Source organism: Paractinoplanes hotanensis (assembly GCF_023717965.1).
GTDB classification, from domain to species: domain Bacteria; phylum Actinomycetota; class Actinomycetes; order Mycobacteriales; family Micromonosporaceae; genus Actinoplanes; species Actinoplanes polyasparticus.
In genome coordinates, this window is the sequence record NZ_JAMQOL010000014.1 from 1 (window position 1) to 57671 (window position 57671).

The window sequence follows — 57671 nt, forward strand, 5'->3', positions numbered from 1 at the left end:
CCCGGTCAGTGACGGACGTCGGATCCGACGTCCGTCACTGACCGGGCGGGTGGGGACCACAGGCTCAGGGCTGAGCGTCAGACCTCCACGGCGGAGCGGTCCCAGCCGGCCAGATCGGCGGCGGCAGCGTACGTTGCGCGGAGAAACTCGAGGAGTGTCTTGTCGGGGTCAGCCGAGTCGGCCACCGCCTCGTAGGAAAGCACACACTCCTGCAGGGTCTTGTCGTAGAACGCCTGCGTGCGCTCCCGGTAGCCCGGGGGCTCCGGATATGCGTACGCGTAGAAGGCGCCCTCTTCACCGCCGCCCGGCCAGAAACCGAAGCTGGCCAGCTCGTGCGAATAGCCCTCGTGCATCACCGCCGGCGGGCAGTTGGGCACGCCGCCGGGGTGTTGCGGAGCCTCGCGCCCGGAGAAGCGGGTGTAAGCCAGGTCCATCGCACCCCAGAAGAAGTGCACCGGGCTGGCCTTGCCCACGAACTCGGAGCGGAAAACGCCCAGCACACGCGCGGCCTGCTGCAGTTGACGCCAGAACAGTCGCACGGCCGCCCCGTCGTACGAGCTGTTCCGGTCATCCTCGCCGAAGGGGATCGCGAGCTCGACCTCGTTGGGCACGGGGTGGATGCTCGGCTCCAGGCCGAGCGCAGCCAGCGCCTCGAGGACCTCGCCGTAGAACGTCGCGACAGGCTTCGGTTCGAGGACTACCTCGCGTGAGCCGCCGTCGCTGGTGCGCACGCGCAGCCGGTCATCGACGAAGTCGAACTCGATGTCGAAGACGCCGTTGTCGTACGGCACGGCCGAGGTCGTCAGGCCGCGGGCGGTGGGATAGAGCGTCACGTGCCACCAGTGGTTCACCGCCGGCGCGTACGCCATCCGGATCTTGCCGACGATCTGGGTCCACATGTGCAGGGTGTTGCGGGTGTCGGTCCAGTCGGCCACGCGCAACCGGGGCCACGTCTTCTCCATCGCCGTCAGCCGATCGAGCGAGCCGCGTCAAGGACGAGCTCGGCCACCGCGACCGGCTCCGAGGCGGGGACGGCATGCGACGCGCCGGTGAGTTCCACTGCGGCGCGGGCGCCGGCCCGCTCGGCCATGAAGCGGTGTGCCGCGAGCGGGATGTTGTAGTCCAGCTCCGGATAGACGAACCAGGACGGCACGCTCTTCCACGCCGGCTCGCCGGAGCCCTCGTTGAGAGCGGTGGTGTTCAACGGGCGCTGAGCGGCCGCGTCGATGGCGGCCCGCTCGGCCGGGACGTCGGCGGCGAACTGCTTGTGGAACTTCTCCTGCCGGATGTACAGGTCAACCGTTCCGTCCGGCAGGGGGACCTCCTGCAGAGTCTCGCCCAGGGTGCTGCCGGGGAACTTGCCGGACAACGCGCCGATGCTCTCGCCGGCTTCGGGCGCGAAGGCGGCAACAAAGACGAGCGCCTTGACATGATCGTGACCGACGGCGGCGTTGGAGATGACCGCCCCGCCGTACGAGTGGCCGACAAGCACGACCGGCCCCTCGATCGTGCTCAGGATGCTGGAGACGACGGCGGCGTCGCCGGACAGACTGCGCAACGGGTTCGGCGCGGCGATGACCGGGTAGCGGTCGTCGAGCAGCCGCTGGATGACGCCGCCCCAGCTGGCGGACTCGGCGAACGCGCCGTGAACCAGAACGATGGTGGGTTTCAAGTCAGTTCCTTTCATCGGGTCGGCCGACCCAGGAGACACCATGTTCTTCGAACAGGGTCAAGACCCAGCATCACGAGGCGTCCGGAGAACAAGCCGCCGGCGGGGTCCACCACCTTGACCGTTACCACCACCTTGACCGATACCACTGCCGCCTCGACTCGTCGTCAGGACGGCAGCAAGTGTCCGGGCGCGATCTTCAGGAAATCGTCGAACCGGCCCGGCAGCCGGGCAGCGGCGGCCGGCGGGCGACCCGCAGCGCCTCGATGTACTTGGGGATCTCCTCGTTCGCCCGCTCCAGCAGGCCGGGCGCTATCTGGTCCGCGAAGACGGCGTCGACGATGTCGCGCGAGGCGTCGTCGGGCAGCTCGACGACCCGCTCGGCCGGACCCGCCTGACGTTGCCGGAGGATCGACAGCCTGATCCGTACGGACGAGTGAGTGCGCTCCAGCCCGGCGATCAGCTCGTCGGCACGTCCCGCGTCCAGCACCAGACGCCCTTCGGCGGCGAGGGTGATGAACAACAGACCCGCGAAGGGGGTCGAGAAGGATTCGCCTTCCATCCGTTGAGTCCACCAGTCAGGTGGATTCCGGCAGATACTCTCCGCACCGGAGTGCCCCGCTGTCCGCGATCTTTGCCCGGCACGGCACATCCGTCGTGCCTGCACGGGCCGTCCTCGTCCCGCGCGGATGCGTAGCGTTGGTGGTGAGGGCTACATTGAGGTAGCTGAACCCTTGTTCGCTGGGAGCCCCAAAGGTAGGCCGATCAAGCGGGAGAACTATGCAACTCCGAATATCGTTCGGAACAAGTCCCTAAACGCCGGATCTGGCGAACAAGATTCGCCGGGACTGGTCAGACGGTGAGCGACTCGATGGTCGTGTTCCGAGTGTGCTGATAGATGACGGAGCTCCGGAACCCCGCGATCTCGCGGCGGCCGCTGAACTTGTCCATGAGAAAGGCGTGCAGGCTGTCGACGCTGGGCACGGCGACGTGGACGAGGAAGTCGTCTCCGCCGGCCACGACGAAAACCGAAAGCACCTCGGGCAAAGACATCGCGTACGCCTTGAACCCGTCGATGACTCGGCGGCTCAACGGCCGGACCTGAACGTGCAGCATCGCCTGCACCTCGCGGTTGAGCGCTATGAGGTTGACCGCCGCGTGAAACCCGGTGATCACCCCGCGCTCCCGCAGGCCTCGTACACGTTCGAGACAGGTCGACGGCGCGATGCCAAGCGCTCGTGCAAGGTCACGGTTCGTTTGCCGGGCATCCGTTTGCAGATGAGCGATGATCGCCGAATCAAGTTCGTCCACGAACCGTATTATCCACGCCTCACGGCGCCCGGCGACGTACGTCCCGGCTGGATCCTCGGTCACCCCGTGCATCGTCGGGGCCCGGTAACTAGATCCAGTTCTGCTTCCGGAACACGACGTACAGGCAGATCCCGGCCAGCGCCATCAGAGCGAGAGCGAACGGATAGCCGAGGTCCCACGTCAGTTCCGGCATGGTGCGGAAGTTCATGCCGTAGATCGTGCCGATGAAAGTGGGAGCGAACAGGATGGCCGCCCACGCAGAGATCTTCTTCACGACCTCGTTCTGATCGTTCGACATCTCGGTGAGAGCGTTGGACATCTCGGCCAGGCTCTTCGTCTCCAGTGTGAGATTGACACTGAGAATGTTCTGCAGGAGCTGCCGGAAAGCGTCCGCCTGTTCGACCAGGTGAGAAGCTCGGTCCTGCACGTCCCTCAGATACTGCCGCTCGTCCTCATCGAACAGGGGCTCGTCGATCAGGCGGGCGATCATCGGTGGCAGCGGTTTGGTCGCGCGGTGGAATGCGATCACGACTCGAGAGAGCCGGTACACCCGCCGGGGCGCACCGGCGCTGCCGTTGAAGACCTCATCCTCGATCTCGTCGATGTCGGCCTCCACCCCTGCGACGACCGGCGCGTAGTCGTCCATGACCTGATCCAGGACGGCACGCAGGACCGCCACCGGCCCACGCCGCACCCGGTCCGGCCGGGACTCGAGGGCCTGGCGCACCGCGGCCATGTCGGGCGTCACGCCGTGGCGGACGGTCACGACGAAGCCGGAGCTCATGAACACGTGCACCTCGCCGAACTCGACCGTCTCGGATTCGTCGACGTAGTGGGCCGTGCGCAGCACACAGAACAGGGTGGTGCCATAGCGTTCCAGCCGGGGCCGCTGGTGCAATTGAAGAGTGTGCTCCACCGCGGCCCGGTAAAGGCCGAACTGGTCGGCCACGGTCGCGAACTCCTGCTCGGTCGGCCGGTCGAGCGCGACCCAGGCCCAGGCGGCGCCGGTCTCGCTTGCCTCACCCAGGCCCGCCGGCCCGAATTCCTCGGCCGTACGCAGCCCGTTCCGGTAGATCGCGCGATCGACAATCATCGGGAAGCACCCTGACTCTTCGGGCACCGGGAAGTCGCCGGTCGTACCGCCGATGAGGAGGCAGGCAAGGAAAGGCGCATATCCCGAGATCCTCAGCTGTTACTTCAGTTCGGTCGGACGATGCGACCTCGACGACCTGGCCACGTGCTTCGGCGACGAAGCAACCCTCACCGACGACGGCCGAACGTACCACGGCCAGGAGGTGCTGATCCGGGGAGATGGAGTGAGGATGTGGCTGACGACGGTGGTGCGGCGGCGAGCGGCGAACGGCGGTGGCTGACCGCTATGACCACGGCTGTCGACGCGGGTACGCCGGCGCTGGCGCTGGTCCGCGAGGCTTGCCCGCCGGGCCGTGGTCAACCACAGGTCAATCACATCGCCCTGCACACCGCGGAGCGGATCAGCCCGCTGGCCCGCCCGGCCAGTCCTCGCGCTCGCCATCCAGCCACCCTCGGATGGTTGTCTTCTCGTCGTCGGAAAGAACGAACTCGGCCTCGGCCCGGCTGATGACGTTGTCGATGAACGCCTCGCCGATCTCGATCGCGGTCGGCGCCGGCTTGCGATGTAGCGGAGCACCGCCGTACGAGCAGCCGCGAACGACGAAGGCGACAGCGCTCCGACTGACCCCGAAGCCTTGCTCGCGCAATTGGTCGCGCGCCCAGCTGGTGCAGTGCGTCAGGTTGAAGGCATGGGTGTGAGCGTAGTCGGACAGCACCCGATAGACAGCCGGCCACGATGGTTGCGGTAATGTCGGCAGATTGAGCTGGTCGGCGACCCGCTCGACGGCGGGAGGAAGCCCCGTACGCCGGGGCATGCCGCCCTCCGACTCCGGCTGCGAATGCCGATCGGCGTCCCACAGCAGGTGCTGCGACATGTTCAGGTTCGCCAGATGCAGGCTCGCCACCGCGCGTGCGAAGCTGCCGAAGCCGAACCAGTTGCTTTCGCTCACCACTGAGCCGAGCTGGGCCCGTATCCGATGAGCCAGCGAGGCCATGTTGACCGGTTCTGCCGCCTGTTGGTACTCGTCCGTAACCATCGATTGGAAGGCCTCGTAGGCCGCGCTACGACGGGAATCAGCATCCTGCCGAGCCTCCAGATCACGGTCGAGCGCGACACCGAAGTCTCCTTCGAGCTCGGCGGCGCTCACGTCATCGGGCTCATCGTCAATATCGACGGACTCGCCCTGGACCAGTGCGAGCACGCGCTGGCTGTCCAGCACCTGATCGGCGATCGTGGTGAACGCCTCGGCGGCGTCGGCCGGCGAAACGATCATCGTTCGGCGGTCGGACCGTCGTAGTCGTTGCAGGAGTGGCGTCATGTCGGAGTCGCCGGAGGCGATCACGAATTCGTCATAGCGGGTATCGGCGGACAGTGCGTCGACGGCGTCGACGACGATCCGAATGTCAGCGGCGTTCTTGGTTCCGCTGTAGCGAGGGCAGTCGATCACCTCGAAGCCGGCGCGGACGAACCCCGGCCGAAACTTGGAGAAGTACAGACGCGTCTGGTCGCTGGCCGGATCCGTGCGAGAGACGGAACCGGCCGGGTTGAGGTAGCACCTCAGGACGAGCCAGCGGCGCGGCGCTTCCGGCGAGAATGTCGCTGCGAGGCGGTCCAGCCAGATCTTGGGCTGGTTCGCGAACTGGATCGCCACATCAGGATCAATCTTGTAGAGGCCACTGAACACGTTGTCGAAGTCGAGATACAACGCGGCCCGGACATGTTCCATGAAGGCACGCTACCGGCTCGCCGGTAGCGCCGCGGTGGACCGGGAGCATCCCGGGCAACCGTGGTCACGGCCGGCGTCCTGGCGGCGAAGCCGGCTGCCGCGAAGCGTTGCCTCGACCGGTTGCCACCGCGAGGTAGCCGTCCTCCAGGCCGGGTTCCAGGGGACGCGCCCCGGGCCTCGGGGCGGACGGCGCCACGATCCGATAGCGCATGCCGTCGTCGTGCGGCAGCGCGGAGACCACCGTCCCCTCGGTCGGGGCCGGTCCGTCCGTGACGACCGACCAGACCTGCCCCTTGGCGCGGCGGGTCAGCTCCTCGACCGTGCCACGGAAGATGAGCCGGCCCCTGGCGAGCACCGCCACCTCCTGGCAGGTCTGCCCGATGTCGTCGACGATGTGCGTGCTCAGCAGGACCGTTCGCCGGCCGGCGAACTGGGACAGCAGCGTGCGGAAACGGATGCGCTCCTCCGGGTCGAGGCCCGCGGTCGGCTCGTCCACGATCAACAGTTGCGGGTCGGCGAGCAGGGCCTGTGCGATGCCTACCCGCTGGCGCATGCCGCCGGAGAAGCCGCGCAGCCGCCGGTCCGCGTGTTCGGTCAGCGCCACCACCTCCAGCAGCTCGCCGACCCGGCGGCGCCGGACGGTCCGATCGTCCATGCCTTTGAGCAGCGCCACGTAGTCGAGGAACTGCCGCGCGGTCAGGTCGGGGTAGACGCCGAGGTCCTGCGGCAGGTAGCCGAGGTCACGCTGCACGGCGGTCCGCCCCGCGCTGGTGCCGAGGTCGTGCTCGCCCACAGTGACCCGGCCGGACGTCGGACGCACGATGCCGGCCAGGATGCGCATCAGCGTTGTCTTACCGGCGCCGTTCGCGCCGAGCAGGCCGAACATCCCGGTGGGCACGGCCAGGTCGAGGTCGTCGACGGCGGCCACGCCACCGCGGTACGTCTTCGTCAGGCCGGAGATCTCGATTCGCATGGAGTTCCTTCTCGTTGTCGGACGCGGGCTCGTTATCGGATGCGGCGCGTGCGCAGAGCGTGGGCGCCGGCGAGCACGGCGGCGGCGATGGTCAACAGCAGGGCGATGGACAGCCAGGCCAGCGCCGGCGTCGGGTCGGGCCGCAGGGCGTTGAGCGTCGCACCGGGTATCGGGCCGGCCCAGGTGTCCTGGCCGTCGATGCCGTGGAAGTCGAAGAACGCGGCGAGCGGATAACCGCCCAGCGGGTGGACCAGAGTTCGCGCGAGCGTCGGCACCATGTCCGGGGAGACCACGTTGCCCCACAACCAGTAGCCGACGAACAGCACACGGAACAGGGGCGCCGGCATGACCAGCGGCGCCGCCAGCGCGAAGGCGGCCACGAACAGCAGGCCGGGGATGAACAACGCCCCGAAGGCGGCCAGCGCCCAGCTCAGCGCCCGGGGCTCTCCGGTGTCCACCGCGTACGCCGCGGCGAAGCCGAAGTACGCCACCGAAACCGGGATGGCCGTCGCGGCGGCGGCGCCCACGTACTTGCCGAGCAGGCGCGCCCTCGGCGAGGCGGGCGTCGCGTCCAGGATCGACGCCACCCGCAGCCGGTCGTCGCGGATGAGCCGGTCGGCGAGCAGGCAGCCGAACCCGATCGAGAGCAGCGCGTTGAGCTGGACCGCCAGCCCGACCACAGCGGTCCGCGGATCGACCGGCCGTTCGGCCGGATCGAACAGGTCCCGCAGCAGGCTGCCTCCGATCAGCACGAACAGCACCAGGGTCAGCGCCGGCACGATCCACACCGTCCGCTTGCGAACCTGCATCCGGAACTCGTACCGGAGGCCGGCAACAAAGGCGGTCATTCGTCCTCCTCGCCGATGAGGCGTTCCGAGCGGCCCAGCAGCACCAGGGCGACCACGATGAGCGCGGCGCCCGCGCCCAGCAACGTCAGGCGGTTCGCGGTCCAGTCGCCGGGCGCCACGCCCCGGGTCGTCGCGAACAGGTAGAGCAGCCGGCCCGGCAGGTTCGCCTGCGCCGATCCGGCGAAGAACTGCTGGATCGCCCACACCGAGGTGACCAGCGCGCCGGCCGCGCCCGGGCTGCGGAATACGGCGCTCGCGGCGAAGGCCAGGCCGCTCAGGCCCACGGTGGGCGCCAGCCACGTGAGCTGGCCGGCGAACGCGCCGTGATTCTCCGGCCAGCGGGCCCACCAGCCGGTCGCGATCAGCACGACCGCCGCCGGCACGGCGACCGCCGCGGCCCAGCCGAGCGTCACGATCATCCGGCGCAGCAGCGTGACGCGGTACGGCGTCGGCGAGGCAAGCTGGAGCTCGCGGGCCGGATCCCGGCCGACGAGGGAGGAACAGGCGACCGCGGCAGCGAGCGGTATCGCCATCTCCAGGGCGCCGAGCAGGATGCGGGCGGTGGTCGGGTCGGTCGGTTCCGGATTCGCGAGCGCGGCCGTGATGCCGAGGGCGAGGGCGAGGGGCGGGCCGAGGAAGGCCGCCCAGCCTGCCCGGCGCATCTCGTACCGCCAGAGGGTCAGTGGTCTCACATCGGATGGGTAGCGCGTCCGCCGCCGTGAGGTTCACCGCGGGCGGACATCGTCACCGCGACGATCGCGAGGGCGGCGCTGGCCACGAGCACCGGCGCGTTCGTCGACCAGACCTCCATGACGTACCGGGCCGGCCAGTCCTCGGGGAGCAGCACGCCGCCCGCCAGCACCCGGACCGCCCACAACCCGATGGCCGTGCCCAGCGCCGCGTCCGGTCCGAGGAAGACGGCGATCACCAGGCTGACCGAGGACAGCAACGCCATCGGCCCGAGCCACGCGCCGACGAGCTCGTTCAGGCCGTCCGCTCCCGCCGCGCCGGTGGCGGTCAGCACCGCCGAGGCGCCCAGGGCGAGCACCAGGTCGTAGCCGAACACCAGCGCGATGCGGACGAGCAGCAGCAGCCGCCCGGAGGTGGGTGTGGCGGCGAGCAGTTCGGCGGCCGGGTCGCGGCGGGAACGATAGGTGCCCGCGACCCCCGCGGCGGCGACGATCGGCGCGATCAGGGAGAGCGTCAGGTCCGCGCCGGCGGTGGTCCGCAGCAGCACGAGTCCCGCGCCGAGGGCCATCACCAGCGCCGAGGCGATCGGCGCGGCCGGCCGGATCAGCCGTGCCTCGGCAGCGACCAGCGCGACGAGGTGCCGCACCCGCCGCGGGGGCCGGCGGACGGTGGGTTCGATGGTGCTGCGGCTCAGCACCGTCCGCACCAGTGACGCCGGGTCGGGCGGCGGCGCAACCGGCGCGGCGGCCACCGCGATGGCCTGCCAGGAGGCGAGGTCGGCGCGGCAGCGCGGGCAGCCCGCGAGATGCGCGCGGACCCGGTCGCGGTCCGGTCCGGAGAGGGAGCCGGCGGCGTACGCGGGCAACAGGTCCTTCATTCGGGCACCTCCTGAGCGGTGAGCGCCGCGGCGACGGCGGCCCGAGCGTGATACAGCCGGCTCTTGACCGTGCCGACCGGGATCGCGAGCACCTCGGCGACGTCCGCGAGCGGCAGGCCGGCCACGAACACCAGCGCGATCACGTCCCGGTGATGCACGGGGAGCAGGTTGATGGCGGCGGCCACCGGGGTTCCTCCGGCCGCCGCGATCGCGAGGTCCTCCGGGCCGGCGCCCTGATCGGGCCGGTCGGGCAGGTCGGCGTCGGCGGGCTCGGGCGCGAACCGGCCGCGTAGCCGGTTGTGCGCCTGGCGGCGGGCGACGCCGAACAGCCACGTCGTCACCTTCGCGCGCCCCTCGAAGGCGCCGGCCGACCGCCAGACCGCGAGCATCGTGTCCTGCAGGATCTCCTCGGCGGTCATCCGGTCGCCGGCCAGCCGGTGCAGATAGCCGAAAAGCGCGCCGGAGTACCGCCCGTAGAGCCGGGACAGCGCGGCGGCGTCACCGGCCGCGATCGACCGCAGCAACGCGTCGTCACTGCTCGGATCCATCCGCTCACCCCCTACTCCAGGTGGGTAGCAGCCGCCGGGGCGGAAGGTTCAGACGAGTCCGTACGAAATCCGCGGGTTGCTGCTGACGACCTTGTCCAGGAGACCTTGGCCAAGGCCTACAGCAATTGGCGCAAGGTCCAGCGGGCCGACAGTCCGTCGGCTTACGTCCGCCGCATCCTGATCAACGAATCGCGGCGCGGCTGGTGCCGGAACCGCAAACACACCGTGGAGTCCTCTCCACCTCGCCCACTGAACAGCGAACACGAGCGCGTCTCGGTTCTCGGAGAGTGGGAACCGGCGGCTGAAGCGAACCGGGCAGGACGAAACGCCGTACTCCACTTCGGATTTCGAGTGGTCCTGCCGTCCGACCCTGAGGGCCGCCACGCCATCTGCCCGATTGAGGTCGCATGCGAAGAAAACCGAGATCCATTCGCTCGAAGATCGTCTTCGCCCTGCTGGTGCCGGTGGTCGCGCTGACCGGTCTCTGGGTGATCGACGTGAAGGCTTCGTTCGCCGACGCGACCGCGTTGCGCGACACGTACAACACGCGGGACAACGTGAGCCTGCCGTGCGACCGGATGGTGGCCGCCCTGCAGCGCGAGCGCACCCAGTCGGTGGAGTTCCTGGCCACGTCCAACAGCGACGCCGACGCTCTGCGTACCCGGAGAGTGGCGACCGACGCGGCAATAGCGCATTTCCAGGACCGTTCCCGTCGTTACGGCGGGAGCGGATTCTCCGCCGAGATCACCCGGGCGCGGTTCGCGGACATGGCCACCAGCCTCAACTCCTTGACCCTGATGCGGGCCCGGGTCGACGCCCGGGACGCGACCCCGACCTCGGTCCTCAGCGGCTACACCAGCATCATCGGCTACGCGTTCAGTGTTTCCAACGCGGCCGCGGCCTCGAGCGAACCGCTGGTGGAACGGGTCATGCGCACCATGGTCGCCATGCGCCGGGCCGGGGAGCTGCTCTATCAGGAGGACGCGCTGCTGAGCGGCGCCACCGCGGCGGGTCGTTTCGGCAGCGGGGAGTATCTGCAGTTGCTCCAGATCGTCGGGGCGTTGCGTTTCCAGATCCCCACCGCCGGTTCGACCCTGCCGGCGCCCGATCAGGCGCGGTTCAAGAGCATCTTGAGCAGCCCGGCCTTCGCGGCGCTGCGAACGACCGAGGACCAGATCATCGGGACGGGACGTTCCGGCGGACCGGTGGCGATCACCCGGGAGGTCTGGAAGGCGACTTCGACCCCGGCCATAGACCAGTTGTTCGGCTTCATGGCGGACGGCTACGACCACGCCGTCGAGTTCGCCAAGGACGCCCGCGATCGGATCCTGATTCGTTTCGGCGTCTCCGGCCTGCTCGGCCTGATCGCCATCGTGGTGTCGCTGGTGATCGCCGTGCGCATCGGGGGCTCGGTCGTACGGCGGCTGTTCCTGCTCCGGACGGCGGCCACCGAGCTCGCCCGCCAGCGGCTGCCGGAGCTGGTCCGCCGGTTGCGGGCCGGCGAGCGCATCGATGTCGACCGTGAAGCGCTGCGCCTGCAGCTGGGCGACGACGAGATAGCGGAGGTCGGCGCCGCGCTGACCGACGTGCACCTCAGCGCGGTCGAGTCGGCGGCCGGGGAAGCGGCCGTGCGGTACGACATGAACAAGATTCTGGTCAACGTCGCCCGGCGCAATCAGGCGCTGCTGGACCGGCAGATCGAGGCCCTCGGCCCGGTGAATCTGGGCGACGCCCGCGCGTACCAGTTGGCCGTCCGGATGCGCCGTCACGCCGAGCATCTGGTGATCCTGTCGGGCTCCGCGCGGAGCCGGCGCGGGCTCGGCGCCGAATCGCTCGCCGGAATCGTCGCTCGGGTGGCCGGCGAGATGGAGCACGCCGAGCGGATCGTGACCGGCCCCATCATGGACGCCGAAGTACCCGGGCACGCTGTCACCGACCTCGGCCATCTGATCGGTGAGCTGCTGGAGAACGCCACCGCCTTCTCCGCGCCGGACACGTCGGTGAGCTTGTCGGCCCGGCGGGGCCCGGACGGGACGGTGTTGGAGATCGAGGACCACGGGATCGGGATGTCGCCCGCCGCGATCGAGGAGACGAACCGGAGGCTGGCGCAGCCGCGGGAGTTCGACCCCGCCGACAGCGCCCGGCTGGGCCTGTTCGTGGTGGCGACTCTGGCCGCCCAGCAGGGGGTCAGGGTGACCCTCGGCCCCACCGTCGGTGGCGGCATCCGCGCGATGATGACCCTTCCCGCGGCGCTGGCCGTCCCGGCCGACGAGACGGCGCCCGAGGTCGCCTCGGTGAGACGGTCGGACGCCTCCCGGCTCGTCGGGATGGCAGCACGGAACGGCCGCCGGCCGCAGCATGCTGCCGCACATACCGACACGGCGCCCTGACCGAGCCACCACGGGGAGTCAGTCCTCTCTGGAGTGCTGCGGGAAGCTCAGCGGTAGCCGGCCGCGGTGATGTTGGCCTGCAGGGCGTTCTCGGTGGCGTCCGACGGGTAGCCGGAGACCATGGCGCCTTCGTAGAACGTGCCGGCGCTCTGGTTGGCGCCGCCGTCGGGCTTGCAGCAGTCACCGCCGCTGCCGAGCACGATCGCACCCTGCTTCTTCATCGGGCTGTAGCCCGGCGGCAGCGCGCCGTCCCACAGCGTGTAGAGACCGCCGGTCTGGGCGTTGCTGCCCTTGATGGCGAACCGGGACGTCCCGTTGTTCTTCAACGTCGCGGTGACGAACTTGCTCGTGAACGCCCGCTGGTTGGCGTTCCAGGTGCTGCTGCCGCCCGGGAACAGACCCCATTCAAGGTCGGCCTGCACCCACGGCCCGGTGCCCGAGCAGCCACCGAACCAGCAGCTCGTACCGAAGTAGATCGCGTCCATGGCGCCGGCGGCGTCGGCCTTGCGGGTGGTCTCGCTGTTGCCGTAGTCGAAGCAGCAGCCGCTGTTGACGTGCGTCCCACTGGTGACCATGTACATGCCCTCGGGCGCGCTGCCGGTCGGGACACCGGTCAGGTGCCCGTCGCGCCAGTAGCTGTTTCCCGGTTTGATGTAGAGCGAATAGGCCTTCGAGCCGCCGACGATCAGCGACTCGGTCGTCGCGACCGCCGGCGAGCTCTGGGGCGAGCCGGGTACCACGGACGAACCTTGATACCACAGGTCGTTCCCGCGGCCGGACTGGTCGTACAGGACGGTGATCACGCAGGTCGCGCCGGCGCAGAAGGAGTCCTGGCTCGCGGCGTCGGCCACGCCGGCGCTGAGCGTGCCGATGTTCCGGGTCGCGTTGTCCGAACCGCGCCGGACCTGGTACAGGTGGCCGCGGTAGGAGCTGTAGAGGGCTCGTACCGTGCTGTGTGCGGCTACGCATGGCGTACCGCCGGCCGCGTAGATGTCGCAGGGCCCTCCGCCGGTGCTGCCACCCGGACTGACCTGGGCCCACTGCTGGTTGGACTGGCCGTTGCAGGCCCACAGAATGATCTTGGTGCCGTTCGCGGTGCCCGCCGCGTTGGCGTCCAGGCACAGTCCGGACTGCACCCCGGTGATCGTGCCGTTGTCGTTGACGTTCCACTGCTGGTTGGCCTGGCCGCTGCAGTCCCAGATGATGACGGCGGTGCCGTTGGTGGTGCCGCGGCCGGAGGCGTCCAGGCACTTGTTGCCGTACGCCGTCAGTTGCTTCCCGCTCGTGTACGTCCAGGTCTGACCGGTGGCGTCCGAGCAGTCGGCCAGCTGGGTCTGCAGGCCGTTGGTGGTGGCGGAATTCGGGACGTCGAGGCAGCGGCCCGACTGGCCGCCGACGATGCGGGTGGGGGTTCCGACGGTGGCGGCCGACGCGGCGGCCGCTCCGGTGAACACAAGGCTCAGGACCGCGGCGAGGGCGACGAGGCGTGGGCTGCGAAGCGATCGATCAGTCATAGCAGTTCCTCATCACTGGAGAAGAGGCTCATCGGCCGAGAAGGCGCCAGGTCTGGTTGAGCGGGCTGCCTTGCGAGGCCGGCTTGCAGGTCCACTGGTGGACCAGGGCGCGCGCCGCGGTGGAGACGCCGCTGACGTCGACGCACTTGCCGCTGTGCCGGGCGACGAGCTGGTAGTCGTGCGGGTCGTTGCCGGCGTAGCTGACCCGGCGCAGGGTGAACTGCTGGTTCTGCGCCCCGCTCAGGCACGTCCATTGGTGCACGGCGGCGCCGTCGGCCGTGGACACGCCATTGACGTCAAGGCATTTGCCGCTCTGCTGATTGACCACCGTGTACGTGTCGGCGACCCCGGCCACCGGGCGGAAGATCCACTGTTGCTGGTCGCCTCCCTCGCAGGAGAACTGCTGCTGCTGGTTGCCGTCGATGGTGCGCAGGTCGGTGTTGTCGAGGCACTGCCCGCTGTGCTGCACCACGGCGACGCTCGCGAAGCTCGCGTCGGTGGGCGGCAGCACCGTAATGGTGTAGGCGTTGGTGACCGTGTTGTTGGCGATGGTCACCGTCGTGGCGTTGCCGTTGAGCGTGACCACCCGGTCCTGCACGGTGGTCGGGCCGGCGACCGCGCCGCCGTTGTCGAACGGGATGCGCTGGACCCGCACGCGCGCCTGATTGTTGACCACGACACCGCTGGCGGTGTTCAGCCCCTGCAGGCTGACGGCGATGTTGCCGGTGGTCCGGCCGCCGCCGACCAGGACCTTGGCGGTGCCGGCGGACTTGGTGGCGTACGCGTCGTACCCGGCCGACGCCGTGGTGGCGACCGCGGTGCCGGTCTGCTGGGCGTAGTAGCGGTAGACCCACCATTCGCCCTTGGGCTGGTACTGGCCGGCCGAGCTGTGGGTGAGCAGGTTGCCCAGGTCGTTGTGCAGGTTGCCGCCGCTGGCCCAGTTGGCCCGCAGACCGTCGGCGCCGGCCCGTTCGAGGCGGGTGATGTACCAGGCGCCGTCGCCGGGGTTCTGCTCGTTCGAGGCGCCGTACTCGTTGATCTGGTACGGCCTGGTGTGCGCGATGCCGCGGGAGTCGAGTGTGGTGTTCGCCGCGGCGACGTTGGCCACCGGGTCCCCGGGCAGGGAGTGCCAGCTGATGATGTCCGGCACCGCGTTGTTGGCCTTGACGTAGTCGAGGTACTGGTTCCACCAGGCGCCGGAGGTGGTGGTGGGCACGCCGGCCAGGCTCGGGCCGACGATCAGGGTGCCCGGCATGTCGGTCCGCAGCCGCTGATACGTTCGCCGCCAGAGCTCGAAATACTGGGCCTGGGTGCGGTTCCAGAACAGGGTGAGGTTGGGCTCGTTCCAGATGTCCCATTCGACGGGGACGCCGGTCGCCTTCACGTCGTTGATGACCCGGCTGAGGAAGTTGTTGTAGTCGGTCCAGTCGCCGTTGTCGCCGGGAAAGCGGGCGATGGCGGCGCCGTCGGCGCCCCACAGGTCGTGGGCGAGCAGGACGAACTTGCCGCCGAGCGCCTTGGTCCGCTGCATCTGGGCGCGGGTGGCGTTCCATCGGCGGTCGTACCCGCCGCCGACCCAGCCGCTGCCCGGCAGCTGGGCGCCCCCGGCCCGCATGGCCTGGTATCTGATGTCGGTGAAGAAATGGTCGGGCGGCGCGGCCCCGGTCTCGGTCATGCCGTAGATCCACCCGGATGCCCGGTAGGTCGGCGCGGTGGTGGCGGCGGCGAAGTTGACGCTGATGCTCTGGTCGTCGGCGCGGGCCGGCGACGGTGCGGCCAGGACGCCGAGTGCGGCCAGCGCGACGGCCAGGATGCGGACGACACGGACACGGGCCGGGGATGCGGGTCTCACGGTGCCTCCGGTGGGGGAACGAGGACAGCAGGAGTCGCGGGAGGAGCCGGCGGCTCGTCCCGGAGCGGGTGGACGGTTCAGTCGGTGCGGGCGGGCCCGGTGCTGTCGCGCAGCGAGATGGGCGGTGCGAGCAACAGGTGACGCGGTGGACCGGCGGGTGCCGCGATCCGTTCGAGGAGCAGTTCCACGGCGTGTGCGCCCATTTCCAGCGCGGGCACATCGGCCGCGGTGAGCTGAGGACGGAAGCCTTCGGCCCAGTGCCGGGCGGCGACCCCGGCGATGGACAACTCGCGCGGGACAGCGACGTCGAGGCGCTCGATGCCGCGCTGGAGACCGGGCAGGGCCGCCTCGTTGATCGTGGTGATGGCGGTGACGTCGGGGTGAAGCTCGCGTAGCTGTTCGAGCCACTCCGTACCGGCGGCGGGGTCGTCGGCACACGGCAGCTCGATCCCGGTCAGGCCACGCCGGCGCACGACCTCGGCGAAGCCGGCCTGCGCTCGGTGTGCCGGGCCGTAGCCGGCCGCGAGCAGCTCGGCGGAACGGTTCAGCAGGGCGATGCTGCGGTGACCGAGATCGGCGAGGTGGTGCACGCAACGGGCGACCAGCGTGGCGTAGTCGACGTCGACCCAGCAGGTGCCGTGCGGATGGGCGGTGTGACCGATGGTGACGAACGGGAGTCCTTCGCGCTGCAGCCGGGTGACGCGTTCGTCCTCGAGCCGGATTTCCATGAGGATGACCCCGTCGACCCGCCGTCCGGAGATCAGCCGCTCGAACGACCGGTCGTGGTCGCCGCCGGACGGGGAGAGCAGCACGTCCAGATCGGTGCGGGCGGCAGCCTCGACGACGCTCGCGACGAAACCGAGCTGCATGTCGGTGAGCCGCAGGCTGGCCGGCGGGATGACCAGCCCCAGCGTGCGGGTACGGCCCTCCTTCAGCGCCCGGGCGGCGGCGTTCGGCCGGTAGCCGATCTCGTCGATCACGGCTTGGATCCGTTGCTTGGTCTCCGTGCTCACCGACCGGCGTCCGCTCAGCGCGTACGACACGGTGCTGCGCGACACCCCGGCCCGCCGGGCGATCTCCCCGATGTTCATGAACACCTCCCCTGCTGACCTTGCAGCTCGACTCAGGCCGCTGCCGGGACGATCGGCGGTTCGCGTCGAATCGGTTCGCGGCTGACGCTAGGCATCGACATCTACCGATGTCAATAGCATGCCGAGTCGATGACCAGGAGGTTTCAGAACGCGACAATACTGGTCCTGGGAGCGGTTGCCCGGACGCGATCGACGTCTTCCGGCCCACGAACCGACTGTCGAATCGATTCGCACGTTCGGCCACGCTTCTCGTGGTCCGCCCGCCGGCCGCGCCGCGACAACTACTCCACGAGCTGGTTCTTCACATCCCGGGGCACCCGCACACCGCGGGAACGTAGATCGGCGATGAAGCGGGCAGCGCGTTCTCCAGCGCGAAGTGCACCAGATCCTCACCGTCGAGCTCGGGAAGTTCAATAGAGCTACGCCGGTGCACGGCGAGCTGACCGATCCCAGATGAGCCGGAGCCTCGGGTTGCCCGGTCGACGCCCGACGCCTGTCAGTTGCCCTCGGGTGCGCCGTCGCCGACGCTCGCACCACCTTCCGGTGAGTCCGTGAGGTAGACGTGCTGGTGCCCGTTGCCGGCGTCGATGTTGATCTGGTCGAGTTGCGTGGCCGCCACCGACCAGTCGTTGACCGCGAGCAACCGCTGCCGCGACGCCACCGCCAGCAACGGCGCCTGATGGGCGGCCGGCAGCGCACGCGCCGCGGCGAAGGTATCGAGCGCGAGCGACAATTGGCTGACCGCGTTGCGCAGACCATTACGGGCGACGTTGGTGGCGGTGCTGCCCGACGGCGTGTCCTTGTGCCGCTCCACCTGCCGCACCATGATCTGCTTCCATTGCGACAGTTGCTGGTCGGTGACCGACTGGGTGCCCCCAGCACCCGCGTCCGCGGCCGGCAACGCGGACCGCAGCCCGGCCACCACCGGCTTGACCTGCTCCGCAGTGCTGCGAGCCAACGCGGTCAGCTCGACGATCTGAGTGGCGTCTCGCTCGGCCTCGTCCTCCTGCAGCGAGGCGATGGCCGCGTCGGTGTCAGTGTCGGTGTCGGTCGGGCTGGCCACCAGCACACCGATGAACAAACCCACCGCCGCGGCTACCAGCGGTGCGATCGCGGCGCGCAGCATCCCACCGGGCATCCGCCCCGCCTTGGAGACCACGGGCATCGGCCTACTCGACCCCGGCCTGCCGGTCCTGCGCGACATCGCCCACCCCCGGTCACCGACTACAACGCCAGCATCACGTTACGTACACTATTCGATCAACGTCAATGTCCTTCCGGTCCCGGAAGCTCCTCAGCCGCGCGCCGGTGATCAGTCGTTGTCCCGGGCGAGCAGCTCGTACGTCAGCTCGGTGATGCTCTCAGCACCCGGCGGAGCCTGCGGCGCCTCGACGTCGCCGTACTGGGTGACGGTGATGGCAAGCGGCGGTTCGGGCCGGCTGTCCGCGGCCTGGGACGCGAGCGTGGCCGGGAGGTTGAGCGTGAAGCTGGTCAGCCGGCCTTGCGCGTCGAGCGTGGCCTGGTACCTCATCGATGTGGCCGGTGGGCCGTAGTAGCTTGCCGGTTCGTCGATGACCAGGCCCAGCTCACCGTTGACCTTGGTGGCGTCCAGGGTGCCGGTGATGGTGTCACCGGTCCGTTCTGCGGTCATCACCGCGCTGACCAGCGCGTCGGCACCGGTCATATCCGGCTTGTCCGCGGTGGGGGCGGGCGCGGTGTAGTCCAGGGAGCTCTGTTCGTCGACCTGGGCTGCCTTCTCAAGGCGCTGCTGGTCGACGCGCAGCCAGCGTGTGCCGTTCAGTTGGGCGATGCTCGCCGCGTACCGATCGACCTCGGCCTGAGGGAGCCCGGCGCTCTTGATCTGGTCCAGGGCACGGGAACCTGCGTATGTGCCCTCGCCGGGCGGTTTCAGGTACGTCGTGTTTCCGACCTGCATGAGGGACATCTTGTTGCCGTACTCGACCGCGTAGCCGTCGGCTACGTCGACCTGAGCGCCGACGATGTCGGTGAGCATGTACGCGCCGGTACGGGTGAAGGCGTAGTTCCCTGACTCCAGACCGTGCAGCGAGTTGTCGAGGTCTTCAATCGCCCTGCTGTCACCGGCAACGATCGGCGCGTTGCCACTGGGCCGCAGCGCGGCGATGCCACCGGCCACCGCGACCAGAGCGGCAGCGGCGGCCGTGACGGCGAGACGCCGTCGGGCGCGGCGGCGCTTGGCGAACCGCAGGATGGGACCCGGCTCGAGAGGGTCGGTGCTGCGGGCCAGGTCATTCATGGCGTTGCGCAGGTCATCCGGGGCGAAGGTCATGACTGCTCCTTGGTGCCGTGGAAGGACTGAGGACTGGGAACCTCGTCGTCGAGCGCGATACGCATCTTGCGCAGAGCCGTGTGGCAGGTCGACTTGACCGTTCCGACACTGATGCCGAGGATCGTGGCAACGTCCCGCTCGGCCTGGTCGTCGAAGTAGCGCAGCACGACGACGGCGCGTTCACGGTTGGTGAGCAGGTCCAGTGCGGCCAGCAGCGCTCCGCGATCTTCGAGCGCGTTGTCCTGGCGTCCGGGCACCTCGGGAACGACATCAACCGCTCGTTCGTGGCGCTGGTGCGCAGTACGCCACCAGTCCGTGACCGCGTTCGTGACGGAGCGCTGCACGTACCCGTACGGATCGTCGTGCTCGATGCGCGACCACCGCTGATACGCGCGGACGAGAACGGATTGCACGATGTCCCGAGCCTGCTCGCGGTGCCCGCAGAGCAATTCGGCATGCGCGATCAGCCGATGGGAGCGAGCCGCCACGAACGCGGTGAAGGACTCGTCAGTATCCCGGCCTCGTCTGAACTTCATGATCTCCCAGACGTAACGAGCATCAGAAAGGTTGGGGCCCCACCCAGAACATTTTCCTCAGTCCGCAGCTCAGCGCCCGGCATCGGCGGTGATGCTGGCGGCCAGCACCTTGTCGCCAGCCGTCCAGCACCGCGGCATCCCCCACGTACAGGATCCGGCGGCGCTGGTCGGCGTCGTCGGTGCGGGCGCCCTCAGGAACGGCGGGACCGACCGCGGGCGCCGACCGGGCTTAAAGCGAAACCGGCTGACAACGAGCGAGCCGCCAATCGGTTACGGCCGTCTTATCGGAATCGACTCAAGATATAAATCTCGCCGCGGGCAGACAGCGGCCATCGGGACCCTAGTCCGCCTCCAGTGCGGTGTCACGGCCGATTCACCCGTCCAGATGATATGGATCTGCATCGAGGCCAACCGATTCACCAGATCGATGCCGTACGTCATTCCTGCCTTGGTAATGCATCCGGGGCGATTTACAGTGAATGCCTTCTCCACGACCGGACACTGCCGCATCGTCGAAAACAAGGATGCTCATGGTCGCCCTCCCTTATCTGATCGCCGCGGTCGCCGTGCTCGGCGCGGCCCTTTCCGTCGTCTGGGCGGTCCGCTACTCCGGTTACCGGGCCGGCGAGTTGCAGGCCTCGGCCGCAGAGTCCCGAGCCGCGCTGATGGCGGCCCGTGCCGACGTCGACCAGCTCACCGAGCGGCTCCGGCAGGCACAGGCGCAGACGGTGGAAACCGCCCATGGCCCGGCGGCACACGCCGGGGGCCGGCACGTCGAGGTCTTCGTCAACCTGTCCCGCCGGTTGCAGTCGCTGGTGCATCGGGAGATCAAGCTGCTCGACGGGCTGGAGAACGAGGTCGAGGACCCCGACCTGCTCAAGGGCCTCTTCCAGGTCGACCACCTGGCGACCCGGATCAGGCGGCACGCGGAGAACCTGGCGGTGCTGGGCGGGTCGGTGTCGCGCCGGCAGTGGAGCCGGCCGGTCGCGCTGACCGAGGTGCTGCGCTCGGCGATCGCCGAGGTCGAGCACTACTCGCGGGTCAAGCTGGTGCCGCCGATCGACGGCACGCTGCCCGGGCACGCCATTGCCAGCGTCATCCACCTGATCGCCGAACTGATCGAGAACGCGACGATGTTCGCGCCGCCGCACACCCAGGTGCTGCTCCGTGCGCAGCAGGTCGCCTCCGGGATGGCGATCGAGGTCGAGGACCGCGGGCTCGGCATGCAGCGCGCCGATCTCGACCGGGTCAACCAGCTGCTGGTCAACCCCGACGACACCAACCTCGACGACCTGCTGCGGGACGGACGGATCGGGCTCTACGTGGTCTCGGTGATCGCCCGGCAGCACGGGATCGTCGTGCAGCTGCAGAACAACATCTACGGCGGCACCCAAGCCGTGATCATCCTGCCGCCCCTGCTGATGGCTTCGGCGATCGAAGCCGCGCCCCCGGCAGAGCATCCGCCGGGTCCGGCTCAGCCGCAGAAACCGCTCGAGGTGGCGCAGCGGCCTCCGCTCGAGCGACGGGTTCCGCTCCAGCAGCGGATCCCGGTGCGGGAACCACTTCCGGTGCAAACCCGGCCGCTCGGTCAGTCCGACCGTCCGACCGTCACGATGGCTCAGGTCCCTCCGGACGCCGTGTCGCTGCCGCACACGGGGCGTAGCCCCGTCGAGGCCCGGCCGACCGCCGTCGCGACTGTTGCGCAGCAGCCGGCGCCGGCCACACCGTCGCGACCCCCGCTGCCGCGCCGCCGCCGGCAGACCCACATGGCCCCGCAACTGCAGCTCGGCCCGTCGCACCCGACGGCGGAACCGGCCGGTGAACACCAACCGGGCCTGATGGCGTCGTTCATGAGCGGCGTCTCGCAGGGCGAGGCGGATCCGCCTCGCCCCGACAGTCATGGCTGACCAGTGGTTCCGATCCCAGAAAGGCCCGGCTCTCATGTCGCGCACCGATTCCGCACGTACGTCTCAGGACCTGGTCTGGTTGTTGTCGGGCTTGATCGACCGCGTTCCGGATACCCGGAGCGCGTTGCTTCTGTCGTCCGACGGGCTGCGCAAGGCCGCCCACGGGCTCGACGACGACGGTGCGGACCACTTGGCCGCGGTCGCCTCGGGGCTGTTCTCGCTGGCCCGTAGCGCCGGTACCCGGTTCGGGGGCAGCGACCGCGTCCGGCAGGTGGTGGCCGAACTGGAGGACTCGCTGCTGTTCGTCTCGGCGGCCGGCTCCGGGGCGGTGCTCGCGGTGGTGGCGGGGAAGGCGGCCGACCCGGGCGTGCTGGGCTACGAGATGGCGCAAATGGTCAAGAGCGTGCGGCCGTACCTGTCCACGCCGGCCCGGCATGAGCCCGAGTTCCTGGACGTGCGCGGACGGTGAGCGTGCTGGACACCGATGAGCACTGGTTCGACGACGCCGCGGGACGCCTCATCCGGCCGTACACAGTGAGCAACGGCCGGACCGAACCGACCACCCGGATGGAGCTGCTGTCGATGGTGATCGCCACCGGCCGCCGCCCGCAGGGTCAGCTCGGACCGGAGCACGCCCAGGCACTCGGGCTCTGTGGCAGCTTCACCACGGTCGCCGAGGTCGCGGCGCGGCTGAGGCTGCCCGCAGTCGTCGCCAAGATCCTGCTTTCCGACCTGGTGGATTGGGGAGTGGTGGACACCCGCGCCCCCGACCCGATGGCTGATTCCACCAACTTGACGGTACTGGAGGCCATCCTCGATGCCCTTGAACGACGAATCTGACGGGTTCCCGTCCGCGCTCAAGCTGCTGATCGCGGGCGGCTTCGGCGTGGGCAAGACGACGTTCGTCGGCGCGGTCAGCGAGATCGAGCCGCTGCACACCGAGGAACTGCTCACCACCGCGAGCGTGGGCACGGACCGGCTCACCGGTGTCGAGGGCAAGTCGACGACCACGGTCGCGATGGATTTCGGCCGTATCACGATCAGCAAGGAACACGTGCTCTATCTGTTCGGCACGCCCGGGCAGGAGCGCTTCTGGTTCATGTGGGACGAGTTGTCCAGCGGCGCGATGGGCGCGGTCGTGCTGGCCGACACCCGCCGGTTGGAGGACTGCTTCCCGGCGGTCGATTTCTTCGAGTCGCGGGGCATCGGCTTTCTGGTCGCGGTCAACGAGTTCGACACGACCTGCCGGTACGAGCCGGACGACGTACGCAGTGCTCTCGACCTGAAGCCGGACACGCCGATCGTGCTCTGTGACGCGCGCGATCAGCGGTCCGCCACCGGCGTGCTCATCGGCTTGATGCAGCACCTCCTCGCCCAGCAAGCCTGTCGATGACCGAACGGAGCCCCGGCATGATCTACGACCCGTCCGGACGCCATCTGCTCACCCCGGCCGATCCGGAGGTGCCTGCCCGCCTGCGCCGGCTGCGGGAGCTCGGCCTGGGCGACGACGCGGATCCGCAACTCGACGAATTCGCTCGCCGCGTCGGCGCCATCACGAGCGCGCCGCTCGCGATGGTGAATTTCATTCAGGAGGACCGCCAGTACCTGGGCGGTCTGTACACCAGCGCATCGGTACCGGCCGCTCTCCGCGCCGGCTTGGCCGGTCGCACGTTCTCGCGCGAGCACGGATACTGCCCGCACGTCGTGGTCCGGCGTAAGGCGCTGGTGCTCGACGACGTCTGCGACTATCCGCGGTTCGCCGGCAACCCGGTGGTGGACGAGATCGGCACCCGGTCCTACCTGGGCGCTCCGCTGATCGATCGCACCGGTGTCGCCCTGGGCACGGTCTGCGTGGTCGACGTCGAACCGCGGCCCTGGGGACGGCCGGGGCTCGAGACGATCAAGGCGCTCGCCGCGGAGCTGGTCGCCCAGATCCACACCCGCGAGGGCAATTAGCCGCCGTTTTCCCACAGCTCCTCCCGCGAGGCAGCTCTCTTCGGGCGCCCGCCGGTCAGCATGCATCGTGTAAAGGGGCGAATCCGCCCTATCCGGCTGGCCGCCCTGGAGGAGCGGCATGCGTCCAGGCTCGGCCACGGCGTTTCGCTCCCGCCGTGGACATCAACTGGCGACCATCACCGCGTGTGACCGCGCGACCCCGTTGAGGAACCAAGAGCCCCGCTGTAGAGTTCGGTCGGGACAGGGACAAACGTAGACCCAGGACCCTGGACAGGTCTGCTGCCAGCACCGGATTACTGCGTGCCGCCACCATTCTCGGCGAACCCTCATACCCGAGTCAGCGCCGGCGCCTGCACGCGATATTCAGCCGAGCGTCGAAATCCGACGGGCGAATATCGACATCCCCGGAGGAGCGAATGACGGACGCCAAGGCCATGAATCAGGACGCTGCCCTCAGCGCGGCGACGAAGGACCGGCCGAAATCATCGTCGACAGCGGACATGCTGCTATTCCTGCGCACGTACGCTCAGAATTTCCTCAACTCCCGGTTGATGGACGAGCGCCGCTCATTACCGCCCGCAATGATATCGGAATTCGCCGAAGCGGGCCTGCTCGGCCTGCAGGTCCCCCGCGAACTCGGCGGACAGGATCTGTCCCACTCCGACCTGAACCGGCTGTTCACTCAATTGGGAGCCATCGATGCCAACCTCGCCGTTTTCTGCGCGGTGCACAACACGCTCGGCATAGCGCCGATCCTGTTGTCCGCGACCGACGAGGTCAAGGGCCGCGTGTTGCCCCGCCTGGCCGCGGGACAAGCCCTGACCACCAGCGCGATCAGCGAACCCGGCATCGGCTCCCACGTCCGGGGCATGACCACCACTGCGACCAGGCACCCGGACGGCTCGTACACGATCAAGGGCGCCAAGAAGTGGATCTCGCTGGGCGGCGACGCCCGGTACGTCAACATCTTCGCCGGGCTTCGCGATGAGCGCGGCCGTCCCCTGGGCATCACCGGCTTCCTGGTGGACAGCCGTACACCGGGTTTCGCCATCGGTCCGGAGATGCTCACCCTCGGCCTGCGGGCAGTGCCCCAGTACGATCTCACCTTCAACAACCTCAGAGTGCCCCCGTCCGCGCTGCTGGGGGCCGAGGGAAACGGCCTCGCCACCGCCAAAGCGGCGTTCATGGGCGGCCGTGCGGTGCTGGCCGCGATGGCGATGGGGGCGGCCATGCGCTCTCTCGAGCTGGCGCAGAGATTCACGCAAGGCCGCGAGGTCGCCACCGGCTCGCTGGCCGAGAACGGCCGCATCCGCGAGGTGCTGGCCGAGACCGCGGCCACGATTCAAGCGGTGGAGACCTTGATCTCCCGCATTGCGACGTGGCGGGACGCGGGGCAGGACGTGCCCGACGCGTGGTATTTCTGCGCGAAGATCCTGGGGTGTGAGCTCGGCTGGAAGGCGATCGACACGTCCCTGCAGGTGCTGGGCGCCCGGGGCTTCCTCGACACCAATACCGTCGGCCAGCATTTTCGCGACTACCGGTTGTTCCGCATCTTCGAGGGCTCCACCGAGGCGATCACGGTGTACCTGGGCACCACGCTGGTCAGACATCCCGACCGGTTCACGAAACTCGTGCGCCAGACCCGTCCGACCGCGCCGGTGCTCAAGCTGATCGACCAGGTGGCGGAGATCGGCGCCGACCGTCCCGACGATGTCGCCGCCCAGCACATCCACGCGGCTGTGGTCGGCGAGCTGGTGTGCTGGACCCTGCTGACAATGGTGACGAGCGAAGCCGCCACCCGCTCCGCGATGGATGGTTACACCGCCGCGTGGGCCGAGAACCAGCTACAGCGGCGGCTTCGCAATGCACAGCCCGGTTCCCGTGGAAGTCTGCCCACCAAGGCGGAGTTCGACCAGCACGTCGCCGGTTACGCCCAGGTCATCGGCGACGTGGACCAACGGCGCTGGCCCGCCGAAGAGTGGCGATCCGACCCGCTGCTCAGATGACACGGCAGGAGCTGCCCCCGGCGCAGTCTCCGTCGTTCTGGCGCTGACAACCCCCTGTCTGCCACCGTGATCGGGTGGCCGTCATCGGGTTCGTTATCTGAAAGTGGTGGGCAAATCGGTGTTCCAGGCGGTGGTGCACTTCCCCAGCTGGGCCGCAGGCCGAACCACTCCCTCACCGGCGTCCCGGTGACAGTCAGCCGAGTTGCCGGACGGGCTCGAGCCGGAAGATCCGCAGGGTGCGGTCGGCGCGTGCGTCGTAGTCCCGGTAGGCCGGCCACACCCGCAGCAGGAGCGGCCACACCCTGTCCCGCTCCGATCCCTCCAGCAGCGTGGCCCGCACGGCGGTGGTCTCGCCGGCGATCGTCATCGTGGCGGCCGGGTCGGCCAGCAGGTTGCCCGACCAGGCCGGGTGCCGGGCCTGACCCCAGTTCGAGCCCAGCACCACGTACGCGTCACCGTCTCGCGCGTACAGCAGCGGCCGCTCGCGAAGCAGGCCGCTGGTTCGCCCGCGCGTCGTCAGCAGCAGCGTCGGCGGCGCCGTCCGCCAACCGATCACCGAGAGGCGCCCCCGCGTGAGCCGGATCAACCGCCGGTCGAGCGGCATCAGGAACCGCCCGGCGGCGGCGAACCACCGTCGATGACCCAGTCGGACAACAACCTCGCTCAACCGCACGGCACATCCAAACACATCCGGCCCGGCTCGGGCAGCTTCGGTGAAACGGCAGCACGCCGCGGAGCCAGTTGCTGCAATCAGGGGTGTGGGTGACGACGAGCAGGTACGCGCGGCACTGCGGGTGTGGCGCGACTCGCTCGTGGACCTCGGAGCGACCAACCGGCTGGTCGACCTGCGGGCCGCCAAGGGTTCCCTCGTCGAGCTCACCGATCCGGCGCCCGCGGAACTCGTACGGACATTGCACGCGACCGGCGAATGCGCGTTCCGCGGTTCGATACCCGGCCAGTCCGCCCCGGGCGCCGACCGGCTGACCGCCGCTGTGCTGCGGCGCCTGCAGCGGACCGCGGACCGGGAGTATCTCGACCGCGGAATGTCCGTGCTGTACGTCGCCGCCGGTGAGCTGCGCTGGAGGGACGAGGAGGACGCCGAGTGTGTCAGCCCGGCCCTGCTGGTCCCCGTGACGCTGGCCCCTCGACGCGCGGGCGAACGCGCGGGAGAGCTGGGCCGCCTGCGCTGGCGTGACGACGACCCGGTGGTGAATCCGGCGCTCGCCATCCGGTTGCGGGAACTCGGCGTGCGCCTGCCCATGGAGGACCCGCTCGCGGACGGCGACCTGGCCGCGTTCTGGTCCCGGCTGGAAGCGACGATCGCCGGCCGCGACGGGTGGCGCCTGGAACCGATCGCCCTGCTGTCCTGCTTCACCTTTCAGAAGGAGGCGCTGTACCGGGATCTGCTCGACAACGAGTCTCGCGTGGTGGCCCACCCGGTGGTGCGGGCGCTGGCCACCACCGGGGAGCCCGGCGCCGCTTTCGACTTCGTCCCGCTCACCCCGGCGACCGTCGACGAGCAGGCACCCCCCGAGGACGTGCCGCTGGTGCTGGACGCGGACGGGTCCCAGCGCGCCTGCGTGGCGGCCGCGGTGGCGGGACACAGCTTCGTGATGGACGGCCCGCCCGGCACCGGCAAGTCGCAGACCATCGCCAACATGATCGCCTGCCTGCTGGCGGCGGGGAAGCAGATCCTGTTCGTCTCGACCAAGGCGGCCGCGTTGGACGTCGTCCGCCGCCGGCTGGCCGAGGCCGGACTCGAGCCGTACCTGCTGGATCTGCACAGTAGGCAGGCCGGCCGGAAGGAGGTCGCGGCAGCCCTCGCGGCCGCCGTGGACCGGGCTCCCGCGCCGCCGGTCGGAACGCACGATCGCCTGCGGCCGGTGCGGGAGCGGCTCACCGCTTACGCCGCGGCCGTCAACGAGGTACGTGAGCCGCTCGGCGCGACGCTGCACGACGCCCTCGGGATCTGCGCCGAGTTCACCGGGCTTCCGGACGCCCCGGTACCGGACCTGGCACGGGCCACGCTCACCGCCGAGGCGATGCGCCGGATCGAGGACGCGGCCGAACGGTTGGCGAACACCTGGCGGGCCGCCGCCGAGAGCCGCTTCCCGTGGCGTCACGTCGTCGAACGCGGGCCGCTCGACGACGTGCTCACCCGGGCCGGACTCGCGCTCGGCCGGCTCGTCGCCGCCACCCGCCGCAACGCCCAGGTGGCCGCCGCGTTCGACGTGGACCGGCCGAGCCGAGCCGGTCTGCTCGTGGACCTGCTCGCGCACGCCGCTCGCCGGCCGCCGGAGGCTCGCGACGCATGGCTCACCGCACCGAGCCTGGCGCCGGCCGAGGCGGCCCTGGCCGATCTGGAGCTGCGGCTCGCCGCAGTGCGGCGGGCCCGGGAGGCTGTGCGGACCCGCGCCGGTGTGCCCTGGTCGGCGCTGCCCACCGACACGGAGCTGCCCGACGTAGCGGTGGATCCGGCCGCGTTGACCGCCGACGCGGCCGACGACCTCGCGCGGCGGTACGCCGACGAGGGCGGCCGGTGGGAGAAGCACCGGGTGAATCTCGACCTGGCGACCGCCCGGCTCGGGCTGCCGCGTGTGGTGGTCTTCGCCGACGTGCGCAGGCTCGCCGCGCTCGCGGAGCTGAGTGGCCGGCCGTACCGGCCCGAGCCGTTCTGGTTCGGTCCCGGTGTCCTCGCCACCGTCTCGGCCGGCGCGGTGACGTTGCGACGGTGCCTGGAGACGCTGACCGCGGCCGAGGCACGGGCCCGGCCGATGTTCACCGAGGCCATCCTGGGCCAGCCGCTCGACCGGATCATCCCCAGCGTCGCCGACCACGGCCGCGGTCTTCGCCGGCTGGGGCCGGCATACCGCCGGGACAAGCGGATGGTGGCTGCGTTCGTCCGCCCCGGGGCCGACGTGCGGGAGGCCATGTCGCGCCTCGACACCGCGCTGGCGTGGCAGCGCGCCCGATGGGGACTGGCCGCGGCGGAGCAGTCGTACGCGATGGTGCTGGGCGGCTACTGGCGCGGTCCGGCGACCGACTTCCCGGCGCTCGACGCGGCCATCCAGGTGGCTGCGGAGGCGGTCCGCTGGGCTCCGCCGGAGGCGCTGCCGGCCGTCGTCCGCCACGTCTGCGCGGCCGAGACCGACCTCGAGTCGATCGGCCTGGCCACCGCGGCCCGGGCCGACCTCGACCGCTGGCAGCCCGCCCATCCGCGGCTCGCTGACGGCAGCGTCGAGGACGCCGTCGCCTGGCTGAGGGCCCAGGTGGCGCCGCTGCGGACAGCCGCCCGCGCGATGCGTGCGTTCGGTGCCGCCACCGGACGCGACCTGGACTACGCGGAGGTCCAGCGGCTGGCCGAGCTGCGCCGGACGGCCGTCGAGGCGCAGGACGAGCTGAATGTCGACGCACGCCGGTACGAGTGCCTGTTCGGCGCCGATCAGGTGCCCCCCGACGCCGACCATCGGGTGCTGGAAGCCGCCCTCGGGTGGGCCGCCGCCGCCCGCCGGCTCATCACCGGCGCGGACCGGCCGCTCGCCGACGAACAGGTACGGGCCTTGGCCGCGTCCCGTCCCGACGACGCCCTCCCGGACCTGGTCGCTGGCTGGGAGCGGGACCGCCGCGCCCTCCTGGCGGCGTTCGCTCCGGCTCGGCACGACGAGCTGAGCGCGGACCTGGACGACTACCAGCGCGCCGGGCGGCTGCTCGACGACCTTCGCGACGACGCCACCGGCCCCGAGGAGTGGTTCGGCCATCTCGCCGCCCGTGACGAGCTCGCGGAGCTCGGCCTGGGTACCGCCGTGGAGTTCTGCTCGGAGCGCGACGTCGAGGCCCGTGACGTGGTTCCGGTGCTTCGCCGGGCCGTGTACCAGGCGTGGGCCGAGCGCATCCTGCTGACCGACGGCCGGCTCCGGCCGCAGCGCGGCGAGGACCGCGATCATCTGGTCGCCGGCTTTCGGCACGGCGACCGCCGCCTCGTCGCGGCGGCGCCCGCCGAGGTCCTCGCCCGGCTCTCCGCGCGGCCCCCGGCCGACGCGGAGCAGATCCGGCTGATCTTCCGGGAGGCGCTGAAGGCGAGCGGGCACCTGCCGGTCCGCGAGCTGATCGCCCGGGCCGGTGCGGCGGTCCACAGGCTCAAGCCGTGCCTGATGATGTCTCCGCTGTCGGTGAGCCAGTACCTGCCGCCGGACATCCGCTTCGACGTCGTCATTTTCGACGAGGCGTCCCAGGTGACGCCGGCCGACGCGATGCCGGCCATCTACCGTGCCGGGGCGCTGGTCGTGGCCGGCGACGAACGGCAGCTTCCGCCGCCCTGCTTCTTCGCGGCGGTGCCGGATCCTTCGGCGGGCGTGGACGGTGCGGCGACGGACGTCGACGACTTCGCTTCGATCCTGGAGCTCGCCAAGGGGTGTGGCGCCTTCCGGCAGCTCGGTCTCGCCTGGCACTACCGCAGCCGGCACGAGTCTTTGATCGCCTTCGCCAACCACCGGTTCTATCAGGGGCGCATGATCACCTTCCCGAGCGCGAACGCCGAGGGACCGGACACCGGTCTCGAGCTCTTCGGTGTTCCGGGGGTCTATCGGCGGGGCGCCGGCCGGCACAACCCGATCGAGGCGCAGCGGGTCGCCGAACGGGTGGTGCACCACTTCGCCACCCGGCCGGACCAGAGCCTCGGCGTCGTGACCTTCTCGGTGGCCCAGGCCGACGAGATCCAGCGAGCCGTGGAGCGGGCGATGGGTGCGGAACTGGTCCTCGATCCGGGAGCCCACGACGCCCGGCTCTCCGGGTTCTTCGTCAAGAGCCTCGAGTCGGTGCAGGGCGACGAACGGGACGTAATGATCTTTTCGATCGGTTACGGACACGACGAGGACGGCCGGATCAGCGCGAACTTCGGGTCGCTGAACCGCCCGTACGGGTGGCGCCGGCTCAACGTGGCGATCACCCGGGCCCGCCGCCGGATCGAGATCGTCAGCTCGGTCCGGGCGCGGGACATCCCCGAGTCGGACAGCGAGGGTGTCCAGGCGCTGGTCGCGTATCTCGCCTACGCCGAGCGCGGTGTCCCCGTACCGGCCCCGCACGACGATCGCGCCCCGCAGCCGGGACCCTTCGAAGAATCCGTGTTCGCCACCATCACCTCCTGGGGCTACACCGTGCGCCGCAATGTGGGCACGTCGCGCTGGCGGGTGGACCTCGCCGTGCGGCATCCGGCGTACCCGGGTGAGGTCTACGCGCTCGCCGTGCAGTGCGACGGACCCGGCTATCCCGCCTCGGTAGCCGCCCGGGATCGCGACCGGCTGCGCGGCGAACTGCTCGTCGATCTCGGCTGGCGGCTGCACCAGGTCTGGTCGACCGCCTGGCACCGGGACCGCGCGGCCGAGGAGCGGCGGCTGCGGGCGGCGATCGAGGAAGCGATCGCGTCGCCGGCCGGCGGCCGCCCACCGCCGTCCCCGGCGGAGCGGGCGATCGCGGTGCTCACCGCCGCGCTGCCCGAGGCGCCTGAGGTGCCCGAGGCGCCCCCGGAGACGGCTACGCCCCGCGCGGAAGCCCCTCCGGTGGGCTGAGGGCGCCCGGACGTGCCGTGGCCTCGAGGTGCCGGGGCAGGCCCGACACGCCGTGGCAGAGTTCAACGAGCTGAGCGATCAGCACCTCGGGATCCTCGTCCGCGTGCAGCCGCGCCACCCGAGCGGGCTCCAGTGGGGGCACCTCGACGTGCGCGATCAGCGGGTGGATCGGGCGGCGGTCCACCTCACCCGCGCCGAACAACTCCTCGTGCCGCTTCTCACCGGGCCGCAGCCCGATGTAGCGAATCTCGACCGGTTCCGGCGCGAGCGCGGCCATCTGGCGCGCCACTTCGGCGATGGGCACCGGCTTGCCCATCTCCAGCACCAGCGCTTCGCCGTCGCGCCCGACGGCCGCGGCCTGGATGACGAGGTGGACGGCCTCCTGGACCGTCATGAAGTAGCGCGTCACCTCGGGATCGGTGACGGTGATCGGCCCGCCGCCGGCGATCTGTGCGCTGAACGTGGTGAACACCGATCCGCGGCTGCCGAGCACGTTGCCGAACCGGACGCTCAGGAAGGTGCCGGGGCGCCGCTGGGCGGTGTCCGCCGTGAGCCGCTCGGTGATCCGCTTGGTCAGGCCCAGCACGCTGATCGGGTCGGCGGCCTTGTCGGTGGAGATGTTCACGAAGCGTTCCACAGCCTCGGCCGCCTCCAGCACCGCCAAGGTACCGAAGATGTTGGTTTTCACCGCCTCGCCGGGATAGCGCTGCAGGAGCGTGAGGTGTTTGAGCGCGGCAGCGTGGAAGACCACCTCGGGCCGACGCCGGCGGAACACCTCCCGGATCCGGGCCTGGTCCCGCAGATCGGCGAGAATCACGGACGGATCGTCGAGCGAGGCTTCCGGGTCGATGGAGAGCTGGACCCCCTGCAGCGCCGTCTCGTCCTTGTCGAGCATCAGCAGCTCGCTCGGCCCGAACCGGTGGATCTGCCGGCACAGCTCGGATCCGATCGAACCCCCGGCGCCGGTCACCAACACCCGCTTGCCGGTCAGGTAGTGCCCGACGGAGTCCAAGTCGGTGTCGATCTGGTGCCGGCCGAGCAGGTCGGTCACCTCGACGTCGCGGATGTCGCGGACCCCGACCGGATGGTCCACCAGCTCGGTGACCGACGGCACCACCTTGAACTGTGCCCCCGCCGCCAGCACCCGCTCGCGGATGTCGCACACCAGTTCCCGGTCGGCGTTGGCCACCGCGAAGACCACCATGCCGGCGCCCGTCCGGTCCAGAGCCGAGGCGATGTCCGCACGCCGGCCGACGACGGGGACACCGAGGATGTGCAGGTTGCGCTTGCGATGGTCGTCGTCGATGATGCCGACCGGCAGGTAGCGGCCGGCCGGGTCGTGCAGCATCGACCGCACCAGGAGCGATCCGGCGCGACCGGCCCCGAACAGCAGCACCGGAGCAGCCGCCCCGAGGTTCGGCCGGTCCCTGCGGACCAACTGCAGCCGGCGCAGATACCGCGCGCCCAGAATCAGGACCAGTGCCACCATGCCACCGAGCAGAGGAGCGCTGACCGGCACCGGGCGAAACCACAGCACGAAGTCGAGAACCAGCAACAGCCCGGCGGTGGCGGCCACCGTGCTGGTGACCGCACGGACCTCCTCGAAGCTGCCGATGGCATACCGGCCCCGGTACAGGTGCCGGGCGTGGCCGATGCCGCACTGCAGCACGACCGCCAGCGTCACGGCGACGCCGAGTCCGCAGATTCGCCTGCCGTCCATCGCGAATTCGTACCGGGTGAGCACCGCGGCGCTCAGTCCGGCCGCCCACGCGGCGCCGTCCACGGCCAAGGGAAGAAGGCGCCGGCGCCACCACGCATGCGCATCCATCGGGAACATTTTCAACTGCAGCCCCACTAATTGTTTCGGCAGCCCAGTGAATATGGTTCAGGCTAACAGCCGGTGCCGTACAGCTCGGATTACTCAAATACGGCATCACGTTTCCGGACGCGGCATATGGTGATACGACCGCGCTGTACCGGGAGGCTCCGTGGGGCTACGCGACTATCTCAGTATCGCCCGGCGGCACTGGTGGATTTTCTTGGTTTCGCTCGGGTTCGCGCTGGCCGTCGCGGTCGTCATCAATGTCCGTACGCCACCGGTCTATGCGTCGGCCGTCACGTTCTTCTTCACCAACCCGAGCACCCTGTCGGCGGACCTGTATCCGGCCAGCATGTTCTCCCAGGGCCGGCTCAACTCGTACGCGGCCGTGCTGACCAGCGACCGGATCACGGTGCCACTCGCCGGCACACCCGGCCTGAGGTTGACCGCCCAGGAGATCGCTGAGCGGATCACGGTGGAGACGGTGCCCAACACGGTGATGCTGCGGGTCACCGTCGAGGACCGGTCGCCGGCTCGTGCACAGTTGCTGGCCACTGCCCTGGTACCCCGTTTCCAGGCGGTGATTACCGCGCTGGAGAGCACCAACGAGAAGGGCCAGCCGGTGGTCCGCGTCGAGGTTGTCGCCGGCCCACGCCTGGAGGACGACCCGGTGGCCCCACGCCCGCTCAACAATCTGGCCATGGCGGCGATGGTCGGGCTGGTCGTGGGCGCCGCGCTGGTGGTCGCGCGCGAGGTCACCGACTCCGCCGTACGGACCGTCGACACGCTCCAGACCCTGGTCTCGGCCCCGGTGCTGGCCCGGGTGCCGGTCGACGCCCGGGCACCGACCGGAGCCGGCCCGTTCATCTCGGACAACGACTCGCCCCGGGCGGAGGCCCTGCGTCAGCTGCGCGCGAACCTGCAGTACGCGGACGGCGGCCGGGCCGTGAAGGTGATCGCGGTGACCAGCGCCGTCGAGAAGGAGGGTCGTTCGGCCACCGCGTGCAGCCTGGGACTGCTGTTCGCCGAGGCCGGGCGGCGGGTGCTGGTGGTCGACGCGGAACTGCGCCGGCCCCGGCTCGCGGCGTTCCTGGGGCGTGAGAACGCCGCGGGACTCAGCACCATCCTGTCCGGCGGAGCCTCGGTCGACCAGGCACTGCAGCCGTGGGGCGCCGGCCTGTGGCTCCTCTCCGCCGGGCACAGCCCGCCGAACCCCAGCGAGTTGCTCAGTTCGCCACGAATGGCCGCGGTAATCGAGGAATTGCGCGGACGATTCGATATCATCATCATCGACTGCCCGCCGCTGCTGGCGGTGACCGACGCCGCGATCGTCGCCGCGCGGTCCGACGGCGCGCTTCTCGTGGTCCGTTCGCGTAAGACCAAGAATGCACAGGTGACGACGGCCGTCCGCGCCCTGCGCGCAGTTGACGCGCGCGTTCTCGGCTGTGTGCTCAATATGGTTCCGGCGAAGAGCGGCGACATGTTCCCGCAGTTCGAACGGTACGCCGGCGGCAGTGCCGCGGCGAGCGGTGAGATACCCGGGAACGCGCCCGCCACCACCCGGCGCGCCCGTTTCTGGCACCGGTCCTGGGCACCGTGTCCGCGGACCGTGGGGTGATGTGACGTGCCAGTCGATGCCCATGCGTGAGTCCGGTGACCGCCTGAGGTCGTTGTTTCTCACGGTGCCGGCGGCTGTCCGGCGCGACTACGCCGCGACGGTGGCGGTGCACTGGTGCACGCTCGGGACCGGCCTGCTCCTCTTCCACCTGGTCGCCCGGCGCGACGGCGTGGGTGGCTTCGCCTTCTACCAGATCGCCCGCGGCTGGGTGGCCGCCCTGCAACCGCTGATCCTGGTCGGGCTCGGCACCGGGCTGCCTCGCTATCTCCCCCGCGCCGGCGCGGCGGCGCCGGGGCTGGTCCGGGGTGCGCTGGGAGTGCAGGTGATGATCCTGGCGGTGGTGGCGGCGGCGGTGCTCACGCCGTCCGAGGCGGTGGCCGTCCGGCTCGGCCTCGACGGGGGCACAGCGGCGGTTGCGGCGATCGCTGTCCTGCTGGCCGGCAACTGCTTGTGCAACACCGTGGTCGCCGGGTTGCGGGGCACCGGCCAGGTCACGTACGCCAACGTCGCCTCCCTGACCGGCTTCGCCGTTCTGCCGGTTGTCGCCTTCGCCGTCACACACCGGATCGAGGCCTTCCTCGTCCTGTACGGGGCGGGAATGGCGGCGGTGGCGGCGGCCGCCGCCGTGGTGACCAAGCCGCCGGCCACCGCGGCCGCCGATCCGCCCGCCCTGTCCGCCATCCTGCGCTACGGGGTGCGCCGCCTGCTCGGCGACCTGGCGCTGCCGGCGCTGTTCGCCTTTCCCGCACTCGCGGTGGCGGTGGCCCGCCCCGGCGCGCCCGAGGTCGGTTACGTCGGCTTCGTGACCTCGGCGATCACTCTGGCGTGCGCGTTCGTCGGCATGCTGACGCCGGTGCTGCTGCCCCGGCTCAGCGCGCACTTCCACCACGGCACCGGCGGACCGTCATTGGACCGCGCTCTCGTACTCATGCCGCTCGCCGCGGCCGGAGTTGTCGCGGTGCCCGTGCTGATCATCGCGCTGCCGGCGCCCATGCTGATCCGGCATTTCCTCGGCGCCGAGTTCTCCGCCACGGTTCCGCTCCTGCGCATCGGCATGCTGGCCGCGGTACCGCTCGCCGTGTTCTATGCGGTGCGACCCACGCTCGATGCGCTGCACGAGTGGCCCGTGGCCGCCAATCCGGTCGTCGGCTGCCTCGCCCTGCAGGTCCTGTCGACGTACGCCCTCTCGCGGTTCCTCGACCTGCCGCTCGCGACGGTCATCGCCCTTGCGCTGGCCGCCGCCGCGCTCGGGCTCACCTGCTGGCTGAAGCTGCGTCGCGAGATGGCGAAGCGGGCGCTGTGACCGGCGAGATCCGTCGCCGCCCCGGGCTCGTCGTGATCATCGCCTTCGTCGCGACGCTGGCCGGCCACTTCACGCTCGCCCGCGTCGGGTTCACCGTGCCGGTCTTCAACGACGTCCGGCTCCCGCTGTTCGCCGCGTTGCTGGCGAGCTTCGCGCTGGAAATCCGGTGGGCGCCCCGCGGCCGGCAGGGCGCGGCCCCGATCCTGCTGGCGATCTACGCGTTCCTCGGCTACCAGGCCGTCTCCTCGGCGTGGACGCCGCCGGGGGCGTTGGTCTCGGCCGCGCTGACCGACCTCGTCGCGATCGCTCTGCTCGTTTTCGTCTACGCCCAGCTCGCGGAGTGGGACCGGGATCGGGTCGTGGCTCTCACCATGGGCTGCTTCCAAGCGGCGGCCTGGGTCTACTTTCTGGCGGCGGCAGCGGGCCTAGGACGTGGGCCGGCCGGACGGTGGGCCGCGCTGGGCGGCGGTCCCAACGTCTTCGTCCGGCTGATGGTGCTCGGCATCTTCAGCTCGATCTACCTGTACGCGACCCGCCGGCGTCTCGGCTGGCTCGTCGGTGTCCCGGCGTTCCTCTTCGGCGCGGTCGCGTCCGGGTCACGCGGTGGCCTGGTCGCTCTGGCGCTCACGGTGGTGCTTGCCGCCCCGGCGGTGCTCCCGGGCCTGCGACGCGGCGGCGCCAAACCCTTGTTGCTGGTCATAGCGCTGCTCGTGGGCGGCGTGGCGATCGCCGGCGATTCGATCCTCGCGTTCGTCCAGCAACGCTTCATCAGCACGACCTTCGAGCAGGGCTACGCGTCCGGCCGGGACGTCATCTTCCAGATGGCGCTGAACCTCTGGCTGCAACACCCGTTGCTGGGAACGGGCATCGGCAGTTTCCCCGTGATCGCCGATCTGGGGTTCGGCGTGGCCTACATCCACAACCTCGTCCTGGCCGTGGCCGCCGAGGGCGGGATCGTCGGCATCGTCCTGCTGCTCAACTCGTTCTACCAGTTCAGGCGGCAGTTCACCCGGGTCCCGCGGGCCGAGCGGTCCCTGGAGAGCCGGACGGCGGCCTACTCGGGCATCTTCGTTGCCGCCGCCTGCATGTTCTCCGGCGACTACTACGACGCCCGCCTGATGTGGATCCTGCTGATCCTGGCGGTGGTCCGGCCCGCGGAATCGGCCGCACCGCGTCCCTAGGCTCGTGCCGAGTGTGCCTACGTCGGGGCTCCGAGCCGCCGGGCGGGCCCCTCGGACGCGACCGCCCGCGTCAGGACCCGCTCGAAATCCTGGAACAGCAGATCGCGGTCGAAGCGATCACGGGCGAGTGTGCCCGCCGCCGCCCGCGCCGCCCGCCGCGCCTCGGGGTCGCGCAGGAAGGCGGCCACCGTGGCGGCCGCTCCCGCCGGGTCGTCCGCGGGCAGAACCAGTCCGGCGCCGGTCGCGGCGATCAGGTCGCCGAGCCACCCGCCGTTGTTCACGGCCACCGGTCGCCCGGCCGCGAAGGCGTCGAAGGCCTTGTTCGGCGAGTTGTTACTCAGCTCCGGAAGGTTGACGAACACGGAGACCGCCAGGTCGCAGGCCCCGAAGAAGGCCACCACCTCGGCCTTGGCGACCGGTCCGAACAGGAAGAGGTTCCGGTTGAGCACGCCCAGGCGGGCGGCCAGGTCATGGATCTCGTCGCGCTTGGCGCCGTCGCCGAGAATGCCGATTCGCACGTCGGGGTCCGTCTCGGCCAGGCGAGCGGCCATCCGTACGAGATAGTCCACGCCGTTGGCCAAGCCGAGAGCCCCGGCGTACAGGACGAGCGGCCGGCCCTGCAACCATGGTGTGGCCTCGCGTAACGCGGCTCCGGCACGGTCGGCGTCCGCGAACATCGCCCGGTCGGAACAGTTGGGCACGACGGTGACCCCGACCTCGGGGAACCGGCGCCGGATGCTGTCGGCCATGCCGGGAGAAAGCGCGATGACGTGGGCCGACCGGCGATAAGCCCAGGCCTCGAGTCGCCCCGCAACCCAGCGGGTAGCCGGCGAGCGGAGCGCGCCCACGGCGATCGGCACCTCCGGCCACACGTCGCGCACCTCCAGCACCATCGGCACGCCCCGGCGCCGCGCCGCATATGCGCCGGGGATCGCCACGGTCAGCGGCGTGCTCGTCGCGAAGACGAGATCATGCCGCAGCCGTCCGGCCACCGCCGCCGCGCGACCGACGAAGCGGGCGAACGCCCAGAGCCGGCGGCGATAGCTCATGGCGCTGTCGTAGGGCACCGGGAGCCAATGCACCACGATGCCGGACTCCGTGCTGATCCGGGCTCGGTCACCACCCGGATCGCCGGTGATCATGTGCACCTCGTGGCCCCGCTCGACCAGGCGCCGCGCGAACTCGTACGAACGCGTTCCACCGGTCATTCCGGGGGTTTTGAAGTATTGGTGAATATACGTGATTTTCATTGTTTCTCTCAGGCAGTTCGGTAGGCGGGGAAGAATGACGTCCCCTGCTGGTCCGAAAGCGGTTCCCGGCCGTGCGCGGCCACCAGGTCCGCATAACGCCGGCGATCGCCAATGATCTTGGCGACGTGAAACGGGTGGACGCCACCCGGGTCGAAGGACCGCTTGTAGCGGAAGATGCCGTCGCCGCTGCGGTATCCGCCGCCGAGCACGAAACCGCTGCGCCCCGAATCCTGACCGTACCGGACGATCTCATGCTTGAGCAGATCGTTCGGCGACATCGGAAAGGCCTCGGCCAGCGTGCCTCCGAGGTACGAATACAGGAACCGGTCACTCTCCAGGACGATCTCCACGCTGAGTGCCCGGTCCCGGGGATCGAGCGTGACGAACGTGGAGTGGAAGCCGGCCAGTTCATCGGCCAGCCGCATGATGAAGTCCCGGTCGAAGTGGTACCGGGCCGGGGCGTCCCGCCGGCGCATGGTGGCCGAGTAGACCTCGAGAAAGCGGTCGACATCCGTACGGAGGTCATGTCGCTCGACGCGGCACCCGGCTCGCAGCGCCTTCTTGACGTTCTTGCGGACCTTGTGTTCGTAGTTTCGCCATACGTCGTCCGGCGGCCGTCGCAGATCCACCACGACATTCGACGAAGCCTGTTCGACCTCCGGCCTCGCCGCCACCTCCAAACCCAGGGACAGCCGCAGGAAGACCGAGCACAGACGCTCACGGCGAGCCCATTGAGAAACGGCGTCCAGGACGACGTCGGCATCGATGCCGGCCGAAAGGAAGGGACCACCGTAGCCGTACGGCGAGATGGCGTCGTGAACACCGTCCTGCACGGTGCGAAGAATCAACGGCAGAAGGGCGGATCCGTCCGGGCCGTCGACCACCAGAGCGATGGTCCGGTCGTCCGGCTGCGCGAACAGCCGCCCGTAGCCGGGATGGGCGAAGGGCTCCCGTCCGCACTCCTCCCACAGTTCCAGCCAACGCTTCTCGTCCGTTTCGGCGTCCAGGACCTCCACGGTCACCATCGGGATTTCGGCCATCGGGCCCCTCGCTTCGACATGCTCAGACCGTGGCGGTCATCCGCACGAAACTGATGAACGGTGACGCGGAGGCGCCGCCGACGACGTACGCGCGCCGGCAGCCGGTCAGCTCGCAGAGACCCGCCACCGAGACAGGGGACTTCCGAAGCTGAGGATCGAGCCGAAGCACTTCCCCCACCGCCCGGACGACCCGCACCGCACCATGCGGGTCACGCAGGGAGAGATCGGCGAACCCGTAGGCGGATCGCAGAGCGCAGAACACCGGCCAGTCGAGGAGCCGGCCCACGGCGTCCGCGGTCCCCGCGTCCCGGGCGGGAACGTGACACCACGAGGACTCAGCCGTCACGGTGAAGCCCCTGCGGACGTAGAGGGCGACGGCAGCCACGTTGGCCGCCGCCACATCCAACGCCAGGTGAGGCAGTCCCAGGCTCCGGGCGATGGCTGTTCCGTCCTCGAGCAGCCGGCTCCCCCACCCACGGCCACGCCATTGGTGGGCGACCGAGATGCCGTTGAGAAACAGGGTGTCCGCCAGGACACGCCAGTCCGCCACCGCGACCGGCATCCCGTCCCGGATCAGCGCACGAACCAGAACGGAGCGCATCGCCGGCGGCTGCCCCAGCAGCACGGCCAGATAGCGGTGATAGCCGGCCAGGGTGTAAGGCACCAACCCGGCGGCTTCATCCGGCACGCTGGCGGCGAGCAACCGCGCGGCGCGAGTCGTCGCACGTGGATCCGCGCCGTCGAGGTCGCACACGGGCATCATCCGCGCCCGGACCGTTCCTGGTCGAGGTCCGCCATCAACCGGGTGGGATCGGGCACGGCGCCACCGCCGGAGACCAGTCTGCCCACCGTGCGCGCCACGATGCGCAGATCCAGCCCGTAGGTCCAGGCGTCCACGTACCGAGCGTCGAGCTCCAGCCGATCGTCCCAGGACAGCGTGTTGCGCCCGCTGACCTGGGCCAGCCCGGTGATACCCGGACGGACCGTGAAGCGCAGCCGTTCCCGCTCCGTGTACCACGCGTCGTAGCGGGGCAGCAGAGGACGCGGACCGACCAGGCTGAGGTCGCCCCGGAGCACGTTGATCAGACTGGGCAGCTCGTCCAGGCTCGACCGGCGCAGGAACCGCCCCACCCGGGTCAGCCGCTCGGAGTCCGGCAGCAACCTCCCGTGGGCGTCACGCCGGTCCGACATGGTACGAAGCTTGTACACGCGAAACGGCCGCATCCCGCGGCCCGTACGGACCTGGCTGTACCAGACCGGCCGGCCCATCGACACGGCGACCGCCGCGGCCGCCGCGAGCAGTACCGGCGCGGCCAGCACCAGCGCCACCGACGCCACGCCGAGGTCGGTGAGCCGCTTGGCCACCGAACCGCCCGCACCCGAGGTCGTGCGGTCCACGCTCACCGGCGACCGTCCAGGAACTCCGTGATGTCGTGGAGGACGCTCCGGATCTCGTGCTCTTCGAGAGCAGAACCGCTGGGCAGGGTGAGACCGTTGTGGAAGAGGCGCTCCGCCGCGCCGTTCAGGGCGGCACGGGCGCCCGTGAACACCGGTTGCAGATGCATGGGATTGAAGACAGGCCGCGTCTCCACGCCTCGCACCGCCAGGTGCACGGCGAGGTCACGAGCCCGCCAGCCGCTTCGTTCGGGGTCCACGACGATGGTGGTGAGCCAGCAGTTCGCCGCCGGGTCCTCGCCCAGCAGGCGCACACCGTCGACGCCGGCGAACGCTTGGGCGTACCTCTCGCGTACGGCCCGGCGGCGTTCGATCATCCCGTCCAGCCGGCACAGCTGGGCCCGCCCGAGCGCGGCCAGCACATTGCTCAACCGGTAGTTGTAGCCGATGTCGGCGTGTTCGTAGTGCTCCACCGGCAGCCGGGCCTGGCTGGCCAGTGGCCGCGCCCGGTGCACCAGGTCGTCATCGGCGGTGAGCAGCATGCCACCACCCGACGTCGTCATGATCTTGTTGCCGTTGAAGGACAACGCTGCTGCCTTACCGAAGGAACCGGCCGCCCGGCCGTGGTGCTTGGCGCCGAGCGCCTCCGCGGCGTCCTCGACGACCGGAACGCCCCACCGGTCGCAGCACGGGAGGATGCGGTCGTAATCGGCGCAGCTCCCGTACACGTCGACGGCCATCACCGCCCGTACGGAAGCGCCCTCGCCGTCCAGCTCGGCGAGCAGGCCGGCGAGCAGGTCGACGTCGAGGTTGCCGGTGGCCGGGTCGCAGTCGACGAAGACCGGCGTCGCGCCGGTGTAGACCACAGCGTTCGCCGAGGCCACGAACGTCAGGGTCGGCACGATGACGACATCGCCGGGGCCGGCGCCGATGCCGAGCAGGGCGAGGTGCAGCGCGGCCGTGCCCGAATTGACGGCGACCGCGTGCGGCACCCCCACCCGGTCGGCGACCTCCCGCTCGAACAGGTCGAGGTCCGGACCGGACGGGGCGACCCAACCCGAACGGAGGGCCGCCAGGACGTACTCCTGCTCCAGACGTCCGACATCGGGCGCGGACAGCGGAATCGTGCGACTTCTCGTGATCATTCCCCACCACCCATCGCGGGCAATACCACACCGTGACCGGACCAGCGGGGGGATGTTCGAGCTAACGAGGCACAGCCGAGCCCTTCATCTGCGATGCTAGCCCCGCCCGGGCCGGCGCAAGCGCTGTACCAGGGAAATGCGACGACGACGAAGCGCGGCCGGATCCGGTCTTCGACTCGGGCCATTAACCGGTTAAGAACCCGCCGGAGCGGGCACACCTACATCTATGTCGATCGATAGCGAGGACCTGAGGAACTGCCCGGCCCGGATCACGCTCGACGCCGCCCAGTTGGCGTTCTTCGACGGGTTGCCGGCGGAGGCGCCGAGCGTACAGACCGAGCTGGGATGCGAGCTCGAACTCGGCCACGAGGGCTCGCACGCCGCCCTGGGTCAGCAAGTGGAGGCCACCATGTGGTGGATCCAGTGGACCTTGAGCGCTTCCGAGATCAACCCCTACACGTGGTGCCCCGCCAAGAGCACGCCCCACGTCGAAGACCGCAACGACCGCGATTGCACGTTGTTCGACGGACATCCGGGGCAGCACGTCGATGGCCACCTCGCGCGGCGCAGCGATGCTGCCTGAAGCGGTTAATCACCCTCCGGCAGCGGACCGCTACATTCGCTTCCGGCGCGCCGAGGCCGCCCCCGGCCGGGACCTGCGCGAGCGCGTGCACCGGCGGAAAAGTGGACGACCCTTCTTTCATAGCCACTCATCGATGTAATGTGGGAGCGCTCCCGGATCCCCTGTCCGCCACTCTGCTCGAGGAGCCGAAGATGTCGCAAGTGCGTAGTCGTACGGTCGCCGTGCTGGCCGGCCTGCTCGCGTTGGTCCTGTCCGCGCCGCTGTCGCACCCGGTGTCGGCGGCCGGCGCGTCCCCCGCCCGTGCGGCGCCACTGGCCGAACTCACCGTGGTGTCCGAGCAGGTGGCTTCCGGTCTGCGGCGTCCGATCGCCATCACCGGCCTGCCGGACGGGCGGATGCTGATCGCGGAGAAGGACGGAACCGTCCGCGCCTACCATCCCGACACCGGCTTGGCGGCCGACCCGGTGCTCGATCTGACCGCCCGGATCGACACGTCCGACAACGAGCGCGGCCTGCTCGGCATCACGCCGGCGCCGAACTTCGCGCGCACCGGCATGCTGTACGTGTCGTACACGAGCCTGCCGGCCGGCGCGCTGACCCTGGCCCGGCTGCCCATCAGCGCCCCGGAACGGCTCCAGGTGCTGCTCACCCAGGAACACGCCGAGTACGGCAACCACAACGGCGGGCAGGTGGCGTTCGGCCGGGACGGCTACCTCTACTGGTCCACCGGCGACGGCGGCCACGCGAACGATCCGTTCAAGGCGGGCCAGGACCTCGGCACCCTGCTCGGCAAGATCGTGCGGATCGACGTCAACCGCGCCTGCGGGGCGAAGCCCTACTGCTCGCCCGCGGGCAACCCGTTCGTACGCACGCCGGGCGCCCGGCCCGAGATCTGGCTCTACGGACTGCGCAACCCGTGGCGGTTCTCCGTCGACATCGACAACTCGCTGTGGATCGGCGACGTCGGCCAGGGCCTGGTCGAGGAGGTCAACCACATCCGTCCCTGGCAGGGTGGATCGAATCTCGGCTGGTCGTGCCGAGAGGGCACCCCGGTGTTCGACCCGGCGCAGTGCCGGCCGGGCGTGCGGTACGTCGACCCGGTCTTCGAGTACGAGCACTACATGACCGAAGGCTGCTCGGTGACCGGCGGCTTGGTGTACCGGGGATCCCGGTCCCCTGAGGCACGAGGCACGTACATCGCGAGCGACTACTGCTCGACCCAGGCGTTCGCCGTGCGTCCCAAGCCCGGCGGCGGCTACGAGTCCGCCACGATCGGCACCTTCCCCACCCAGCCGACCGCGTTCGCCGCCGACGTGCACGGCGAGCTGTACGTGCTCAGCGACTACCCGGGATGGCTGAACCGGGTGCGGTTCGAACGGGTCACACCGACCTCAGCCGACGTCACGGTGAGGCGCTGAAGGCCTCGGACAGCGTTGAAGCGCCTGCCCCGTCCCCACCCCGTTCGGCGGTCCGCATGACGCCGGGGGTGGGCCGGTAGCGCTCGATCGCCCGCGCGACCTGCGCATACCCGCCGGCCCGAAATGTGCACTCGACCGAACAATTTCACAATCATTGATGGATTCCCGGTTCCGCCCGAGCTGCCCCGTAGCCTCTACGCAGCCGGTCGGGAGGGGGTTCGCAGTGATGGAGGGTTCCACCGCCGTCAGCGAGGCGGAGGAGGCGAAAACAACGCCCGAGGTGTCCCTGCGGCGCGTCGGCGGTCTCCTCAAACCGCACTGGCCGCGGCTGGCCGTGGTCATCGGGATCATCGTCGCCTCGTCGCTGGTCGGTATGGCCACGCCTTTCCTGCTGCGCGCGATCATCGACCAGGCGTTGCCCGCGCAGAACGTGCGGCTCCTGAGCTGGCTGGTGGCCGGGCTGATCGTCGTGGCCGTTCTCACGGCAGTCTTCGGTCTCACGCAGACGTGGATCGCCACCGCGGTCGGCCAACGGGTCATGCATCAACTGCGGGTGGACGTCTTCACCCATCTGCACCGGCAGTCGGTGTCGTTCTTCACGCGCACCCGGGCCGGCGAGATCCAGTCGCGTATCACCAACGACATCGGGGGCATGCAGGCGGTCGTCACCTCGACCGCGACGTCGATCGCCTCGAATCTGACGACGGCCATCGCCACGGCAGTCGCGATGCTCGCGTTGTCGTGGCAGCTCTTCATGGTCTCGATGCTGGTTCTGCCGCCGGCGCTGCTGCTGGCCCGCCGTGTCGCGAAGGTGCGTAAGGAGATCACCGGCAAGCGTCAGCGTGAGCTGGCCGATCTCAACGTCATCATCGAGGAGAGCCTGTCGATCAGCGGGGTACAGCTGAGCAAGACCATGGGGACCGGCCCGGCGCTGATCGAACGCTTCGCCGGGTCCTCGTCCCGCCTCGTGGACCTGCAGCTACGTTCGCAGTTGGCCGGCCGCTGGCGGGGCGCCACCATGAACATCATCTTCGCCGCGATCCCCGCGATCATCTATCTCAGCGCGGGCCTTCCGCCGGCGGCCGGCCAGCTGACCATCGGCACCGTCGTGGCCTTCACCAGCCTGCAGTCCCGGCTGTTCCAGCCGATGATGGGCCTGCTCGATGTCGGCGTCTCGCTGAGCAGCTCGACGGCGTTGTTCGCGCGCATCTTCGAGTACCTCGACCTCGCGGTCGAGGTCGATGACCCGGCCCTGCCGGTCCGGCTGCCCCAGCCCGTACGCGGTCACCTGCGCTTCGAGAACGTGAGCTTCACCTACCCCGGCAACGACGAGCCCGCGATCAACCGCATCAGCCTGGACGTGCCGCCCGGTTCCTCGCTCGCTCTGGTGGGTGAGACCGGCTCGGGCAAGAGCACCGTCGCCGCGCTGATCGTCCGGCTCTACGACCCGTCCGAGGGCCGGATCACCGTCGACGGCTTCGACCTGCGCGCGCTGCGGCTCAACGAGCTGGTCGGCGCGATCGGCGTGGTGGGCCAGGAGACGTACCTGCTGCACGCCTCGGTCCGGGAGAATCTGCGCTACGCCCGGCCGGACGCGACCGACGAGCAGCTGGAGTGGGCCGCCCGGGCCGCACAGGTGCACGACGTGATCGCCGCGCTGCCCGACGGCTACGACACCCTCGTAGGCGCGCGCGGGCACCGGTTCTCGGGCGGGGAGAAGCAGCGGATCGCCATCGCACGCACCCTGCTGCGCGATCCACCGATCCTGGTGCTCGACGAGGCGACCAGCGCGCTGGACAACTCGACCGAGCGCGCGGTGCAGCGCGCTCTCGAGAAGCTCGCCCAGGGCCGGACGACGGTGACCATCGCCCACCGGCTGTCCACCGTGCGCGACGCCGACCAGATCGTCGTCATGCGCGCCGGCCGCATCCTCGAGTCGGGCACCCACGACAGCCTGGTCTCGATCGGTGGCTTCTACGCCGCCCTCACCGCGTAGAAGCCGCCGCCCTCACCGCGTGGAAGCCGCCAGGCGAGCTCAGGCGGGAACGAGCGCCCGGGCCCACTTGCGCAGTACGTGGTAATGCGGCCGGTGGTGCCAGTAGCAGTCGTACAGGAAGCGGTTGTTGTCCACTGTGTACTCGTACGTGCGCTCGGAGTGGGTGAAGCGGGAGCTACGGGCGGCATCGCGGTGCCACTTCTCGGTCCGGCTCCACACCGGCTGGTTCCCGGGATGCCAGGACAACGACGACTCCAGGAACGGTATGCGGGCGTGCCGGCAGTAACGCTCGACCGCGTCCCGCGCGTCGATCAGCAGATCCTCGGCCTCGATCACGTACGGGCGTACGCCGGTCACCTCGCGGACCCGCCGCGCGATCTCCAGCTGGTGGCCGTACCCGATGTCGTCACAGACCATCCCCGGGTTCATGGCGAAATGCGACGGGATGACCAGGCGTGGGTCGCGGATGATGAAGGTGTGCCGCCCGACGTGCGGAATGCGATCCCCGCCGGTCGTCAGATAGTCGTACTCGGTGGTCTCCTTCACGAAGACCGGGCGGTCGGCGGCGCGCTCCTCGAGCAGCTCGAGCAGCTGGTCGTGGTTGGTCGCGGTGTGTTCGCCGACGGCGGTGCGGCCCTGCACGACGATGCTCGAGAACGGTTCGTGGTAGACCTCGTGGTCGCCGCGTTCCAGCATCATCCGCAGGAACGCCGTCGACATCGACCGCGGGGTGCCCCAGAGGAACAGCAGGTTGGAGTCCATGACGGCGGCAGTCAGTCGTTCCGCGCCGAGGCCATCCGGGCTACCAGGCTCGCCGGCCGGATGTCCCACCACGACTTCTCGACGTAGGCCAGGCAGGCGTCGCGGGTGTCCGGCCCCAGGACCGTACGCCAGCCCGCCGGCACGTCGATCACCTCCGGCCACAGCGAATGCTGTCCTTCGTCGTTGACCAGGACGTAGTGGCGAATGTCCTCGCGTTCGAACGGGTTGGTCATGCCGTCGGCCCTTCCGTGGGAGTGGTGATGTGCTCGGCCACCCGGGCGCCGATCATCTGGAGGACCTCGGCCCGGGCGAGTTGCCGGTGCTTGTAATCGAGGGCCATGACGTCGACGGCGCCGGTGACGTACGGCTGCCACATCGGTGCGAAGTAGTGCTCGGGCGGCCGGGCCGCGGTCGCCTCGACGAACAGCACATCGCCGTCGAAGACGGAGAACTGATGGCTGTCGGTCAGTTCGATCATGTTCTCGTAGAAGTCGACCGTGGCCCGGCCCTTCTGCCGCATCAGGAACGAGTAGGGCCCCTGACGATGCCGGAGCTGTTCGTAGAGCACGTCCCCGGTGAGATGGGGACGCTCCTCGGCAGGAATGTTCAGGTCGAAGTGGCGGGCGACCGCGTTCAGCCGCTCCACCTGGGTCGCCGGGCGCTGCGGCGTCGGACGGGCGTCGAGCATCGCGATCAGGGCGACCCGCTGGCCGGCGCGCTGGAGTTGTACGCCCATCTCGTGCGCGATCTCGCCGCCGGTGCTCAGGCCCAGCAGGTGGTACGGCCCCTCCGGCTGGACGAGCCGGATCTGCCGGACGTAGTCCGCGGCCATCGCGGTCATGGTCGTCGGCAACATCTCTGCCGGTTGGAGGCCACGGGCCTGAACGCCGTACACCCCGACGGCCGGAGGAATCGCGTTGACGAGCGGGTAGTAGAGCCAGCTCAAGCCGCCCAGGGGGTGGATGCAGAACAGCGACACCGGGCCGGTGCCCGGCCGCAACGGCACCACGACGTCGAGGGTCGTCTCCTCCGACGATGCGGAGAGCCAGCCCGCGAGGTCCCTTGCGGTCGGCACGGCGGAGACCACGAGCGGGTTGACGGTCACCCCGAACTCGGCCTCGATGGCCCGGGCGACCGCCTCGACTGTCTCGCGGCCGCCGCCGAGGTCGAAGAGGTTGTCCTCGGCGGCCACGTCGTCGACGCCGAGCGCCCGGGCGACCAGGATGCGCATCCGGTCCTCGGCCGAGTCCCGCGGCTGCTCGTCCGGCAGCCGCGGCAGCTCGCCGATCCGGGCGGCCAGGCCGGCCATGGTCAGGGTCTCGAAGACCGTCCGGAACGGCAGTTCCACCCGAAGCAGCGTCCGCAGCTCGTTGACCATCTGCATGGCCAGCAACGAGTGGCCGCCGAGCGCGAAGAAGTTGTCGTCACGGCCGACCCGTGCCACACCGAGCAGAGCCTGCCACAGCTGGGCCAGCGACTGCTCGATCGGACCGGCGGGCGGCTGGTACGGCCGTTCGGTGTCGGCCACACCCGGATCGGGCAGCGCCCGGCGGTCGACCTTGCCGTTGACGGTGACCGGGAAGACGTCCATCGCCACGAACGCCGACGGCACCAGGTGCGCCGGCACGACCGCCGGCATCTGCCGGCGCAGCCGGACCGGGTCGGGATCAAAACCGACGACGTACGCCACCAGGCGCTTGTCCACGCCGTCGCCGTGCACCACCGCCACGGCCTGCTCCACACCGTGCATGCCGAGCAGAGCCGCCTCCACCTCGCCCAGTTCCACCCGGACTCCGCGAATCTTCACCTGCTCGTCGTCGCGGCCGAGGAACTCGATCGCCCCGTCCGCCCGCCGCCGGGCGCGGTCGCCGGTCCGGTACATCCGGCCCCCCGGCACGAACGGATCGGCGACGAACCGCTGCGCGGTCAGTGCGGGCCGGTTGAGGTAGCCGCGGGCGAGCGGGCGCCCCGCGATGTAGATCTCGCCCGGGACGCCGGTCGGCACATGCTCGAGGCCGGGATCGAGGACGTAGACGCGGGCGTTCGTGATGGGGACGCCGATCGGCATGCTGCGACCCTCGTCATCGGCGCGGCACAGCCAGCTCGTCACGCCGATCGCGGCTTCGGTCGGTCCGTACAGGTTGTGGACGTCGGTGCCGGGCAGCGTCCGCGCGAAGCGCCGCAACAGGTTGGGCGTCAACGTTTCCCCGCCGGCGATGACGTGGCGCAGGCTGGCGCATCGTCCGGCGTCCGGCTCGCGCAGGAACATCTCGAGCATCGACGGGACAAAGTCGACGAGCGTGACCCGCTCCCGGCGGATGAGCTCGACCAGGTAGCGGCTGTCACGGTGCCCGCCGGGCCGGGCCATGATCAGGGTTGCGCCGTTGGTCAGCGCCCAGAACAGCTCCCACACCGAGGTGTCGAAGGTGAACGGCGACTTCTGCAGCACCCGGCCGTCGGGGCCGAGGCCGAACCGCTCATTCATCCAGGCCAGCCGGTTAGCGATGGCGGCGCGGACGTTCACGACCGCCTTCGGTGTGCCGGTCGACCCGGAGGTGTGAATCGCGTAGACGGCGTCCTCCCCGTCGACCGGCACGCCGGGATCGTGGTCCGGGCCGCTGTGCGTGGTGCCGACGTCGAGCAGCAGGTCGTCATGGCCGGCCAGCCGCTGCCGGGTGGCCTGGTGCGTGACGATGACGGGAACACCGGTGTCGGCGATCATCGACGTCAAGCGGGCGGGTGGCAACTCCGGGTCGAGCGGGACGAACGCGCCTCCGGTCTTCCACACCGCCAGGACGGCCACGACCAGGTCGAAGCCGCGTTCCAGGCTGACGCCCACCAGCACGTCGCGGCCCGCGCCCAGCCCGATGAGGCGGTGCGCCAACAGGTTCGCGCGGCGGTTGAGCTCTGCGTACGACAGGCTCTGCTCTTCGAACCGTACGGCTGTCGCGGCCGGAGTCCGGCGGGCGTGCTCCTCGATGAGCTGGTGCGGCCAGGTTCGCGCCGGACCGTCGCGTACGTCTCCCACGCTCGCGGCCTCGGCTGCGCGCCGCTGCGCGGGGCTGGTCATCGGCAGCCGGCTGATCGCCCGGCCGGACTGCGCTACCGCCTCGGACAGCAGCCGGCCGAACATGGCGACCATCCGCTCGGCGGTGTCGTGGTCGAAGAGATCGCAGGCGTACATCACCTCGCCCCCGATGCCGGACGGGTGACCGGACTCATCGAGCAGCTCCACGAACTGGAAGCTGAGGTCGAACTTCGCCGAACCGGATCCCACGCCCATCCGCTGCGAGCGCACCCCGGACAGACCCAGCCGCGCCGACCGGCCGACCTGCGAGGCCACCATGACCTGGAACAGCGGGTGCCGGCCCGGGACGCGGGGCGGGTTCAGCTGCTCGACCACGCTTTCGAAAGGCACGTCCTGGTTGCCGAAGGCCACCAGATCCTGCTCGCGGACGCGGCTCAGCAACTGCTCGAAGGACGGGTCATCGGTGAGGTCGGCCCGCAGCACCAGGGTGTTGACGAAGAAGCCGACCAGATTCTCGAGCGCCTCGTCGACCCGGCCGGAGACCGGCCACCCGAGCGGGATGTCGGTCCCGGCGCCGAGCCGGAAGAGCAGCGCGGCCACGGCCGACTGCAGCACCATGAAGACGGTGGCGCCGTGCCGTCGCGCTGTCGCCGTCACCCGCTCGTGCACCTCGGGCGGAATGGTCACCGGCACCGACCGGCCGCGGTACGTCGGCTCGGCCGGCCGGGTGCGGTCGGCCGGCAGGGCGAGCTCGTCCGGAACGCCGTCGAGCAGGTCACGCCAGTAGTCCAGCCGGGGACGGGCGAGCCGCACCAGTTCCCGCTGCCACAGGGCGAAGTCGGCGTACTGAACCGGCAGCTCGGTCCATCGTGGAGGGCGGCCCGAGCGTCGCTGCTCGTACGCCTCGCCGAGGTCGCGCAGGAGCGACTCCATGGACGCGCCGTCGGCCGTGATGTGGTGCAGGACCAGCACCAGGGCGAAATCGTCCGGGCCGAGCTCCAAGAGGTGGGCGCGCAGCGGAATCTGAGTCGTCAGGTCGAATCCGTCGCGGACGAGGCGTTTGACCGTGTCCGGCAGCTCGTCCGGGGCGATGTGCTGGTGAACGAGCAACTCGCCGATCTCCCCCATCGGCACGACCTGCTGCCGCGGCTGCCCGTCGAGCAACGGGAAGCGTGTGCGCAGCGGCTCGTGCCGACGGACGACATCGGTGACCGCCGCGCTCAGTGCCTCGGCGTCGAGGCCGTCGGACAGGCGGAGAACCACCGGGATGTGGTAAGCCCCGTCGCCGCCGCGCAGCTGGGCGGTCAGCCACATCCGCTGCTGCGGGTACGAGAGAGGCACCACCGCCGGGCGCACCTGGCGGCGCAGCACCGGCCGGGCGCCGGCTTTCAGCACCGACACCCGCTTCGCCAGCTCGGCCAGGGTCGAGGTCTCGAAGAGGTCGCGGACCGGCAGTTCGACGTTCATCGCCGTCCGGACGCGGTTGACGAGCTGGGTCGCCAGCAGCGAGTGCCCACCGAGGTGGTAGAACTCATCGTCGCGGCCCACCCGGGCAACGCCGAGAACCTCCTCCCACAGCCCCGCGAGCGCCTGCTCCACCGCACCGGCCGGAGGCACGTAGCGGCGACGGCCGGAATCGGCGCCGGGATCCGGCAGCGCGTTGCGGTCGACCTTGCCGTTGATCGTCACCGGCAGCGAGTCGAGCATCAGGAGCACCGGCGGCACGAGGTGATCGGGCACCACCCCGGCCAGGCTCCGGCGCAGGCTCGCCGCATCCGGACCGTCCGCGTCGGCCACGACGTAGGCGATCAGCCGGCGATCCGCGCCGTCGCCGTGAGCCACGACCGCGGCCTGGTCCACACCGGCCAGGCTCATGAGCGCCGACTCGACCTCGCCCGGCTCCACCCGTACACCCCGGATCTTGACCTGGTCGTCGGCCCGGCCCCGGTACTCCAGCTGACCGTCGGGCCGCCGCACCACCAGGTCACCCGTGCGGTACATCCGCTCACCGGGCGCGCCGAACGGGTCCGCCACGAAACGCTGCGCGGTCAGCGCGGTCCGTCCGGCGTATCCGCGGGCCAGCCCGGCGCCGGCCAGATACAACTCACCGGCCGGTCGCTCCCGCAACATCTCATCCAGGACGTACGCCCGTACGCCGGACAGGGGCCACCCGATGGGCGGTGTGCCGTCGCCCGTCAGCGGGTCACTCACGGTCGCTGCGACGGTGGCCTCGGTCGGCCCGTACGCGTTGAGCATGCGCCGGCCGCGACTCCAGCGGGCCGCCACGGCCGGCGGACACGCCTCCCCCGCGACGACGAGCGTCACCGATTCCGGCAGGCCTCCGGCATCCTCCACGGCCGGCAGCAGCGACGGTGGCAGCGTCACGTGCGTGACGCCGCGGCTGCGGACCAGGTCGACGAGCGCAGGGCCGGGAACCAGCCGGGACGCGTCCGCCACGACAAGGGCCGCGCCGGAGAGCAGCGTCGTCCACACCTCGGACACCGACGCGTCGAAGCTGACCGACGCGAACTGCAACCGGCGACGGCCCGGCCCCAGACCGAGCGCCCCGGCCTGGGCCCGCACGAGGTTCAGCACGTTGCGGTGGGTCACCACGACGCCTTTCGGCACTCCCGTCGAGCCCGAGGTGTAGATGACGTACGCGGCGTGGTCGGGCGCCAGCGTCTCGTGGCGGTCGGCGTCCCGCACGGGCCCCGCGTCGAGCCCGGCCACCTCCTGCGCGATCTTCGGATCGTCGAGCACCACCTCGGCCCCCGACGGCGCCGGCATCCGGGTGGCCACTGTGGTCACCACGCATCGTGCTCGCGCGTCGGTCATCATGAACTCGGCCCGCGAAGCCGGATAGGCCACGTCGACGGGTACGTAAGCCCCGCCTGCCTTCGCCACCGCGAGCACCGCCACCACGAAGTCGACCGACCGGCCCAGCCGCAGCGCCACCACGACCTCGGGGCCCACCCCCTGGTCGATCAGCAGCCGAGCCAGCCGGTTGGAACGCGCGTCCAGGTCGGCGAAGGACACCGGGCCGTCGTCCCCCACCACGGCCGTTTCCTGCGCGCCACGCTCCACCCGCATGGCGAACAACTCCGGCAGGGTCTCTCCGACGCCTTGCACATCTGCCTCCTCGAAGTGACACCCGACGGCCGGCCGCCGCTCGCACGGCGACGGTCATCAATGGCGCAACGTCAGGCCACTGTGGTGGCACGAGACAAAAACCGCAAGATGGAGAAAATCACCGCGAATGTGATGCACAAGAAGGGCGGCAGCCGCGTCGTACTCATCGGCAGAGCATTCAAAACGCTCGATGACCAGGCACGACGATCAGTCCGACATGGAACCACAGGACCGCAAGTTCAGCGCCGACCCAAGGTTGGCCAGGACCGCGGTCAACGCGGTAGTCCGGTTCACCGCAGCAACGAGCCCGCCGGTCATTCGCACCGGCGGGCCCGTTCCGTCTCCTGGATGATTGCGGACGCTAATCCTGCGTAGCGCCGTTGATCGATACCGCCTCGACCCCGCCGCTGGTCAGATTCCAGCGCTGCAGCAGATCGGCGTAGGTGCCGGTGGCGACCACCTGGTCCAGCGCACCCTTCACCGCGTCACGGAGCTGACTGTTGTTCTTGGCGAACGGGATGCCGATCAGGCCCGGGTCGTACTGGGCGGTCGACGCCAGCTCGTAGTAATCCTTGGTACGCGAGTCGGTGGCCAGGTGGGTCGCTGCCGGGAAGTCGTTGAGCACCGCGACCGCGCGCCCGGTCCGCAGCTGCAGCAGCGCGTCGGCATTCGTCTTGTATTCGTTGATCTTCATCGGCCGGCCGTCGCACTCGCTCTGCGTGCGGTGCAGGAGATCGGCCTGGATGGTGCCCTTCTCGATGGCGACCACGTTGCCGCACAGGCCGGTCAGATCGGCGACCCGTTGCGGATTGCCGCGCTGCACGATGATCGACGACCCGGCCGAGAGGTAGTCGACGAAGTCGGCCTTCTTCTCGCGCTCGGCGGTGTCGGTCATCGCCGACAGCACACCGTCGTAGGTGCCGTCGGCCACCTTGTCCAGGGCGGTCTGGAAGGGACCGGTCACGATCTGGATTTTGATGCCGAGAACCTGACCGATGGCGTCGGCGAGATCCGGTTCGAACCCCACGATCGTACGGCCGTCCGCCGCGAACGACTCCATCGGCGCGTAGCTGGCGTCGGTGACGAAGCGGATGTAGCCGCGGTCGCGCACCGCCTGCGGCAGCGAGTCGTGCAGCGCCTGGTCGAAGGGGACGGCGCTCTGCCCGGTCGGCTCCTCGGCCTCACTACCGCATCCCGTGAGGAGGGCGAGCGCGAGCATCGAGACCAACAGCTTCTTCATCGGATCGCTTCCTCCGGAATCGGTACGGAAATCTGCGCCCACGGCATCGGCCGCGAGTAGTGATAGCCCTGCGCCTCGTCGCAGCCGGCCGCAGCGAGCCAGTCGGCGATCTCGGCCGTCTCCACGCCCTCGGCGGTGACGCGGCAGCCAAGCCCCCGGGACAATGCGATGACGGCATGGACGATCGCCTGGTTCTCCTTCTCCTCGAGCACCGTCGCCACGAAGGTCCGGTCGATCTTGAGTTCGACCAATGGCACCCCGCGCAGCCGTTCCAGGCTGGTGTAGCCGGTGCCGAAGTCGTCCATCGAGAAGCCGATCCCCCGGCCGGCGAGCCGATGGATCGCGGCCATCGAGGTCGCCCGGTCGTCGACCATCGCCGTCTCGGTGACCTCGAGGACCAGCCGGTCCGGCGCGGTGCCGAACTCGGCCAGCAACGCCTCCACCATCCCGGCGAAGTCGGCGGCCTCGAGGTTGCGGGCCGAGACGTTCACCGAGACCGTCCAGTCGCGGCCGGCCGCTGCCCACGCCGCCTGGTCGGTCAGCGCCCGCCGCAGCACCCAGGCGGTCAGCGGCTCGATCAGTCCGGACTGCTCGGCCGCCGGCAGGAACTCCGCCGGCGGTAGCAGACCGCGTTCCGGGTGCTGCCAGCGCACCAGCGCCTCCACCCCGCAGATCGTGCCGTCGCTCAGGCTCACCTTCGGCTGGTAGAACAGCACCAGCTCGTCCCGGTCCAGGGCGTGCCGCAGCTCCGCTTGCACCACCAGCCACTGGGTGGGATGGCGGGTTCGCTCGCCGCCCCAGACGACGATGTCAGCCGTCCCCCGCTTGCCCTGATACATGGCCGCGTCGGCGTGCCGGAGCAGTTCCTCGACCTCGGCGCCGTGCGCCGGGTAGAGCGCGATGCCGAAACTCGCCTCGATCGTGAGCGGCACGCCGTCCAGGACCACCTCGCTGGTGAGCACCGTCCGCAGCGACTCGAGCATCACCCGTACCTCGTCGGCGTCCGCCCCCGGCACGATGAGAGCGAACTCGTCGCCGCCCAGCCGGGCCACCGTGTCCTGCTGCCGGACGCCACCCCGCAACCGCGCGGTGATCACCTTCAGCAGCTCATCGCCGGCGTGGTGGCCGAGCGTGTCGTTGACCTCCTTGAAACGGTTGAGGTCGACGACGACCACAGCGCCGCCCTTGTCCTCGCGGAGGGCGGCCGCGGCCCGCTGCCGGAACGCCTCTCTGTTCGGCAGTCCGGTCAGCCCGTCGTGCAGCGCCTCGTGCTCCTGCCGGGCGGCGTAGCGCCGCAACGACCGGGTGGTCGACCAGGAGATCAGACCCAGCGCCAGGTAGAGCACGCCAAGGCCACCGCCGAGCCGCCAGTAGGTGACGGCCATCTGTTCGTGCAGCCGCTGGTCGATCTTGTCGTACGGCAGGTAAAGCTCGAGCACCCCGATCGCCTCACCGGAGGCTCGCGCGAACACCGGTTGCAGCACCCGGATGACCTTGCCACCGGCCTCGGTAGCGTCCGCGATCATGGTGGCCCCGGCCACCCCCACGGTCGCCGAGTGGAATGCCGGATCGGAGACCGGCACCCCGCCCGACGTGGACCCGTCGTCGGAATAGACGACCTGGCCGGTGAAGGTGCGCAGCCGCATCCGCAGGACCGAACCGTGGAAGAGCGCCAGATCGGTCGCCTTGGCCAGCGAGTCGCGCTCGCTGTCGGTCAGTCCCCGGCTCAGATCCGCGGCGTCGAGCGCCGGCGCCACCGCCATCTCGGCGATGACGGCCGCCTGCGCGATCCCCTGATCCCGCCCCTGCTTGGCCGCGTCTTCCTGCACGCCGTTGAGCAACACCGTGGCCAGCGCCCCGATCGGCAGCAGGCTGGCCCCGAGGTACGTCGCGAACAACCGCGAACCGGATCGCGCCGCTCGCCGTCTTCCTCCGGGTAACCACACGGCCGCATCATCGGTTGGGTCGCCGTCCAGTTGAGGAAACTGCGGAAGCCCGGACTGAGTTCCGGCAGTGTCAGACGGGGTTCACCACCACGGCCGCCCCAGGGCACGGTCAGTACCGCCGGTACCGTCCAAGCCGTCCAGCGCCTCCATGTCGGCGGAGGTCAGCTCGAAGTCGAAGACTTGCGCGTTCTGCTCGATCCGCTCGCGGTGGGTGGACTTGGGCAGCACGATGAGACCGCGCTGCAGCGCCCAGCGGATCAACACCTGAGCCGGGGTACGGCCCAGCCGCTCGGCGATCTCGGCCACCTGCCGATCACGCAGGTGCCGGCCTGTGCCCAACGGGCTGTAGGCCTCCAGCGCCAGGCCGCGCGCTTCGCAGGCCGCCAGCAGATCGCGGCGGAACTCGAACGGGCTGAACTGCACCTGGTTGACGACCGGGGCGACCTCGGCCACCTTGAGCAGCTCGTCGACCTCGGACGCGCTGAAGTTGGAGATGCCGATCGAGCGCGCGTAGCCCCGCTCGTGCGCGCGCTGCATACCCTCCCAGGCCCAGGTCGGCCCGCCCTGCGGCCAGTGCACGATGTAAAGGTCGACCGACTCCACACCGAGGCGCTCGAGGCTGCGCTGCGCCTCGGCTTCCGGGTCCTTCGAGCCCGGATAGAACTTCGTCGTGATGAACACGTCTTCCCGGGCGACGCCGCTGTCACGCAGCGCCCGCCCGACGCTGGCCTCGTTGCCGTACGCCTGCGCCGTGTCGATGTGGCGATAGCCGGCTTCCAGCGCCCAGCGCACCGCGTTCTCGCACTCGGGCCCGTCCGGCACCTGCCAGACACCGAGCGCGAGCAGCGGAATCTCCCTGCCGTCGGCGAGCACACGCGCCCGTCCGTTCTCGGTCAGCTCTCCTGCGGCCATCGTTGTCTCTCCCGCTTCTGTGATGAGCGCCTGCCGGCGCCCTCTCTGCACTGCCCCACCTGGCGCGGAGAAAACTACCGCTCGCGCCGAGACGCTCGCCCGTGGCGGTTCGCTGCTCGACAGGGTCGCGCCCACACCACGGCAGATCCGGGCGGCCATGCCGGTTCCGGAGGGAGTCCCTGAACGACGACTCGTCGTCAGAACCGGTAACCGTGGTCCCGGATCGGCGCCGCGAGCCTCTTGCCGAGTTCTGCCAGGGTCTCGGGGCAGTGGTAGTACCACCGCATCCTGCTCACCAGACCGTCTGTCGTTTCGAGCCGCATGACCTCGACCAGCGCTTCGGGCAGCGAGCCGTCGACCGGCGCCTGCCACATCAGTACCAGCGGCTCGCCGTCGAGCTCGCCGACTTCGGCCCGGTAGCGCACGTCGGACTCGACGACGAACATGTGGTGCAGCGAGCCGTTACGCATTGCGTCGGCGCCCTCTTCGTGGACGACCCCGATCAGCACGGATTCGGCGCCGTCGAGGAGCAGGGCGACGATGCCTTCCACGTCGTAGGCGCTGAAAGCCGCTGCGAGAGCCTCGATGACCGCCCGGTCAGGCTTCGGGCGTGGCCGTGCGGGGGTACGGCCGTCGAGCCGTTCGCGGCCGCGGTGCAGCGCGGCCTTGACGGCGCCAACGGTGGTACCGAGGGTTCTGGCGATGTCGGCAAGGGGGTAGTCGAAGACGTCCTTGAGGACGATCGCAGCTCGTTCCTGGGGGGCGAGCTGGGTTGCCAGCTCGGTGAGGGCATCGCGCACCTCGAGCGGGTCCGCCGTGTCCGGCGCCGCCATCTCCGGCATCTCCGCCGGAGTCGGCCGGGATCGCCGCCACGAGTCGATGTAGGCGTTGGTGGCGATCCGGACAAGCCACGGCAGGACCCGGTCGATCCGGTCGAAGCTGTCGGCCGCCCGGCTGAAAGCCCGGGTCAGCGTCTCCTGGACCAGGTCCTCGGCCTCCCAGATGTCACCGGTCAGCCGGCGGCAGTAGCGATGCAGTTCCGGCCGC

Annotated in this window: 46 protein-coding genes (1 of these 46 running past the window's edge); 15 read left to right on the plus strand and 31 right to left on the minus strand. The window is 70.1% G+C overall.

All coding sequences use genetic code 11. The features are described from left to right. Window positions 1–77 precede the first annotated feature (77 nt). From LXN57_RS11345 to LXN57_RS11395, 11 genes are all read right to left on the minus strand, one after another. Entirely contained in the window at window positions 78–962 is an 885-nt protein-coding gene (locus LXN57_RS11345) for a DUF5996 family protein (RefSeq protein WP_251798009.1), read from the minus strand. Window positions 963–967: 5 nt separating this feature from the next. Next, entirely contained in the window at window positions 968–1672 is a 705-nt protein-coding gene (locus LXN57_RS11350; protein ID WP_251798010.1) for an alpha/beta fold hydrolase, read from the minus strand. 196 nt (window positions 1673–1868) lie between these two features. Then, the gene (locus tag LXN57_RS11355; RefSeq protein WP_251798011.1) at window positions 1869–2231 is read right to left on the minus strand and encodes a hypothetical protein; all 363 of its coding nucleotides are present in this window, start codon (window positions 2229–2231) and stop codon (window positions 1869–1871) included. 290 nt (window positions 2232–2521) lie between these two features. Continuing rightward, window positions 2522–3043 carry an Lrp/AsnC family transcriptional regulator gene (locus LXN57_RS11360; protein WP_251798012.1) on the minus strand — a complete coding sequence of 174 codons (522 nt, stop codon included), beginning with the start codon at window positions 3041–3043 and terminating at the stop codon, window positions 2522–2524. A gap of 25 nt (window positions 3044–3068) precedes the next feature. After that, window positions 3069–4073 (minus strand): magnesium and cobalt transport protein CorA, encoded by a 1005-nt coding sequence (locus tag LXN57_RS11365; protein ID WP_251798013.1) that lies wholly within the window; start codon window positions 4071–4073, stop codon window positions 3069–3071. Window positions 4074–4473: 400 nt separating this feature from the next. Then, window positions 4474–5799, minus strand: a complete 1326-nt coding sequence (locus LXN57_RS11370) for an NYN domain-containing protein (protein ID WP_251798014.1) — start codon at window positions 5797–5799, stop codon at window positions 4474–4476. Between the two features lie 64 nt (window positions 5800–5863). Then, entirely contained in the window at window positions 5864–6772 is a 909-nt protein-coding gene (locus LXN57_RS11375; protein ID WP_251798015.1) for an ABC transporter ATP-binding protein, read from the minus strand. Between the two features lie 32 nt (window positions 6773–6804). Continuing rightward, window positions 6805–7620, minus strand: a complete 816-nt coding sequence (locus LXN57_RS11380; protein WP_251798016.1) for an ABC transporter permease — start codon at window positions 7618–7620, stop codon at window positions 6805–6807. Further along, window positions 7617–8312 carry a hypothetical protein gene (locus LXN57_RS11385; protein WP_251798017.1) on the minus strand — a complete coding sequence of 232 codons (696 nt, stop codon included), beginning with the start codon at window positions 8310–8312 and terminating at the stop codon, window positions 7617–7619. Before LXN57_RS11385 ends, LXN57_RS11380 begins: the two co-directional genes overlap by 4 nt. Further along, window positions 8309–9187, minus strand: coding sequence for a zf-HC2 domain-containing protein (locus LXN57_RS11390; RefSeq protein ID WP_251798018.1), 879 nt, complete (start codon window positions 9185–9187; stop codon window positions 8309–8311). Before LXN57_RS11390 ends, LXN57_RS11385 begins: the two co-directional genes overlap by 4 nt. Continuing rightward, window positions 9184–9735 (minus strand): RNA polymerase sigma factor, encoded by a 552-nt coding sequence (locus LXN57_RS11395; RefSeq protein ID WP_251798019.1) that lies wholly within the window; start codon window positions 9733–9735, stop codon window positions 9184–9186. The genes LXN57_RS11390 and LXN57_RS11395 overlap by 4 nt, the downstream gene beginning before the upstream one ends. Here LXN57_RS11395 and LXN57_RS11400 point away from each other — a divergent pair. Next, window positions 9625–10212: a sigma factor gene (locus LXN57_RS11400; RefSeq protein WP_251798020.1), complete on the plus strand. Its 588-nt coding sequence runs from the start codon at window positions 9625–9627 to the stop codon at window positions 10210–10212. The genes LXN57_RS11395 and LXN57_RS11400 overlap by 111 nt on opposite strands. Next, window positions 10143–12125 (plus strand): sensor histidine kinase, encoded by a 1983-nt coding sequence (locus tag LXN57_RS11405; protein WP_251798021.1) that lies wholly within the window; start codon window positions 10143–10145, stop codon window positions 12123–12125. The genes LXN57_RS11400 and LXN57_RS11405 overlap by 70 nt, the downstream gene beginning before the upstream one ends. Before the next feature lie 47 nt (window positions 12126–12172). Here the strand turns inward: LXN57_RS11405 and LXN57_RS11410 are convergent, their stop codons facing one another. From LXN57_RS11410 to LXN57_RS11435, 6 genes are all read right to left on the minus strand, one after another. Continuing rightward, window positions 12173–13639 (minus strand): arabinofuranosidase catalytic domain-containing protein, encoded by a 1467-nt coding sequence (locus tag LXN57_RS11410; protein ID WP_251798022.1) that lies wholly within the window; start codon window positions 13637–13639, stop codon window positions 12173–12175. Window positions 13640–13667: 28 nt separating this feature from the next. After that, the gene (locus LXN57_RS11415) at window positions 13668–15491 is read right to left on the minus strand and encodes an RICIN domain-containing protein (RefSeq protein WP_251798023.1); all 1824 of its coding nucleotides are present in this window, start codon (window positions 15489–15491) and stop codon (window positions 13668–13670) included. 77 nt (window positions 15492–15568) lie between these two features. Further along, the gene (locus LXN57_RS11420; RefSeq protein WP_251798024.1) at window positions 15569–16582 is read right to left on the minus strand and encodes a LacI family DNA-binding transcriptional regulator; all 1014 of its coding nucleotides are present in this window, start codon (window positions 16580–16582) and stop codon (window positions 15569–15571) included. 496 nt (window positions 16583–17078) lie between these two features. Continuing rightward, on the minus strand, window positions 17079–17747 hold the full coding sequence (locus LXN57_RS11425) for a hypothetical protein (protein ID WP_251798025.1): 669 nt from the start codon (window positions 17745–17747) through the stop codon (window positions 17079–17081). Between the two features lie 147 nt (window positions 17748–17894). Beyond that, the gene (locus tag LXN57_RS11430; RefSeq protein WP_251798026.1) at window positions 17895–18890 is read right to left on the minus strand and encodes a hypothetical protein; all 996 of its coding nucleotides are present in this window, start codon (window positions 18888–18890) and stop codon (window positions 17895–17897) included. Continuing rightward, a complete protein-coding gene (locus LXN57_RS11435) occupies window positions 18887–19426 on the minus strand; it encodes a SigE family RNA polymerase sigma factor (protein WP_251798027.1) in 540 nt (179 codons plus the stop codon). Before LXN57_RS11435 ends, LXN57_RS11430 begins: the two co-directional genes overlap by 4 nt. Before the next feature lie 530 nt (window positions 19427–19956). Between LXN57_RS11435 and LXN57_RS11440 the strand changes: the two genes are divergently transcribed. The 6 genes from LXN57_RS11440 to LXN57_RS11465 all read left to right on the plus strand — a co-directional run bounded on the left by LXN57_RS11440 (window position 19957) and on the right by LXN57_RS11465 (window position 25295). Continuing rightward, on the plus strand, window positions 19957–21333 hold the full coding sequence (locus LXN57_RS11440; protein WP_251798028.1) for a sensor histidine kinase: 1377 nt from the start codon (window positions 19957–19959) through the stop codon (window positions 21331–21333). Window positions 21334–21367: 34 nt separating this feature from the next. Continuing rightward, complete coding sequence (locus tag LXN57_RS11445) at window positions 21368–21802, plus strand: roadblock/LC7 domain-containing protein (protein ID WP_221382223.1); 435 nt, start codon at window positions 21368–21370, stop codon at window positions 21800–21802. Then, window positions 21799–22173: a DUF742 domain-containing protein gene (locus LXN57_RS11450; RefSeq protein WP_251798029.1), complete on the plus strand. Its 375-nt coding sequence runs from the start codon at window positions 21799–21801 to the stop codon at window positions 22171–22173. The genes LXN57_RS11445 and LXN57_RS11450 overlap by 4 nt, the downstream gene beginning before the upstream one ends. Continuing rightward, window positions 22151–22726, plus strand: coding sequence for a GTP-binding protein (locus LXN57_RS11455; RefSeq protein WP_251798030.1), 576 nt, complete (start codon window positions 22151–22153; stop codon window positions 22724–22726). The genes LXN57_RS11450 and LXN57_RS11455 overlap by 23 nt, the downstream gene beginning before the upstream one ends. Continuing rightward, window positions 22723–23289: a GAF domain-containing protein gene (locus LXN57_RS11460; RefSeq protein WP_251798031.1), complete on the plus strand. Its 567-nt coding sequence runs from the start codon at window positions 22723–22725 to the stop codon at window positions 23287–23289. Before LXN57_RS11455 ends, LXN57_RS11460 begins: the two co-directional genes overlap by 4 nt. Window positions 23290–23705: 416 nt before the next feature. Then, window positions 23706–25295, plus strand: coding sequence for an acyl-CoA dehydrogenase family protein (locus tag LXN57_RS11465; RefSeq protein ID WP_251798032.1), 1590 nt, complete (start codon window positions 23706–23708; stop codon window positions 25293–25295). A gap of 193 nt (window positions 25296–25488) precedes the next feature. Here the strand turns inward: LXN57_RS11465 and LXN57_RS11470 are convergent, their stop codons facing one another. Then, window positions 25489–25962 carry a nitroreductase family deazaflavin-dependent oxidoreductase gene (locus LXN57_RS11470; protein WP_251798033.1) on the minus strand — a complete coding sequence of 158 codons (474 nt, stop codon included), beginning with the start codon at window positions 25960–25962 and terminating at the stop codon, window positions 25489–25491. Between the two features lie 91 nt (window positions 25963–26053). On the opposite strand from LXN57_RS11470, the gene LXN57_RS11475 reads away from it, so the two are divergent. Further along, a complete protein-coding gene (locus LXN57_RS11475) occupies window positions 26054–30859 on the plus strand; it encodes a PDDEXK-like endonuclease domain-containing protein (RefSeq protein ID WP_251798034.1) in 4806 nt (1601 codons plus the stop codon). Here LXN57_RS11475 and LXN57_RS11480 read toward each other — a convergent pair. Continuing rightward, entirely contained in the window at window positions 30825–32687 is a 1863-nt protein-coding gene (locus LXN57_RS11480) for a nucleoside-diphosphate sugar epimerase/dehydratase (protein ID WP_251798035.1), read from the minus strand. The two genes, LXN57_RS11475 and LXN57_RS11480, sit on opposite strands and share 35 nt — an antisense overlap. 160 nt (window positions 32688–32847) lie before the next feature. Between LXN57_RS11480 and LXN57_RS11485 the strand changes: the two genes are divergently transcribed. Genes LXN57_RS11485 through LXN57_RS11495 form a run of 3 tightly spaced genes read left to right on the plus strand, consistent with a single transcriptional unit; the run spans window position 32848 to window position 36780 of the window. Continuing rightward, window positions 32848–34296 carry a tyrosine-protein kinase domain-containing protein gene (locus LXN57_RS11485; RefSeq protein ID WP_251798036.1) on the plus strand — a complete coding sequence of 483 codons (1449 nt, stop codon included), beginning with the start codon at window positions 32848–32850 and terminating at the stop codon, window positions 34294–34296. A gap of 16 nt (window positions 34297–34312) precedes the next feature. Continuing rightward, a complete protein-coding gene (locus LXN57_RS11490; protein ID WP_251798037.1) occupies window positions 34313–35599 on the plus strand; it encodes a lipopolysaccharide biosynthesis protein in 1287 nt (428 codons plus the stop codon). Further along, complete coding sequence (locus LXN57_RS11495) at window positions 35596–36780, plus strand: O-antigen ligase family protein (protein ID WP_251798038.1); 1185 nt, start codon at window positions 35596–35598, stop codon at window positions 36778–36780. Before LXN57_RS11490 ends, LXN57_RS11495 begins: the two co-directional genes overlap by 4 nt. A gap of 17 nt (window positions 36781–36797) precedes the next feature. On the opposite strand, the gene LXN57_RS11500 is transcribed toward LXN57_RS11495, so the two are convergent. From LXN57_RS11500 to LXN57_RS11520, 5 genes are read right to left on the minus strand one after another with little or no spacing between them, the layout of a single operon-like run. Then, on the minus strand, window positions 36798–37988 hold the full coding sequence (locus LXN57_RS11500; protein WP_251798039.1) for a glycosyltransferase family 4 protein: 1191 nt from the start codon (window positions 37986–37988) through the stop codon (window positions 36798–36800). Between the two features lie 50 nt (window positions 37989–38038). Next, entirely contained in the window at window positions 38039–39070 is a 1032-nt protein-coding gene (locus tag LXN57_RS11505; protein ID WP_251798040.1) for a GNAT family N-acetyltransferase, read from the minus strand. Window positions 39071–39092: 22 nt separating this feature from the next. Continuing rightward, a complete protein-coding gene (locus LXN57_RS11510; RefSeq protein ID WP_251798041.1) occupies window positions 39093–39824 on the minus strand; it encodes a GNAT family N-acetyltransferase in 732 nt (243 codons plus the stop codon). 5 nt (window positions 39825–39829) lie between these two features. Further along, window positions 39830–40468, minus strand: coding sequence for a sugar transferase (locus LXN57_RS11515; protein ID WP_251798042.1), 639 nt, complete (start codon window positions 40466–40468; stop codon window positions 39830–39832). Window positions 40469–40470: 2 nt separating this feature from the next. Continuing rightward, window positions 40471–41610 (minus strand): DegT/DnrJ/EryC1/StrS family aminotransferase, encoded by a 1140-nt coding sequence (locus LXN57_RS11520; protein WP_251798043.1) that lies wholly within the window; start codon window positions 41608–41610, stop codon window positions 40471–40473. A 226-nt stretch (window positions 41611–41836) separates the two neighbouring features. On the opposite strand from LXN57_RS11520, the gene LXN57_RS11525 reads away from it, so the two are divergent. The 3 genes from LXN57_RS11525 to LXN57_RS11535 all read left to right on the plus strand — a co-directional run bounded on the left by LXN57_RS11525 (window position 41837) and on the right by LXN57_RS11535 (window position 45607). Further along, window positions 41837–42193 (plus strand): hypothetical protein, encoded by a 357-nt coding sequence (locus tag LXN57_RS11525; protein WP_251798044.1) that lies wholly within the window; start codon window positions 41837–41839, stop codon window positions 42191–42193. A gap of 191 nt (window positions 42194–42384) precedes the next feature. Further along, entirely contained in the window at window positions 42385–43611 is a 1227-nt protein-coding gene (locus LXN57_RS11530; protein ID WP_251798045.1) for a PQQ-dependent sugar dehydrogenase, read from the plus strand. 226 nt (window positions 43612–43837) lie between these two features. Beyond that, entirely contained in the window at window positions 43838–45607 is a 1770-nt protein-coding gene (locus LXN57_RS11535; RefSeq protein ID WP_251798046.1) for an ABC transporter ATP-binding protein, read from the plus strand. Window positions 45608–45646: 39 nt separating this feature from the next. On the opposite strand, the gene LXN57_RS11540 is transcribed toward LXN57_RS11535, so the two are convergent. The 7 genes from LXN57_RS11540 to LXN57_RS11570 all read right to left on the minus strand — a co-directional run. Continuing rightward, window positions 45647–46369 carry a hypothetical protein gene (locus tag LXN57_RS11540; protein ID WP_251798047.1) on the minus strand — a complete coding sequence of 241 codons (723 nt, stop codon included), beginning with the start codon at window positions 46367–46369 and terminating at the stop codon, window positions 45647–45649. 11 nt (window positions 46370–46380) lie between these two features. After that, on the minus strand, window positions 46381–46602 hold the full coding sequence (locus LXN57_RS11545) for an MbtH family protein (protein WP_251798048.1): 222 nt from the start codon (window positions 46600–46602) through the stop codon (window positions 46381–46383). Continuing rightward, complete coding sequence (locus LXN57_RS11550; RefSeq protein ID WP_251798049.1) at window positions 46599–52526, minus strand: non-ribosomal peptide synthetase; 5928 nt, start codon at window positions 52524–52526, stop codon at window positions 46599–46601. Before LXN57_RS11550 ends, LXN57_RS11545 begins: the two co-directional genes overlap by 4 nt. 361 nt (window positions 52527–52887) lie before the next feature. Next, complete coding sequence (locus LXN57_RS11555) at window positions 52888–53766, minus strand: ABC transporter substrate-binding protein (RefSeq protein WP_251798050.1); 879 nt, start codon at window positions 53764–53766, stop codon at window positions 52888–52890. Then, window positions 53763–55664, minus strand: coding sequence for a putative bifunctional diguanylate cyclase/phosphodiesterase (locus LXN57_RS11560; RefSeq protein ID WP_251798051.1), 1902 nt, complete (start codon window positions 55662–55664; stop codon window positions 53763–53765). The genes LXN57_RS11555 and LXN57_RS11560 overlap by 4 nt, the downstream gene beginning before the upstream one ends. Window positions 55665–55793: 129 nt before the next feature. Continuing rightward, entirely contained in the window at window positions 55794–56585 is a 792-nt protein-coding gene (locus LXN57_RS11565) for an aldo/keto reductase (RefSeq protein ID WP_251798052.1), read from the minus strand. A gap of 236 nt (window positions 56586–56821) precedes the next feature. Next, a protein-coding gene (locus LXN57_RS11570) for an RNA polymerase sigma factor (RefSeq protein WP_251798053.1) crosses the window boundary here: on the minus strand, window positions 56822–57671 show its 3' portion. Its footprint extends 122 nt past the window's final position; only the last 850 of its 972 coding nucleotides appear in the window; its start codon lies off the right edge, out of view — the gene reads right to left on this strand; it ends in the stop codon at window positions 56822–56824.

What these genes read in the sequence shown, in the direction of transcription:
- LXN57_RS11525 (WP_251798044.1), top strand. Translation starts at nt 41,837, where the DNA reads ATGTCGATCGATAGCGAGGACCTGAGGAACTGCCCGGCCCGGATCACG.
- LXN57_RS11365 (WP_251798013.1), bottom strand. Translation starts at nt 4,073, where the DNA reads ATGATTGTCGATCGCGCGATCTACCGGAACGGGCTGCGTACGGCCGAG.
- LXN57_RS11375 (WP_251798015.1), bottom strand. Translation starts at nt 6,772, where the DNA reads ATGCGAATCGAGATCTCCGGCCTGACGAAGACGTACCGCGGTGGCGTG.
- LXN57_RS11435 (WP_251798027.1), bottom strand. Translation starts at nt 19,426, where the DNA reads ATGAAGTTCAGACGAGGCCGGGATACTGACGAGTCCTTCACCGCGTTC.
- LXN57_RS11425 (WP_251798025.1), bottom strand. Translation starts at nt 17,747, where the DNA reads ATGCCCGTGGTCTCCAAGGCGGGGCGGATGCCCGGTGGGATGCTGCGC.
- LXN57_RS11490 (WP_251798037.1), top strand. Translation starts at nt 34,313, where the DNA reads ATGCCCATGCGTGAGTCCGGTGACCGCCTGAGGTCGTTGTTTCTCACG.
- LXN57_RS11440 (WP_251798028.1), top strand. Translation starts at nt 19,957, where the DNA reads ATGGTCGCCCTCCCTTATCTGATCGCCGCGGTCGCCGTGCTCGGCGCG.
- LXN57_RS11540 (WP_251798047.1), bottom strand. Translation starts at nt 46,369, where the DNA reads ATGGACTCCAACCTGCTGTTCCTCTGGGGCACCCCGCGGTCGATGTCG.
- LXN57_RS11405 (WP_251798021.1), top strand. Translation starts at nt 10,143, where the DNA reads ATGCGAAGAAAACCGAGATCCATTCGCTCGAAGATCGTCTTCGCCCTG.
- LXN57_RS11430 (WP_251798026.1), bottom strand. Translation starts at nt 18,890, where the DNA reads ATGACCTTCGCCCCGGATGACCTGCGCAACGCCATGAATGACCTGGCC.
- LXN57_RS11535 (WP_251798046.1), top strand. Translation starts at nt 43,838, where the DNA reads ATGGAGGGTTCCACCGCCGTCAGCGAGGCGGAGGAGGCGAAAACAACG.
- LXN57_RS11460 (WP_251798031.1), top strand. Translation starts at nt 22,723, where the DNA reads ATGACCGAACGGAGCCCCGGCATGATCTACGACCCGTCCGGACGCCAT.
- LXN57_RS11455 (WP_251798030.1), top strand. Translation starts at nt 22,151, where the DNA reads ATGCCCTTGAACGACGAATCTGACGGGTTCCCGTCCGCGCTCAAGCTG.
- LXN57_RS11345 (WP_251798009.1), bottom strand. Translation starts at nt 962, where the DNA reads ATGGAGAAGACGTGGCCCCGGTTGCGCGTGGCCGACTGGACCGACACC.
- LXN57_RS11410 (WP_251798022.1), bottom strand. Translation starts at nt 13,639, where the DNA reads ATGACTGATCGATCGCTTCGCAGCCCACGCCTCGTCGCCCTCGCCGCG.
- LXN57_RS11530 (WP_251798045.1), top strand. Translation starts at nt 42,385, where the DNA reads ATGTCGCAAGTGCGTAGTCGTACGGTCGCCGTGCTGGCCGGCCTGCTC.
- LXN57_RS11520 (WP_251798043.1), bottom strand. Translation starts at nt 41,610, where the DNA reads ATGATCACGAGAAGTCGCACGATTCCGCTGTCCGCGCCCGATGTCGGA.
- LXN57_RS11545 (WP_251798048.1), bottom strand. Translation starts at nt 46,602, where the DNA reads ATGACCAACCCGTTCGAACGCGAGGACATTCGCCACTACGTCCTGGTC.
- LXN57_RS11390 (WP_251798018.1), bottom strand. Translation starts at nt 9,187, where the DNA reads ATGAAGGACCTGTTGCCCGCGTACGCCGCCGGCTCCCTCTCCGGACCG.
- LXN57_RS11395 (WP_251798019.1), bottom strand. Translation starts at nt 9,735, where the DNA reads ATGGATCCGAGCAGTGACGACGCGTTGCTGCGGTCGATCGCGGCCGGT.
- LXN57_RS11555 (WP_251798050.1), bottom strand. Translation starts at nt 53,766, where the DNA reads ATGAAGAAGCTGTTGGTCTCGATGCTCGCGCTCGCCCTCCTCACGGGA.
- LXN57_RS11370 (WP_251798014.1), bottom strand. Translation starts at nt 5,799, where the DNA reads ATGGAACATGTCCGGGCCGCGTTGTATCTCGACTTCGACAACGTGTTC.
- LXN57_RS11445 (WP_221382223.1), top strand. Translation starts at nt 21,368, where the DNA reads ATGTCGCGCACCGATTCCGCACGTACGTCTCAGGACCTGGTCTGGTTG.
- LXN57_RS11420 (WP_251798024.1), bottom strand. Translation starts at nt 16,582, where the DNA reads ATGAACATCGGGGAGATCGCCCGGCGGGCCGGGGTGTCGCGCAGCACC.
- LXN57_RS11500 (WP_251798039.1), bottom strand. Translation starts at nt 37,988, where the DNA reads ATGACCGGTGGAACGCGTTCGTACGAGTTCGCGCGGCGCCTGGTCGAG.
- LXN57_RS11380 (WP_251798016.1), bottom strand. Translation starts at nt 7,620, where the DNA reads ATGACCGCCTTTGTTGCCGGCCTCCGGTACGAGTTCCGGATGCAGGTT.
- LXN57_RS11505 (WP_251798040.1), bottom strand. Translation starts at nt 39,070, where the DNA reads ATGGCCGAAATCCCGATGGTGACCGTGGAGGTCCTGGACGCCGAAACG.
- LXN57_RS11465 (WP_251798032.1), top strand. Translation starts at nt 23,706, where the DNA reads ATGACGGACGCCAAGGCCATGAATCAGGACGCTGCCCTCAGCGCGGCG.
- LXN57_RS11480 (WP_251798035.1), bottom strand. Translation starts at nt 32,687, where the DNA reads ATGGATGCGCATGCGTGGTGGCGCCGGCGCCTTCTTCCCTTGGCCGTG.
- LXN57_RS11355 (WP_251798011.1), bottom strand. Translation starts at nt 2,231, where the DNA reads ATGGAAGGCGAATCCTTCTCGACCCCCTTCGCGGGTCTGTTGTTCATC.